General features: G+C 41.2%; 48 protein-coding genes (1 of these 48 running past the window's edge). 17 read left to right on the forward strand and 31 right to left on the reverse strand.

Annotated features, from left to right (window positions below; all coding sequences use genetic code 11):
* Positions 1-46: 46 nt before the first annotated feature.
* The 5 genes from uvrA to AACS98_RS11435 form a co-directional block, all read right to left on the reverse strand.
* Positions 47-2935: an excinuclease ABC subunit UvrA gene (uvrA, locus tag AACS98_RS11415; protein WP_066379796.1), complete on the reverse strand. Its 2889-nt coding sequence runs from the start codon at positions 2933-2935 to the stop codon at positions 47-49.
* A gap of 261 nt (positions 2936-3196) precedes the next feature.
* The gene (locus tag AACS98_RS11420) at positions 3197-3865 is read right to left on the reverse strand and encodes a hypothetical protein (protein WP_066379799.1); all 669 of its coding nucleotides are present in this window, start codon (positions 3863-3865) and stop codon (positions 3197-3199) included.
* Between the two features lie 45 nt (positions 3866-3910).
* Positions 3911-4936: a glucokinase gene (locus tag AACS98_RS11425; protein ID WP_066380073.1), complete on the reverse strand. Its 1026-nt coding sequence runs from the start codon at positions 4934-4936 to the stop codon at positions 3911-3913.
* A gap of 153 nt (positions 4937-5089) precedes the next feature.
* Positions 5090-5737, reverse strand: a complete 648-nt coding sequence (locus AACS98_RS11430) for a histidine phosphatase family protein (protein WP_066379800.1) — start codon at positions 5735-5737, stop codon at positions 5090-5092.
* Positions 5738-6214: 477 nt separating this feature from the next.
* Positions 6215-6961: an ABC transporter ATP-binding protein gene (locus tag AACS98_RS11435; RefSeq protein ID WP_066379803.1), complete on the reverse strand. Its 747-nt coding sequence runs from the start codon at positions 6959-6961 to the stop codon at positions 6215-6217.
* A 115-nt stretch (positions 6962-7076) separates the two neighbouring features.
* Here AACS98_RS11435 and AACS98_RS11440 point away from each other — a divergent pair, with 115 nt between their 5' ends.
* Positions 7077-7628, forward strand: a complete 552-nt coding sequence (locus AACS98_RS11440; RefSeq protein ID WP_066379806.1) for a Uma2 family endonuclease — start codon at positions 7077-7079, stop codon at positions 7626-7628.
* 107 nt (positions 7629-7735) lie between these two features.
* Here the strand turns inward: AACS98_RS11440 and AACS98_RS11445 are convergent, their stop codons facing one another.
* The 5 genes from AACS98_RS11445 to AACS98_RS11465 all read right to left on the reverse strand — a co-directional run bounded on the left by AACS98_RS11445 (position 7736) and on the right by AACS98_RS11465 (position 13237).
* Complete coding sequence (locus tag AACS98_RS11445) at positions 7736-8527, reverse strand: ABC transporter ATP-binding protein (RefSeq protein WP_066379809.1); 792 nt, start codon at positions 8525-8527, stop codon at positions 7736-7738.
* 158 nt (positions 8528-8685) lie between these two features.
* Positions 8686-9612, reverse strand: a complete 927-nt coding sequence (locus AACS98_RS11450; protein WP_066379811.1) for a branched-chain amino acid ABC transporter permease — start codon at positions 9610-9612, stop codon at positions 8686-8688.
* Positions 9613-9634: 22 nt separating this feature from the next.
* The gene (locus AACS98_RS11455) at positions 9635-10585 is read right to left on the reverse strand and encodes a branched-chain amino acid ABC transporter permease (protein ID WP_066379818.1); all 951 of its coding nucleotides are present in this window, start codon (positions 10583-10585) and stop codon (positions 9635-9637) included.
* A gap of 179 nt (positions 10586-10764) precedes the next feature.
* Complete coding sequence (locus AACS98_RS11460) at positions 10765-11982, reverse strand: ABC transporter substrate-binding protein (protein ID WP_066379821.1); 1218 nt, start codon at positions 11980-11982, stop codon at positions 10765-10767.
* A gap of 220 nt (positions 11983-12202) precedes the next feature.
* Positions 12203-13237, reverse strand: coding sequence for a response regulator (locus tag AACS98_RS11465; protein WP_066379824.1), 1035 nt, complete (start codon positions 13235-13237; stop codon positions 12203-12205).
* Between the two features lie 973 nt (positions 13238-14210).
* Between AACS98_RS11465 and AACS98_RS11470 the strand changes: the two genes are divergently transcribed.
* Positions 14211-14471, forward strand: coding sequence for a chlororespiratory reduction protein 7 (locus AACS98_RS11470; RefSeq protein ID WP_066379826.1), 261 nt, complete (start codon positions 14211-14213; stop codon positions 14469-14471).
* Between the two features lie 72 nt (positions 14472-14543).
* Here the strand turns inward: AACS98_RS11470 and AACS98_RS11475 are convergent, their stop codons facing one another.
* A complete protein-coding gene (locus AACS98_RS11475; protein ID WP_066379829.1) occupies positions 14544-15095 on the reverse strand; it encodes a DUF2854 domain-containing protein in 552 nt (183 codons plus the stop codon).
* A gap of 145 nt (positions 15096-15240) precedes the next feature.
* Positions 15241-15369, reverse strand: coding sequence for a ribbon-helix-helix protein, CopG family (locus AACS98_RS11480; protein WP_066379832.1), 129 nt, complete (start codon positions 15367-15369; stop codon positions 15241-15243).
* 50 nt (positions 15370-15419) lie between these two features.
* Between AACS98_RS11480 and AACS98_RS11485 the strand changes: the two genes are divergently transcribed.
* Positions 15420-16697, forward strand: a complete 1278-nt coding sequence (locus tag AACS98_RS11485; RefSeq protein ID WP_197480137.1) for an RNA-guided endonuclease InsQ/TnpB family protein — start codon at positions 15420-15422, stop codon at positions 16695-16697.
* A gap of 146 nt (positions 16698-16843) precedes the next feature.
* Positions 16844-17026, forward strand: a complete 183-nt coding sequence (locus AACS98_RS11490; RefSeq protein WP_066379837.1) for a hypothetical protein — start codon at positions 16844-16846, stop codon at positions 17024-17026.
* A 194-nt stretch (positions 17027-17220) separates the two neighbouring features.
* Here AACS98_RS11490 and AACS98_RS11495 read toward each other — a convergent pair whose 3' ends face one another.
* The 7 genes from AACS98_RS11495 to AACS98_RS11525 all read right to left on the reverse strand — a co-directional run bounded on the left by AACS98_RS11495 (position 17221) and on the right by AACS98_RS11525 (position 29156).
* Positions 17221-17637 (reverse strand): response regulator, encoded by a 417-nt coding sequence (locus AACS98_RS11495; RefSeq protein WP_066379838.1) that lies wholly within the window; start codon positions 17635-17637, stop codon positions 17221-17223.
* A gap of 386 nt (positions 17638-18023) precedes the next feature.
* The gene (gene ppk1, locus AACS98_RS11500; protein ID WP_066379840.1) at positions 18024-20237 is read right to left on the reverse strand and encodes a polyphosphate kinase 1; all 2214 of its coding nucleotides are present in this window, start codon (positions 20235-20237) and stop codon (positions 18024-18026) included.
* 335 nt (positions 20238-20572) lie between these two features.
* On the reverse strand, positions 20573-23695 hold the full coding sequence (locus tag AACS98_RS11505; protein ID WP_066379842.1) for a carboxypeptidase regulatory-like domain-containing protein: 3123 nt from the start codon (positions 23693-23695) through the stop codon (positions 20573-20575).
* Between the two features lie 100 nt (positions 23696-23795).
* Positions 23796-24731 carry a fimbrial biogenesis chaperone gene (locus tag AACS98_RS11510; protein WP_066379844.1) on the reverse strand — a complete coding sequence of 312 codons (936 nt, stop codon included), beginning with the start codon at positions 24729-24731 and terminating at the stop codon, positions 23796-23798.
* Between the two features lie 66 nt (positions 24732-24797).
* Positions 24798-25364 carry a hypothetical protein gene (locus tag AACS98_RS11515; protein ID WP_066379847.1) on the reverse strand — a complete coding sequence of 189 codons (567 nt, stop codon included), beginning with the start codon at positions 25362-25364 and terminating at the stop codon, positions 24798-24800.
* A 285-nt stretch (positions 25365-25649) separates the two neighbouring features.
* Positions 25650-26285 carry a hypothetical protein gene (locus AACS98_RS11520; protein WP_066379849.1) on the reverse strand — a complete coding sequence of 212 codons (636 nt, stop codon included), beginning with the start codon at positions 26283-26285 and terminating at the stop codon, positions 25650-25652.
* A gap of 153 nt (positions 26286-26438) precedes the next feature.
* The gene (locus tag AACS98_RS11525; protein ID WP_066379852.1) at positions 26439-29156 is read right to left on the reverse strand and encodes a pre-peptidase C-terminal domain-containing protein; all 2718 of its coding nucleotides are present in this window, start codon (positions 29154-29156) and stop codon (positions 26439-26441) included.
* A 1081-nt stretch (positions 29157-30237) separates the two neighbouring features.
* Here AACS98_RS11525 and AACS98_RS11530 point away from each other — a divergent pair.
* From AACS98_RS11530 to AACS98_RS11540, 3 genes are all read left to right on the forward strand, one after another.
* A complete protein-coding gene (locus AACS98_RS11530; protein WP_066379863.1) occupies positions 30238-31638 on the forward strand; it encodes a sensor histidine kinase in 1401 nt (466 codons plus the stop codon).
* Between the two features lie 201 nt (positions 31639-31839).
* The gene (locus AACS98_RS11535) at positions 31840-32319 is read left to right on the forward strand and encodes a DUF2267 domain-containing protein (protein WP_066380075.1); all 480 of its coding nucleotides are present in this window, start codon (positions 31840-31842) and stop codon (positions 32317-32319) included.
* 617 nt (positions 32320-32936) lie between these two features.
* Positions 32937-33800 carry a hypothetical protein gene (locus tag AACS98_RS11540; protein ID WP_066380077.1) on the forward strand — a complete coding sequence of 288 codons (864 nt, stop codon included), beginning with the start codon at positions 32937-32939 and terminating at the stop codon, positions 33798-33800.
* Positions 33801-33911: 111 nt separating this feature from the next.
* On the opposite strand, the gene AACS98_RS11545 is transcribed toward AACS98_RS11540, so the two are convergent.
* Both AACS98_RS11545 and AACS98_RS11550 read right to left on the reverse strand, forming a co-directional pair.
* Complete coding sequence (locus AACS98_RS11545; protein ID WP_082803722.1) at positions 33912-35009, reverse strand: tetratricopeptide repeat protein; 1098 nt, start codon at positions 35007-35009, stop codon at positions 33912-33914.
* 98 nt (positions 35010-35107) lie between these two features.
* Positions 35108-35737, reverse strand: coding sequence for an RNA polymerase subunit sigma-70 (locus AACS98_RS11550; RefSeq protein ID WP_066379871.1), 630 nt, complete (start codon positions 35735-35737; stop codon positions 35108-35110).
* Between the two features lie 187 nt (positions 35738-35924).
* Here AACS98_RS11550 and AACS98_RS11555 point away from each other — a divergent pair, with 187 nt between their 5' ends.
* On the forward strand, positions 35925-36521 hold the full coding sequence (locus AACS98_RS11555; RefSeq protein WP_066379873.1) for a glyoxalase-like domain protein: 597 nt from the start codon (positions 35925-35927) through the stop codon (positions 36519-36521).
* 310 nt (positions 36522-36831) lie between these two features.
* On the opposite strand, the gene AACS98_RS11560 is transcribed toward AACS98_RS11555, so the two are convergent.
* From AACS98_RS11560 to AACS98_RS11575, 4 genes are all read right to left on the reverse strand, one after another.
* Entirely contained in the window at positions 36832-37176 is a 345-nt protein-coding gene (locus AACS98_RS11560) for a DUF1815 family protein (protein WP_066379878.1), read from the reverse strand.
* A 567-nt stretch (positions 37177-37743) separates the two neighbouring features.
* Complete coding sequence (locus tag AACS98_RS11565; RefSeq protein ID WP_255362888.1) at positions 37744-37875, reverse strand: hypothetical protein; 132 nt, start codon at positions 37873-37875, stop codon at positions 37744-37746.
* 646 nt (positions 37876-38521) lie between these two features.
* Positions 38522-38737 (reverse strand): DUF2839 domain-containing protein, encoded by a 216-nt coding sequence (locus tag AACS98_RS11570; protein ID WP_066379880.1) that lies wholly within the window; start codon positions 38735-38737, stop codon positions 38522-38524.
* A 115-nt stretch (positions 38738-38852) separates the two neighbouring features.
* Positions 38853-40400 carry a helicase C-terminal domain-containing protein gene (locus AACS98_RS11575; protein WP_066379884.1) on the reverse strand — a complete coding sequence of 516 codons (1548 nt, stop codon included), beginning with the start codon at positions 40398-40400 and terminating at the stop codon, positions 38853-38855.
* 140 nt (positions 40401-40540) lie between these two features.
* On the opposite strand from AACS98_RS11575, the gene AACS98_RS11580 reads away from it, so the two are divergent.
* Positions 40541-41503 carry a M48 family metallopeptidase gene (locus AACS98_RS11580; protein ID WP_066379886.1) on the forward strand — a complete coding sequence of 321 codons (963 nt, stop codon included), beginning with the start codon at positions 40541-40543 and terminating at the stop codon, positions 41501-41503.
* Between the two features lie 265 nt (positions 41504-41768).
* Positions 41769-42194 carry a hypothetical protein gene (locus AACS98_RS11585; RefSeq protein ID WP_066379888.1) on the forward strand — a complete coding sequence of 142 codons (426 nt, stop codon included), beginning with the start codon at positions 41769-41771 and terminating at the stop codon, positions 42192-42194.
* A 12-nt stretch (positions 42195-42206) separates the two neighbouring features.
* Here the strand turns inward: AACS98_RS11585 and AACS98_RS11590 are convergent, their stop codons facing one another.
* A complete protein-coding gene (locus tag AACS98_RS11590) occupies positions 42207-42905 on the reverse strand; it encodes a YdcF family protein (protein WP_197480136.1) in 699 nt (232 codons plus the stop codon).
* 324 nt (positions 42906-43229) lie between these two features.
* Between AACS98_RS11590 and ctpB the strand changes: the two genes are divergently transcribed.
* The 3 genes from ctpB to AACS98_RS11605 all read left to right on the forward strand — a co-directional run bounded on the left by ctpB (position 43230) and on the right by AACS98_RS11605 (position 46475).
* Positions 43230-44567: a carboxyl-terminal processing protease CtpB gene (gene ctpB / locus AACS98_RS11595; protein ID WP_066379890.1), complete on the forward strand. Its 1338-nt coding sequence runs from the start codon at positions 43230-43232 to the stop codon at positions 44565-44567.
* Positions 44568-44745: 178 nt separating this feature from the next.
* Positions 44746-45723 (forward strand): glycosyltransferase, encoded by a 978-nt coding sequence (locus AACS98_RS11600; RefSeq protein WP_066379891.1) that lies wholly within the window; start codon positions 44746-44748, stop codon positions 45721-45723.
* A gap of 56 nt (positions 45724-45779) precedes the next feature.
* Positions 45780-46475: a response regulator transcription factor gene (locus AACS98_RS11605; RefSeq protein ID WP_066379893.1), complete on the forward strand. Its 696-nt coding sequence runs from the start codon at positions 45780-45782 to the stop codon at positions 46473-46475.
* 480 nt (positions 46476-46955) lie between these two features.
* Here AACS98_RS11605 and AACS98_RS11610 read toward each other — a convergent pair whose 3' ends face one another.
* On the reverse strand, positions 46956-47237 hold the full coding sequence (locus tag AACS98_RS11610; RefSeq protein ID WP_066379898.1) for an Npun_R1517 family heterocyst differentiation transcriptional regulator: 282 nt from the start codon (positions 47235-47237) through the stop codon (positions 46956-46958).
* A gap of 749 nt (positions 47238-47986) precedes the next feature.
* Here AACS98_RS11610 and AACS98_RS11615 point away from each other — a divergent pair.
* The 4 genes from AACS98_RS11615 (at position 47987) to AACS98_RS11630 (ending at position 53845) form a co-directional block, all read left to right on the forward strand.
* The gene (locus AACS98_RS11615; RefSeq protein ID WP_066379907.1) at positions 47987-48337 is read left to right on the forward strand and encodes an NAD(P)H-quinone oxidoreductase subunit M; all 351 of its coding nucleotides are present in this window, start codon (positions 47987-47989) and stop codon (positions 48335-48337) included.
* A gap of 813 nt (positions 48338-49150) precedes the next feature.
* A complete protein-coding gene (locus AACS98_RS11620) occupies positions 49151-51370 on the forward strand; it encodes a protein phosphatase 2C domain-containing protein (protein ID WP_066379908.1) in 2220 nt (739 codons plus the stop codon).
* A gap of 121 nt (positions 51371-51491) precedes the next feature.
* On the forward strand, positions 51492-53078 hold the full coding sequence (locus tag AACS98_RS11625) for a CHAT domain-containing protein (protein WP_066379909.1): 1587 nt from the start codon (positions 51492-51494) through the stop codon (positions 53076-53078).
* 119 nt (positions 53079-53197) lie between these two features.
* A complete protein-coding gene (locus AACS98_RS11630; RefSeq protein WP_066379911.1) occupies positions 53198-53845 on the forward strand; it encodes a hypothetical protein in 648 nt (215 codons plus the stop codon).
* Between the two features lie 288 nt (positions 53846-54133).
* On the opposite strand, the gene AACS98_RS11635 is transcribed toward AACS98_RS11630, so the two are convergent.
* From AACS98_RS11635 to AACS98_RS11650, 4 genes are all read right to left on the reverse strand, one after another.
* Positions 54134-55474, reverse strand: coding sequence for a PrsW family glutamic-type intramembrane protease (locus AACS98_RS11635; RefSeq protein ID WP_066379912.1), 1341 nt, complete (start codon positions 55472-55474; stop codon positions 54134-54136).
* A gap of 464 nt (positions 55475-55938) precedes the next feature.
* A complete protein-coding gene (locus tag AACS98_RS11640; protein WP_066379914.1) occupies positions 55939-56538 on the reverse strand; it encodes a DJ-1/PfpI family protein in 600 nt (199 codons plus the stop codon).
* Positions 56539-56704: 166 nt separating this feature from the next.
* Entirely contained in the window at positions 56705-57166 is a 462-nt protein-coding gene (locus tag AACS98_RS11645; protein ID WP_066379915.1) for a nitrate reductase associated protein, read from the reverse strand.
* Between the two features lie 293 nt (positions 57167-57459).
* Positions 57460-57671: the 3' portion of a phosphate-starvation-inducible PsiE family protein gene (locus AACS98_RS11650; protein WP_066379917.1), read on the reverse strand. 244 nt of this gene lie beyond the right edge of the window; only the last 212 of its 456 coding nucleotides appear in the window; the start codon falls outside the window, past its right edge — the gene reads right to left on this strand; the stop codon is at positions 57460-57462.

Raw genomic sequence — 57671 nt, forward strand, 5'->3', positions numbered from 1 at the left:
AAGTCCTTACTACAAACCTGGAATTATTTACGCCAAACTACCTAATCTATTTTTTCATGGCTGGATACTGTTGCAAAACTTGCTGTAAATATTGTCCGGTATAAGACTGCTGATTTTTAGCAACTTCCTCTGGTGTTCCTACCGCAATGACTTCTCCGCCTTTATCGCCACCTTCTGGCCCTAAATCTATTACCCAGTCAGCGCAACGAATTACATCTAAATTATGTTCAATCACTAAAATGGAATTACCTTTATCTACTAATCTCTGCAACACATCTAACAATTTGTGGACATCATAAAAAGATAAACCTGTTGTGGGTTCATCAATTAAATACAGGGTTTTTCCTGTGGCGCGACGAGATAGTTCTGTGGCTAATTTCACCCTTTGCGCTTCACCACCAGATAAAGTAGTCGCAGGTTGTCCTAGTTGAACGTATCCCAACCCGACATCAACTAAAGTTTGCAAGCGGTTAACAGCTTTGGGAATGTTTTGGAAAAACTCTAAACTTTCCTCAACTGTCATGTTGAGAACGTCAGCAATGGTCTTGTCTTTATATTTTACTTGCAAAGTTTCACGGTTGTATCTTGCACCTTTACAAACTTCACACTGGACATAAACATCAGGGAGAAAATTCATTTCAATGACATTAACACCCTGTCCACTACAAGCTTCACAACGTCCACCTTTGACGTTGAAGGAAAATTGACCGGGTTTATAACCTCTGGCTTTAGCTTCAACTGTTTGGGAAAAAACATCTCGAATTACATCAAAAACCCCTGTATAAGTTGCCGGGTTAGAACGTGGTGTCCTGCCTATGGGCGATTGATCAATTACTATGGCTTTATCAACAGAATTTAAGCCTTGAATTTTTTCTAACTCTTTGGGTAAAGGAACTTTCTTAGTTAAATGATGTTGTAATGATGGGTAAAGTAATTCGTTGATTAATGTCGATTTACCCGAACCAGAAACACCTGTTACCGCCACAAGTTTACCTAAAGGAATTTCGACATCAATATTTTTTAAGTTGTTGCGATGGGCGTTTTTAATAGTTAAAGTTCTCCCATTACCTTCACGGCGTTCGGCTGGGGTATTGATTACCTGTCTTCCTGATAAATATGCACCTGTTAAAGATGTTTCTGCTGTGAGTAAAGTTTGTAAATCACCTTGGGCGATAATATTACCGCCGTGAATTCCTGCACCGGGGCCAATATCAACTATATGGTCGGCGGCGCGGATTGTTTCTTCATCATGTTCGACTACAATTAAGGTGTTACCTAAATTGCGTAATTTGGTTAAAGTTTTTAATAATCTGCCGTTATCTCTTTGATGCAAACCGATACTTGGTTCATCTAAAACGTAGAGAACTCCTGTTAATCCTGAACCGATTTGTGTGGCTAAACGTATGCGTTGCGCTTCACCACCAGAAAGGGTCATGGCTGCACGGTCTAGTGTGAGATAATCTAAGCCGACATCTAACAAAAATTGCAATCTAGCTTTAATTTCTCGCAGGACTAAATCAGCGATTTGCATCTGGCGATCGCTCAATTTTAACTGTTCTACTCTCTCCCGGCAATCCCGAATCGATACCCCAGTTAAATCTAAAATCTTGTATTGTCCCAACCTCACCGCTAATGCTTCCGGTTTTAACCGTTTTCCTCCGCAAACTTCGCAAGGTTGATCAATTAAATATTGCTCTAGTTTTTGCTTAACTAATTCTGTTCCACCTTCATACTGTCGTTGTAAAATGGGAATCACACCTCGATAAACTGGCGTTTTCTGTCCATTTTTAGGTTGATTGTCTGGTTCACCATGCAGAATAATATGCTGTTGTTCTACTGTTAGCTGATGCCATTTGCTTTGTAACTCGAACCCGTAAGTTTGTCCCAAACTATAAAGTAGTTCTAGGTAATAAGAATTTTCTTTTTCTGACCAAGGGGCGATCGCTGCATATACTGGTGCTTCCGGGTCAGGTATAATTAAATCCGACGCAAACCTTCTTAAAGTCCCTAACCCGTGACAATGGGGACAAGCACCATAAGGTGAGTTAAAAGAAAACAAGCGCGGTGATAATTCTTCCATGACTGCGCCATGTTCTGGACACGCAAAGTTTTCCGAAAATACTAATTCCTGTTCTTCTGCTTCTGATTCCTCCGAGGATGGGCTGACTAAAATGTTAGCAATACCACCAGACTGTTTTAGACACGTAGACAGAGAATCAACCAAACGCTCTTGAATACCGTCTTTTTTCACCAAACGGTCGATGACTACCTCAATGGTATGTGTAACATTTTTATCTAATTCGATTGAGTCTGATAATTCTCTGACTTCCCCATCCACACGCACCCGCACAAAACCCTGAGAAGCCAAACTAGATAATAATTTGCGGTGCGTTCCTTTTTTACCTCGAACTACAGGCGCGAGAATTTGAAAGCGGGTACGGTCTGGTAATTCCATAATCCGGTCAACCATCTCATCGATAGTTTGGGGCGCAATACAGCGATCGCAGATGGGACAATGGGGTTCACCAGCCCGACCAAACAACAGTCGCAGATAGTCGTAAATTTCCGTTACCGTCCCCACAGTCGAACGGGGGTTATGGGATGTGGACTTTTGGTCGATAGATATCGCCGGACTTAAACCTTCAATTGATTCTACATCCGGTTTATCTAATTGTCCTAAAAATTGCCGTGCATAGGCACTGAGAGATTCTACATAACGCCGTTGACCTTCAGCGAAAATGGTATCAAACGCCAAGGAAGATTTACCCGAACCTGAGACACCAGTAAATACTATCAGGCGATCGCGTGGTAATTCCAAGTCAATATTCTTCAGATTATGCTGTCTAGCACCCCTAATCCGAATTGTATTGCGATCGTTGTGCTTGGGGTAGGGAAGATGTCCATTGAGAGAGGTGACTAGCTGGTTATCTGACATATCGACAGGCTGATTGAGACAAACGGCGTGCAACAGTTCTTAATCATACTATCTTGACTATGGGGTAATAGTAGAACTATCGTACTATTTCAGGTAGTGATTACTGTATATTCCCACCGCAGATATATTCCAGACCCTATTCCCTAGTTATGCCGGTAAAGTGACCTATGCTTTTGTTTTTAATTCTGACTTCACTGAGAATTGCCATATCAGCCTAGAAGCTAACTTCTAGGCTGATATGGAGCAATTTTGCCGATACTTTCAGTTTTTCAGAACTATTTGGAAGGAATTAAGGAATCCCGTAATAGTTTGAGCTAAGGTTTGTTGCTGCTTTTTAGTAGTGATTGCCATTACTTGATACAATCTTCCTTCAGCAAGATAAATCCTGGTTCTAGTGATTTTACCCCCAGCGTTGATGTAGCTAAATTCTTTACCCGGATGACCGTTAGAACTGCGGATATTACGCTGACTAATTAAATTACTTTGAGTCGTTTTTAACGCCATATCCCGGACGTTATTCAAAATTTCCTGGGGGTCGTTCATTTTGGCATAACTGTAGGGAAAGTCATTATAAACCACTAAATAAGCTACTTCTTGGCGTGGTGGTTGGGCAGAAAATATTAATAGGTCAATTTCCCCCATGTAGGTTTTTTGGGTTTGAATGTCCCTGATGGGCTTTCCTGGCATCAATACAGTAAAACGTCCGTCTGGGGCTGTAAATAATTGCCATTTTGGTTGTACTGGTTGATCAGCAACAGGTTTTTTTGGTGACACTGGCGGTTTAGCTGGTGCAACCGTTGTTTTTTTTGACGACACTGGTGTTTTAGTTGCTGCTGTCGTTGGGCGTTTGGGTTGACTTGCTTCTACAATGAAGTTCCCGCCACTAACTAAAGTAGCGGCGAGGAATGATAACAAAACTTTAACTGTCATAGTTTTAGCATTCGCAAATGCTGATATCACTGACGATTGTAGTTGTTATAACCTACTCGCGCACAAAGCCGCACCTATTAGCCCGACTTGGGGATTGAGAATAATATGCACGGGGATTTCTTCTAGTAGGGGGCGCATTCTGCCTTTTTGGGTGAAGTTTAACAGAAAATTGCCGTATTGTATCAAATGTAAGATTTTGGGGGCGATGCCGCCAGCGATGTATAAACCACCGTAGGGTAAGAGTTTGAGGGCGAGATTCCCAGCTTCAGCACCGTAAGCATCGACAAAAATTTGCAAAGCTTGTTCAGAGAGGCGATCGCATCCTTCCACGGCGGCTTTACCAATCACAGCACCAGGATCAACGGTTTTTTCCTGCTGTCCGGCTTGTTGTTCCCAGGCACGGACAACTTGAGCGATCGCCGGGGATTCGCTGGCTAGTTTGCGATCGCGCAAAAATTGGTAGATAGCCACAATACCTTGGCCAGAAACTACCCGTTCCACAGACACACGCTGAATATCATGTTTATCCAGCAGATATTTCAACAGTTGAAACTCTAACTCATTGCGGGGGGCAAAATCGGCATGTCCACCTTCCGAGGGAAACACTTGATAATGATTACCCTGTTTAATTAAGAATCCTTGTCCTAAGCCAGTACCAGCCCCAATAATGGCGATGGGTGCTTCTTGTTGGTGTTTACCCGCTTGCAAAGTCAGCAAGTCTTTTTTAGTTAAGCCAAAAATGCCATAACCGACAGCCGCAAAATCATTAATTAAGGAAACGTGGGGAATAGCCAACTCTTGCGCCAGGCGATCGCTATCGAGAAACCAGGCTAAGTTGGTGAGTTTGGCGGTATTATTGACCACTGGGCCGGCGATCGCAAAACAAGCCTTTTGAGGAGTCCCAGCATTAGCCTGAAGTAAAAATTGCTGCACCATCGGCACTAAATCAGGATAATTCCCACTCAGATAAGTTTCCTCAAACAGAGTCTGCAAACCAAGCGATTCGGATATTTCCACCAATCGCAAAATAGTTTTTGTGCCGCCGATATCTCCTGCTAGTAACAATGTCATAAAACTTATCAGTAAATTAGTAATTAGGTATTGGGCATAGGGCATGGGGCATTAAACAACTCAAAAGTCAATAATTCTAGGGAAAAATTATTTAATTTTGAATTTTGAATTTTGAATTTTGAATTTTGAATTGATTTGTCCCCAGTCCCCATTTCAAGCAAATCGAATAACTTCCTCTATCTGGGTTAAATGAGAAGTGTCTCCCTTTAGTTCTAGCAACCATTCGGGATCGCGACGTACCACTTTAACTACAGAACATAAAGAAGCTTTGACTTCAGATTTAGCGATTTCCCCGACTAAACCCATTGCGCCCCCTAGTACAGACGCGCCGTGTGCTACTAGCAAAATATCATGAGGGAAGAACTCATTGGCCAAGCATCTGGCAGTTTGTCCTGAACGGGCGCGTACTTGTTCGTGAGTTTCGGGATACTTAGCAGCAATGCGGGGTGTATAGCTAGTATCAATTCTGGGGAATAATTCTGCTAGGGCTGGAGTGGAAAGTTTTTCTGGTTCTTCCGTCATCCATTCAGGATTTAGCCATTCACTCAACCCTGTTTCTAGTTTAATCGGCAAATCTAAAACTTCTGCGACAGCGTTGGCTGTTTGTACCGTTCGCAGAAAGGGAGAAGCAAAAATATGGGTGATTTTTTCGTCTTTTAACCGCCTAGCTAGCTGCTTGGCTTGTATAAAACCATCTTCAGACAGAGGAGGATCGTAGCGTCGTTCTGCGGTGAGAAACCAATCAGGATTTACAAAGTCGAGACGGTTGGCGTGTCTTGCGATCCAAATTATTTGACTCATGGGTTTTTTAATTTAAGCGAATTCCATTCGCATCTACACACAGATAGACACCCAACAAGACGGGTGCAAACCCAATATAGGACAAATTTTGTAACCTTTCGTAATAGTTAGATTGATTTGTGGGTAAAACAACCCACACAGGAGGCATAGGGCAGGAGGTTAGACTATATTGGCGTTACCTACTTAAGAGATAGAATATACTATTTTCAAGTTTACATTTGCGTCTTTATGGTTGCTCACAGTTTTACTGATTATTTTGATAAATCTCTGCATATTGATTGCCCTAAAATGACTCTAATAAACGAATTAATAAATTCACAAAAAATACAGGACAAGTAATTGAAATAATGTAGAGACGTTGCATGCAACGTCTCTACATATTCCCCCCTTCCCTTGTAGGGAAGGGAGGCTATGGGGGTTAGGTTAGAAAGATTGAGGCGATAATAACAATATTTTGTAAAAACTTCTCACAAATAATTATCCTAAATAAGCTTGTTTCACCCTCTCATCATTAATTAAATCTGAAGCTGCACCAGTTAAAGTAATAGAACCAGCTTCTAAAACATAACCTCTATCAGCAATTTGTAAAGCTAAATTAGCATTTTGTTCAACTAATAAAATAGTCACACCTGTAGCCCGCAAATTTTCAATAATTGCGAAGATTTCCCGCACAATTGCAGGTGCTAAACCCAAACTCGGCTCATCTAATAATAATAGTTGAGGTCTACTCATTAAAGCACGGGCGATCGCTAACATTTGTTGCTCACCACCACTAAGAGTTCCTGCTAATTGATGGCGGCGTTGTGCTAACCTGGGAAATAACTCAAATTGTTGTTGAATATCAGCTTTAATTTCCGCTTGATTCGAGCGAATATAAGCACCCAAAACTAAATTATCTAAAACTGTTTGCTTCGCTAAAACTCGCCGTCCTTCAGGACAATGAGCCAACCCTAACTTCACCACCTCATGAGGTTGACGACGGGTAATATTACGCCCATTATAAATAATTTGCCCATTCAGAGAATTAACAATTTTAGATATGGCTCTTAGTGTTGTAGTTTTACCTGCACCATTAGCACCGATTAAAGTAACAACCTCACCCTTTTTAATAGTTAAATTAATCTTTTTCAGGGCTTGAATCCCGCCATAATTAACATCAAGGTTCTGTACCTCTAAAATTACAAAATCTTGCCCATCATCATATCGGCGTTCATCGGCGTTCATCGGCGTTTAAGAAAAATTAAATAATTACACAAAACCTAACATACATCAATATCAGGTTTTTGCAGTAAGTTTAAAATGAGAAAATATCCAGAGTCATTGAGAGGAATCAATCGCCATGACTATGATTATCGCCAAGTGGACGGTTGAAGAATATCATCGCATGATTGAGGCTGGGATTTTAAGCGATCGCCAAGTTGAACTACTGACAGGAGAAATCATTGAAATGTCCCCAGAAGGAGAACCCCACGCTTACTGTAGCCATGAAGCAGCAAACTATCTCAGCAGTTTGTTAGGTGACTTAGCTACCATACGTCAAGCCAAACCTATCACCTTACCCAATGATTCCGAACCTGAACCGGATATAGCCATTGTCCAACGTTTAGGACGGGAGTATCGAGAACATCACCCCTATCCTGAAAATATTTTCTGGGTGATTGAGTATGCTAACTCTAGTTTAGACAAAGATTTAGAGATAAAAAGTAAAATTTATGCCCAAGCAGGTATTTTAGAATATTGGGTTGTGAATTTGCAAAAACTCCACTTAATTATATTTCGAGACATCTTAGATGGAGAATATGCGACAAAACAAACATTTTTAACCGGAACAATTCAACCGCTTGCATTCCCAAATGTTACTGTTGCGGTGGAAAATATTATTAATAAGTGAAATATATTAAGTAAGTAGGCTTAATTAATTGTTAGAGAGTGGAACAGGCTTCTAGCCTGTTGACGGGCTGTGCGGCCCATCCCACATTTTATATTTAATTGCAACGCTTATTCATTACCTAAATAAGCGTCAATTACAGCCGGGTCATTTCTCACTACGGATGGTTCACCCAAAGCTATCAATTGTCCAAAATCTAAGACGGCAATTCGGTCACATAAGCCCATGACTAAGGGGACATGATGCTCAATTAAAATGATAGTTAAATTCAAGCGATCGCGCAAATCCCGAATAAAATCACTAAGCTGTAATTTCTCACTGGGATTCATCCCCGCCGCAGGTTCATCCAGGAGTAATATTTGCGGTTCCAACGCTAACGCCCGTGCAATTTCTAAGCGACGTTGATCACCATAGGCAAAATTTCGAGCTTTTTCATCGGCGCGATCGCTTAATCCCACCATCTCTAATAATTCTAACGCTTTCTGTCTACTTTTCGCTTCTTCTTGCGGTGCTGGTGGTAAGCCGAAAACCCCTGTTATTATATTACTATTAGTATGTAAATGTCTGGCAATTATCACATTTTCTAAAGCTGATAATTCCCCAAACAAGCGAATATTTTGAAAAGTCCGAGCAATACCTAAATTGGCAATTTGATGAGAACGCAATTGAGAAATTGCTTTACCTTGATAAATTAATTCTCCGCTAGAAGGCGGAATTAAAGCAGTAATTAAATTAAATAGTGTAGTTTTACCAGCACCATTAGGGCCAATTAACCCAAAAATTTCATATTTATTCACAGTAAAAGATACATTATTTACCGCCACCAACCCACCAAAACGGCGAGTCAATGACTGGGCTGTTAAAATACCTTGGTTTTTATCTGTCGTGATAGTTTGGGACATCGTTAAAATTGCATATAGTTTCTAATATTTCAGGTTGATACACATCTTGATAACATTTTTTGTAGGGTGGGCATTGCTGGCAATTTGCTCAAACCTTTAGTTTTACGTTATTGGCAATGCCCACCTTAAACTTATTGAGAATGGAGCAAGATATGACTTTATTTACTTTTAGCTTTACCGATTTTAAAAATATCAGGAGTTATCAAACCTTGAGGGAAGAAAATAGTCCCGATGACTATCAACAAACCAAAAATAATCAATCTACCATCCCGGAGAAATTGCGCTAACCAATCAGGTAAACCACCAGTATCAGCTAAACCACGTAAAACCTCTGGTAAGGCTGTAAATAGCATACCACCTACGACCGCACCTAAAAAAGTTCTTGAACCACCAATTAACACAAAAGTCAAGTAAATAATACTAGCGTCAAATGTACCTTGTCGTGCATTCCAAGTGTTAAGAAAGTGCGCGCTAACTGCACCGACAACTCCGGCTAAAATTGACCCCAACGTAAAGGCTAAAACTTTATAATAAGTGGGATTAATTCCCATTGCTCCGGCTGCTAATTCATCTTCGCGAATAGCTGTGAAGGCTCTACCAACTCTTACTCGTTCCAAACGATAAAATAGCACCATACTAATTAATAGTAATGGTAAGGCAATCCATAAATATTCGATTTGGGTTGAGAAAGGTTGAGGGATAGCGAAAATTCCCACCGCACCGCCTGTAATTTCTAAATTCAGGGAAAGAACGCGCAAAATTTCTACAAATGCAATTGTAGCTATTGCTAAATAAATTCCTCGCAACCTTAAGGCGGGAATTCCGACAGCTATCCCCAATAAACCAGAAATTACCCCAGCAATTAACATTTCTAATAACAAGAAATGAATCGGGAATAAATCACTACTGGCTGTAAAAACTTTGGTTGATAAAATCGCCGCAATATAACCACCTAAAGCATAAAATCCAGGACTGGCTAAAGATAATTGTCCAGCCATTAATGGTAAATACAGTGATAGTCCGAGTAATGCTCCTAATACCATTGAGACAATTAGCGAGCCGTAGGTAGAGAAAAATTCAGCCATTTTTTATTTACTATTCACAGTTTTACACTTTTTGGACAAACTTACGACCTAGTAAACCTTGGGGTCTAACTAATAGCATGACAAATAAAATGCCAAAAGCTACAGCGTCTTTATACCCAGAGAATTCCGCCGGAACTAGGGCTTCCACTACACCAATGAGTAAACCCCCCAGCACCGCACCGGGAATACTTCCTAAACCACCTAAAACAATTACCGCCAAACCCCGCAACCCAAAGGCGATACCAAAATAAGGGCCTGCTATACTAACGCTAGAAGCTACCAAAGTACCTGCTACCCCAGCCAGAAAACTGCTGATAAAAAATGTGAAGACAATGAAGCGATCGCTATTGATACCTAATAAACTAGCAGTAGTTGCATCTTCTGCGATCGCTTGCATCGCTTTTCCGTATTTCGTGCGATTAATAAAGTAGGTGAGGATAGCCACAATTACCATCGACACCACAAAAATAATCACCTGCACACTCCGAATAGGAATTGGTTTCGCCGCACTCCCAAAATTAATTGCTGGTGGTAAATTCCCAAAAGTATTAGCAGGAAATGTATAACTTTCTGCACCTACCAAATATTGAATTAAATTCACAATTACCACCGCTACCCCTAAGCTAGACACCACCGTTAGCAAAGGATCAGAACCTTTCACCCGCAAAGGTTTAAAAGCGATGCGTTCCATTCCTACCCCCACCAAACCAGCCAAACTACTGCCAATAATTAAAGCAATAGCAAACGGTAAATTTAGCGGTAGCTTTGCATTAGCTAACAAACCATTAAATCCAAAAGTACCACCCATGAGTGCATAGGTAAAATATGCACCCAGCGTAAAAATTGCCCCATGAGCTAAGTTGATAATTCCCAAAATCGAATACACCAACGTATAACCCAAGGCAAAAATTGCATAAACACTGCCAATAGATAAACCATTCAACAGTTGTTGTAAAAATACACTAACATCCATGAAATTCCTTGATTTTTCATTTGTTTGTAGTAAGCGGCTCTAGCCCTTAGCCTATAAAAATTCATCAATTAAATTAGAGTGCTTTGTCAAATCCATTTTAACCCTGAGAGAGACGTGATAAATCGCCGTCTCTACAAAAACCTAACTTTCAATTATTCCTTGAATCGTCACCATAGCAACTATTTCAAAAATGCAAACTTACCCTGATTTCCATCCTTTTCCATTTTAATTTGGGCGACATAAAAATCTTTCTGTACCACCTCACCCACAGGAGTAAAACTAATTTCTCCTAATGGTGTATTATATTTACCAGCCAGCAATTGCTTATTTAATTCTGTTCGCAATTGAGGTAACTGTAATGTATTGACTTTACTCTGATTATCTAACGCTTTGAGAGCATCTACATACACCTGCACGGCTGCAAAAGCTTGCGCGCTAAATTGGGGAGGTTCTTTTTTAAATTCATCTACATAAGCTTGGCGAAAAGCGGCGTTAACTTCACCAGGATGTTCTGGGCTGTAAGCTTGAGCAATTAACACCCCATCACACAAAGCTTTACAAACTGGGAATACATTAGAAGTATTTAGCCCATTTCCCCCGACAATTAAACCTTTATAACCTAGTTCTCGCAATTGTCTAACTAAGTTACCACCATCTGCGGCTAACCCAGAAATAATTACTAAATCGGGTTTTAAATTAATGGCATTGGTAGCTTGGCTTTGAAAATCAGTATCAGTGGTTTGAAACTTCTGCACTGTGACTAATTCTAAACCTTGCTCTTTTACAGTTTTTTGAAAAATTTCGGTTTCTGACTTGCTAAATGCGTCATTTTGAGCAAAGAAAACAGCGACTTTTTTAATGTTAGTATTTTGTTTGAGTGCAGCTTTCACAGAATTAGGTGCAACTACAGAAACAGGTGCAGATACACGGGCAATATAATCACCGATTTCTGGTATACCTTGAGCCGTATTTGATGGCCCTAACACTGGAACTTTAGCACGTTCGGCGACAGGGTTGGCACTAAAGGCTTGTTGGGATAAAGTAGGGCCGACAATACCCACAACTTTATCTCTATTAATTAAACTTTGAAAAGCATTAATTGTTCCGGCTTCATCTCCAGCCGTGTCTTGAAATACTAATTTAATGGGTGTACCATTAACGCCACCTTTATCATTAAAATATTTTTCTGCTATTTTAGCTCCCGCTACTTGTTCTTGTCCCAGTAACGCCACATTACTGGTTTGGGCGACAGCGATACCAATGGGAATAGCCGCAGATGTGTTGGTTGTATTTGTGGCGTTAGTTGGAGAATTATTTGTAGAGTTACCACCACAGGCTGTGATTAACAGAGCGCAGGTAGATAATAATATTGTTGTGCGAGGTAAATGTTTTTTCATCTGTAAATAGTTATGAAGTTCTGCAAGAATTAGTAAAAACTAATAGTAATTGTCTACGTGTGTAGGTGATACCTTTCTACAGAGACATTTACAAGAGTTTTATTAAAACATTATTTTTGGACAAAAGTACAGTCACCCATCCAGCCACCTATCCAGCCTAGTAAAATAAGCACTAAATCAGACTAAAATTACCGGATATTTTAGAGACTGCTGTCAAACTTCAATATTCAACAGAGAACTGACAAATGCGATTACGCCCTTGGGCTTTTGCTTCATAAAGAGCTTTATCTGCTGCGGCAATTAAATCTGAAGGAGCAGATTTCCAACTGGGTATGATAGTAGCTACTCCCATACTCAGGGTGACGTACTGGCTAACAGTAGATTTTTCATGGATAAGGCGTAAATTGCTAACGCCAGTGTGCATAGAACTAGCAACGTGAACTGCTCCGGCTGAGTGGGTATATGGCATAATCACAGCAAATTCTTCTCCGCCATAACGCGCTACCAAATCCCGATGTTTTTCTGCTTTATTACTTAAAACAGTACCTACTTTTTGTAAACAAACATCACCAGCCGGATGTCCGTATTGATCATTATAAAATTTAAAAAAGTCGAGATCACACAAAATTAGCGACATCGGTGCTTCTTCTTGTGCTAGGTTAATCCACTGGGTATTCAGATAATTGTCAAAACGACGACGATTAGCCAAGTTCGTCAAACCATCCACGTTAGCAAGCTGCTGCAAAGCTAAGTTTGCTTCTTCTAACTGTTTATAAATTTGTGCTTGTTGTAACAGTCGGCGTAAGCGTTGACGCAACACAGCCCAGTTAATTGGTTTAGTCACATAATCTGTTGCACCTGCTGCAAAAGCACGATCTACAGATTCCTCATCATTTAAGCTGGTAATCATCAATATAGGTGTGCGTTCCCATATTTTGGAGATGACTGTACTACCCAAACCAGACTCAGTATCCAGATTTGCCAGAGATGAGATTAAGTTATTCCTAGCTATTTGGAGTAGTTCCTGACAGCAAGTAAAGCCATCCATTTCCGGCATCACAGCATCTAGTAAGACTATATCTGGTTTGACAATTTTATAAGCATCTAAACACTGTTTACCATTTGTTACTTCAACTACTCGATAGCCTTCTTGTTCCATTATTGTACGCAACATTTTTCGGATGGTATTGTCATCATCAGCCACCAAAACTACAGGAGGTTTTTTAGGAATAGAATATGGGCTTATGCCTGACATGAGTTGCGTCCCACCAAAATTAACAGAGTCTTGAAAATGAGCAAATATATGAAAATATTGCTACTTAACTACATCAGATGTCAGCAAAATTTCTGATAAGTATTTTAAAGTTTATATCATTAATTCATTAAAGTTTTTGTCAAGAAATTAGGTACATATTTTCAGTGAAATCCATGAAAATACTCAGTAATTTTCTGGTTGAATAATTCTGATAGCCTGTCAATTGAACTGGTGCGATCGCCTATAGTGACTGATTTAGGTATCGTTGAAACCAATTGGCAGAAACAACACAAATGATTTACTAATTTCAACTTAATTTTTGCTAATAAAACCAACATAATTTTATTAGTTTGCGTTATCAAATCCTAGAGAAACTACAGGGCATTCTTACCTGTTGATTGATTTATAGTCAACCTCATTCATATTACATTTATACCCCTCAAATCACATATTTTAATTGTTATTTTCCGTAAACCATCATAGGCAAGGCTGGTTTATTGATTAATTTAGTGACTTAAGTTACTAAACTGCAAAATAACTTTATCACTAAATTATACTTAAAAGCCAGTCCAGACCAAATCTCGCTTGTTAGCGCAAAGCTTAGTCAAACGAGTGAAAACAAAGTGATTAGCTCAACATTTTTGGTTAATTACATTGATTTTATAAAACTATTACCATGTTACTAACATTACTTTATGTTAAGTTATTTTTCCGGTTGATTTCCGTAAAATTGCTGTAATTCACCAAATCTTTATCAACGAAGGCAAAATTTAAGTAAATATTCTTATAAAATGTAACTTATTCAACACTAATTTTACTTGATAATTACGCAATTAATTCCAGTAGCGTCACCCCAAGCTATGTCATTTAGTAGACAAATTTCTAGGTTGTCTACAACTCTGATAAATGTTTCTGGAGTGAGAAATATACTAAACTACAAAAATGGTCATTTACTAATAAATAAGTTTTACCTATGCCAGATCCATTAATGTACCAACAGGATAATTTTGTGGTTTTAGAAACCAATCAACCAGAACAGTTTTTTACGGCAGCCGAATTATTAGACAAACTCAAGGAGGAACTCCAAAAAATCGCTGTTAATGATTTACCACTAGAGTTACAACAATTTAATTCTGTGGAGGAGCAAGCCCAACATTTAATAGATACAAGTTGCGAGTTGGATGTTGGTGTTGGCAAATATTTGCAGTGGTATGCAGTGCGGTTAGAAAAATAATTGTGTTAATAGTCATTAGTCAATAGTCATTAGTAACTGACTGTTGACTGTTGACTATGGACTAACAGGGAATTAAGCTGCTGGTGTGGTAATCAGTCCTAATTCAATTTGACTATCATCTACTGCTGTGATTTTAACATCTACTCCCGGCCCAAAATATTTAGTCATTTTTTCTTGTTTTTGTTGCCAATTGCTGATGGGTATTAATGGCGAATCAAATTCTAAAATTAAAGCATAAGCACCATTAATTTCCGTTTCTCGTAAACCCGTCAGTGTTGGCCGTTCTTCATCTGTGGGACTTAAACCCAGATAAGTCAGTGCGCCATCTAAATGAGCATTCTGCCCATAGCAATATCGAGTTACATCTTTACGGATTTTATTTTGAGTTACAGTGGCTTGCTGCTGACGTAAGAGTAAAACCGGGGGTGTTGTTGGTTGACTGAAGGGGATGGGCTTGAGTTCGTTAGCTTTGAGTGCTAAACCTCCCAGCAGTAAAGGAAAGCCGTAAAAAAATCCCACGAGATTGAGTGTGGCGTTGTCAGCAGCGTAAGCAATAAAGCCGATAATCACCAATATGCTGCCGACGCTTAAACCTAGGGTTCCCAAAGAAAGTTTGCCTAACATGATTTGAGGATAGTATAAATTCTTAACACATCAATTTTTATTATAAAGGTTAGCTTGAAAACCCCTGAGAAACAGCAACGCAGTTGCGCCTTTCGTGCTGTCTTCCAGGGGATGAAAAGCACTCTTGCTGGTTTTAAAGAGCCAGTCAAACATCTTTTTCTCTAATCAATCTTTTGACCGCAGAAGACAAACTGACTCCCCAATTAGCTGCTATTTTTTCTAATTTTTCTTTTTCAACCTCATCTAAGTACACAGGTAAAGATTTCTTTTTCATACGTGACAATAATATCAAAACAATATTACTGTACTATCATTCGCTCTTGAATGACAAGTAAAATGTACGGATGCCAACAAGTATTGCTTTCTCCAGACAAGGAATTAAAAGCAATACTAGAGTTCATTTGTTCTGAATCAAATAAACTGACCAACTGTGCAATTTACTATGGCAGGCAGATTTGGTTTAAGTGTCATGGTTATTTGGGTAAGTTCGACTTAATTAATGAGTACAAAACTAACCCTCACTACCAAGTGCTACACTCACAGGTTGCACAACAAGCTTTGCTATCCGTCAGAGAAAGTTTTAAGTCTTTCTATGAACTTGATAACAAGTATCGTAAGGGCGAGCTAGAAGATAAGCCAAAATCACCAAAATACAGAAAGAAAGGAGGTTTGTCAGTTGTTAGCTACCCAAAGCAAGCATTAAAGCTGGTAGATAATCAAATTCAAATCCCACTAGGATTAACTGTTAATCGCTGGTTTGGCATAAAGAATTTTTTAATTACAATGCCGTCCAATATTAAGTTTGAGGAGATCAAGGAGTTAAGAATACTCCCCCGCAATGGCTGCTTTTACGCGGAGCTTGCATACAAAATTAAGCCTGTTTCAGTAAAACTAGATTCAAAACTAGCCCTTGGCATTGACCCTGGTGTAACTAATTGGTTAACCTGTGTTTCCAATCTAGGAACAAGCTTCATTGTGGATGGGCGAAAACTTAAAAGTCTAAACCAGTGGTACAACAAAATAGTATCTAAATTGAAAGAAGGTAAACCCCAGGGATTTTGGAGTGAACGATTAGCTCACATTACAGAAAAGCGAAATCGTCAGATGAGGGATGCTGTTAACAAAGCAGCAAGAATTGTAATTAACTACTGTATTAGTCACAGGATTGGTAATATTGTTTTTGGCTGGAACAAAGGCAATAAAAATGGTATAAATATAGGCTCTCAAAATAATCAAACTTTCGTGCAGATACCTACTGCAAAATTAAAAGGGAGAATAGCTCAACTTTGTCAAAGTTACAGTATTAACTTTGTAGAGACTGAGGAAAGTTACACTAGCCAATCTAGCTTTTTGGATGGCGACATTGTACCTGTATTTGGCAACAAGCCAGAAGGGTGGAAGTCGTCAGGCAAGCGAGTGTTCAGAGGTCTTTTTGTCACATCCAAAGGTATCAAGGTCAACGCGGATCTCAATGGATGTGCGAATATTTTGAGAAAGGTAAAAGAACAGCTAAATCTAGATTTAGCCGAGACTATTAGGGGACTTTTGACCATCACAATAGCGAGTAAAAAGCATCGTTTAGCCTCTGTATACCGAAATTAGTGGCGGCAGAAGCCTATCGCGTGCGGTTGGCTGAATGCAGAACTTTGGGGTAGTCTGTTTTAGCAGCACAGACTGGGCAACATACGGGCGATCGCTACTGATATCAGTTACATTGAAACTTAGACATAGTATAAGGATGAGCAAAAATGGATCTACAGACTCTCAAAGAACGGATTGCAGCCGTTGCAAGTAAACGCGAGTATCTACTGAGCCTTCTAGAACAACCCAACCTGGGAATTTTGAGAGTGGATGTGAATCAAGCTTTAGAAGAACTCGATGAGTTGATTGAAGAATTTAAACGCACTATTCCCCAAACCGATAATAATTAAGCTGCACCAACAATTGTTACTCCCCCGACTCCGAAAGCGGCTTGTATTCGGGGGATAATTGATTGATTAGACGCAAATACCCGTGCAAAATTTGGTTTTGATACAATGAAACCTGTTGTAATTTGGCATTTTTAGGCGTAGCTGTTAATTAACGCTACGTCAACCCGTAGAGTATTGGGAATCTTGAATTGGTGTTACTGGGAAATTGAATTATCTCCTGCACGTTTTCCCAATTTCTTTACCAAAGACACAAGTTCATTAGTCGGGACATCCTTTTTGCAAACACCATCAAAGATAGGCTTTACCTTGGTATCTGGTGAGTTCACATCTTCTACTGAGGAATAAGCCAATATTTGAGTGTGAGGAGAGATAGCTTTAATTTGACTAGAAGCACTCCAACCATCCATCACTGGCATCTGTAAATCAAGAATAATCACATCAGGATGGCAGTCTTTTACCATTTGTATAGCTTCTTGTCCGTTACTAGCTAGACCCACTACTTGAATATTTTCCTGAGAGGAAAAAGTCAATTGTAGAGTTAAGCGAGTCAAATCGTGATCATCAACGACTAGAACACGTAAGTTAGAGGACTCACAGGACAACATTAACATTCTGGTAACTTGGTACAATAACTCTATAGTTTATGGTGATAAGTACCAACAATTACTCTATCTTATGGTTGAATAATTCCTGCTGCAATATGAAAATATCAAAATAAAAATCTCCAAAATTAAAGATTTAGAAAAAATTGGTTTTTCTGATGACAATTTGGGAAACCTAAATATATATTTGCATCATGTCAGCAGTTTGTGAACAAGAATTTAGGAGTTCACAGAGTCAGAATGCCACCAAGAAAAAGTTAGTCCAGAGACAACCTAGACTCTCAACTTTTCACTCTGAAGATGGCAACCCTTTGGGGATGTGGCTACATCCACCATCTTGAGAGAATAACCTATAGTCAGTGATGTAAAAATTGCATAATGATTGCTTTGTGATGTTAGCTATCAGTTGGCGAGAAACTTTTATTGGCATCAATGAGATTAGCAGTTATACCAGTTGCACGTAAAGCCATATTCATCAGCGTTACTTGAGAGTTGGCTTCTGGACATTCATCACCAGGACGACGTTGAATATACTTACCATCCGCTTGTAAATCCCACGCTTGACGATTATCTGCCAGCATAATTCCTAAAACTTCTTGCAAATCTTTAGCAATATCTGGGTCTTTAATCGGGGTAATGACTTCTACGCGTCGGTCTAAGTTGCGGCGCATCCAATCCGCACTGCCAATATAAATTTCCTCTTGTCCATTGTTGTAGAAGTAATAAATGCGGGAGTGTTCTAAAAAGCGTCCGACGATGCTAATCACGCGAATATTTTCGCTGATGTCTGGTAGCCCAGGACGTAAACAACAAATTCCCCGAATAATCAGGTCGATTTTTACTCCAGCGCGGGATGCTTCGTATAAGGTGGCGATGATTTTGGGATCCACAAGGGAATTCATTTTAGCTACAATCCGCCCTGTTAATCCATTCTGTACATTGGCGATTTCGCGGCGAATTAATTCCAAAAAGCGATCGCGCATATTCACAGGTGCAACTAATAATTCTCGATAGGTTTTTTGCAAGGAGTATCCTGTCAAGAAATTAAACAAATCTGTAATATCCGCACCTAATTCTTCACGACAACTAAACAATCCTAAATCTGTATATAGTCTGGCCGTTTTTGGATTATAATTACCAGTACCTATATGTACATAACGACGTATGCGGTCTTTTTCTCGCCGCACCACCATCACAGTTTTACAATGAGTCTTCAGACCCACTAAACCATAAACAACGTGTACCCCTACCCTTTCTAATCGTCTCGCCCAGTAAATATTATTCTCCTCATCAAACCGGGCTTTTAATTCCACCAACACAGACACCTGTTTGCCATTTTCCGCCGCCGCAATTAAGGCATTAACTATGGGCGAATCTCCAGAAGTACGGTATAATGTCATTTTAATCGCCAACACATTTGGGTCATGGGCGGCGTGGGTAATGAAGCGTACTACTGTCGCTGAAAAAGATTGATAAGGATGGTGTACTAATAAATCTTTTTCCCGAATTACACAAAAGAAATCTTTTCCTTCTTCCAACTCTAGAACATCTGGGTCTAAGCTGGGTTCTTTGAGTCGTTGCAACCGCACAGGTACTACAGACTGGCGTGGTGGTTCTTTGAGTTCTGGTAATGGTAAGGACATAAAATACATCAAGTCGCGCAGTCCCAACAAACCATCTACTTCATAGACATCGTTTTCTGTCAAGTCTAAGTCTTGTAATAATCTGGTGCGGATTGGTTCAGGCGTTTGGGATTGAATCTCAATGCGTACAGGATCGCCACCGATGCGCCGTTTCCTTAGTTCTTGTTCTATGGCTAATAACAAATCATCGGCTTCGTCTTCTTCCAAAGCTAAATCAGCATCGCGGGTGATGCGGAAAGGATGATATTCCTGTATATTCATGCCTGGGAACAGGGAATCTAAATTATGGGCGATCGCCTGTTCTAAGGGTATACCTGTCCAGTTAGCTGGTTGTCCGTTTTGCTGAATTCCCAACTCTGGCGGTAACGGTAAAAATCGCGGTAAAACATGGGGAACTTTCACTCTGGCAAAAAATTCTTCTTCTGTCTCCGGGTTTTTCACCAAGACAGCCAAATTCAGGCTGAGATTAGAAATGTAGGGGAAGGGATGACTGGGATCAACCGCTAAGGGAGTCAGAACTGGGAAAATTTGGTCTTCAAAATAATTATCTAAATACTTGCGCTGCTTTTGCGTCAAGTTAATATAATCCAAAATATGGATACCGTGTTTAGCTAACAACGGCCGAATTTCTTGCTCAAAATGTTGATGCTGCTTTGTGACTTGGGGTGTGAGAGTCAGCCGAATATCGTTTAACTGTTGTTGCGGTGTGCGTCCATCGGGTGTTAACTGACCAACTTTTGCTTCTACCTGTTGCTTCAAGGCTGCCACCCGCACCATGAAGAACTCATCTAAATTAGAACTGAAGATGGCTAAAAACTTTAGACGTTCTAAAAGCCGTGTGCGTTGATCGCAAGCTTCATGTAAGACGCGATTGTTAAATTCTAACCAGCTTAACTCGCGGTTAATATAATATTGTGGTTCGTTTAAATTAATTGAGGTAGAGCTTTTTTTATTAGATTTAGGCATGGCGATCGCAGGCTAGCCTGATGCAGCCCATTCAGCTGGTGAACAATACACATGGTAAATGAAATCAGGCATCAATCAATTCAAAATTCAAAATTCAAAATTCAAAATTGTTGATAGTTGACGGTTGACGGTTGACGGTTGACGGTTTACTGGGTAAAAATTCTTCTCCTCCGCTTCCTCATCTCCCTCATCCCCCACCCTGCGGGTGAATCCTACGGATACGCTGCGCGAGCGCGTAGCGTCTCTGTTCGCGGAGCGTCCCGTAGGGAAAGAGAAGCAAGCTACATCCCCCTCATCCCCCCAATCCCCAGTCAAGAGTCCCCAATCCCCAATCCCTACTCTGCTATTTGCTGGACTGCTGCGGAAATTGGCAATCGCAAATTCTGCTCATAGATGAAATCGTTGCTAATTGCTACATCTAGCTTGGGTAAACTCTCACTATTGGTGATATTTTCTTGATTTGGAACTCGCAGTGTATACTTACCAACAGGCAGACCATCTACACGATAAAGACCAAACTGGTCAGTCGCGGCTGTAGAAACTCGTTTACCTTCAGCATCAATCACTTCTAGTTCTATATATGGCATTGGCTGACCGGAAACATCAGTGATTCTACCTGCCATTCCGTATTCTAGGCTGACAGGGAAATTTAACTGAGTCACAGCCCCACCAGCTACCTCCGCCACTATCGAAGTTTTTCGCAAGTTAATTTCCAGTGGTAACTCATTGGGGTCAAGTTGAACTACATAATTGCCTTCTCGCAAATTGCCAACAAAGAAGTTACCTTGAGCGTCAATGATTGCACCGCCAACGCTGCGACCACGATTATTATAAACCTGGATCAGACCGCCACTGAGGTCTAGACCATTTCTGCCGCCTTCTACAAATATTCTGCCAGCGATCGCACCCCTGTCTTTACTAACTAAACTAGACTCAGCCGGTCTGATCCTACCACCAGCAAACGATAAATCAGAGATTAGTGATACAGTCAGACGCTCATCAGTAGTCTCACCTAGAGTGTTCTTATATCTAGAGGGGATACCTTGATAATCAATAGACGCGAATAAGCCCGGCATTATCCGCATACTAGCACCTACAAACGGGCCAATTTCCCCTTCTCGATATCCCAAACCTAACCGCCAGCTTAAGCCAGATAAACTGGGTGCGCTGCGACTAAATATCAGAGTGTAACGAGTAGCTAAATCGCCCCCTGATTCAGTCCCCAACGATAAGCGATACTGACGAGTTAAGTTATAACTAAAATCTGAGGTATATATATCGCCATAGGTTTGAAACGACAGCCTAGATTTGTTCGTCGGTTGATATGCAGCACTAAATACATAGTCGCCGCCATAGTTAGGCGAACCTCTAAAAGATAAGTTAGAAGCGGCACGGAGGAAAAACGTTGGTAAAATATAGCTACTATCTTCTTTCTGATTTTGGTAGGCGCGGGCAATAAAACCCAAGTTGAAAGCATCACTAAACTTATAGTTTACATCCAAGCTATGATTTGAGTAATCGCGTCCATTACTGCGGTTAGAAGTCGCAAAATATTCCTGGGGATACAACTCAGAAGTCGCCAAAACCAGCCATTTACCTAACCTAAAATTTAAATCTGCTTTGTAAGCCACCTCACCATTTGCAGTCCCTACATTAGCAGCTAAAATTAACGGCCCAGCCAAACGCCAAGCAAAACCAGCTTGTGCTTGAGTAGTTTCTGGAAGTACCTGGACACCAGCTTCCAATGTTAAATCATTAGAAATCCCTTGACGTACTTGATAGAACCCTGTAAATCGCCCTGGCTGATTAGAAGCAAAATCATCGAATAAATTATCTTGTACCCAGTTACCAGTCACACCTACACCAGCTAACTGCAAATTACCACCAGATGGTAATAATAAATCGGAAGCGTTTAAGGTTAAAGAACGAATTTCTACAGGAATAGATAAGTTATTGCGATCAAAAATTAACAGTTCAATGTCACTCGTTTGACCTGTTGGTAAACGCACATCCTGAAAATCGTATTCTCCACTCAAACCCACCTGTTGTTGGGCTACTACCACCCCACCAACACGCAACCTCACCAAACTAGCCGGCGGCACTACACCACGAAATCCTTGTGTTGGCTGAGAACGTCGGGGTAAAAGTTCAGATGCGCTGGAATTGGGAGTAAACCGATCTTCAGGTATGTTTGTATAACCAAACTGCAAACCTGTGAAATTCACCCCTGAAAAAACTGGATTTAATGTTAATTGCTGCTTACCAATTTGATAGAGAAATGGCCCTGAGCGTTTAAAGAAAAAATATTCAGTCAGATGCGGTTGATTAACAAAATTATTCTCTAAACGTAAACGAACTGCACCACCAGCTAACCGCCCTCCCAACAGGGTAGAACTGCGCCAACTTGTCCTACCGGAATTATTGTTATATCTTAATTCTTGTCGTAAACTCGATAAACCATTGCTAGGAGCTTTCACTTCTGGCTGCAAATCCAGCACTCTATCTCTAGAGGATGCCACACCTCTCAACCAAGGAAAATCAACATTTAAAGTCAGTTCTGAAGCTTTTATTTCTATATTTGTGAGTAATTTCTCTTTTAAGAATCTATCACTAACGTAAGTTATACCATTAATTTTTTTTAAGTCTGTTTCTGTAAGACTGACTACACCTAAAGGTGTTTTAATACGAGATTCAGCATCAGTATTTTCCAGCTCTAACCCTGTAATTTGGACAAAATCTTCCAGGGGAATTAAGAGAGTATCGCCCTCTGGTATAACTTCTAAACTCCCAATTTCACGCTGATTTACCACTACCGCTAATAATAAACTTTTAGCTTCTGCTAACAGGTTTTTCAGTGGATTATCGGTTGTAGGATTAATTTTATCTATAGAAGTTTTATTGTCTTGAGCAACTACGTTATTCTGATTTTCTGGTTTTTTCTGCTCAATGACTATGTTGTTTACCGTATTTGTTGTAGGAGTATCTTTGTTGACTGTTGTCAATGTATTTGTTGTGTTACTCTCAACAGCATTTTCAGCAACTAATGATGGTGTTGCCGTAGGTACAATAACTGAATCTTGTAATTTATTGGCTGGATAATCGTGAAAATTTTCAATCTCTGTTTTTGCCGAGTCTATATCTGAAACAGGGTTTTGTCGCACTCCTGCAACATCAACTTGACTAAGCTCTTGTTTACTAAGATTCTTAGCATTTTCACTCACAATCAGGCTTGGTTGCTCAACCTTTTTACTCAATACCTGTTGATAACAAGCTTGTAGCAAATTATTAGTAGCAAATTCCGGCGGTAATGTTTCTGGTGGAGTTGGTGTTGCTAAAGTTCCCGCAATTACTCGATGTTCTTGGCTAACGCTAGCATCTATTTGGTTTTGGCAAGAACTATCTTCTGATTTAATAATTATTGCGTTTTCTGGGGGAGGTGTCGCAGGTTGGTACAACATAGATTAAAGCAAACAAATTTCTATAAGTAGCCTCAACATCTTCCCGGCTACAAAAACATGGTTGGGAAGGATAAAAAACTAGCTTTTGAACTTATCAAACCTATCTACTCTGTAGATGATTTTTTAATAAATCTTTCACCCTTTGAGAATTCGGTTGAGTGCGATTATTCAGCTTGACATTATTATTTGTCGGCACTGTAAATGGAATGCCTTTATTAATCGCTACACCACCCAAATCTCCGTTGATATCCAACACATAATTACCAGGAGGTAATGTTTTATTGATGGGTAATACAATCTGACGGCGACTATCTGGTAAAACTGGTGTTCTGGGTAAACTACCAGCCGCCAGAACATTTTCTGGCATTTTTGCATTGGGCTGGCCTAAGTTACCTATGGGTTTTGTAGCTTCTGCACCTGGATATTGAGCAGCTGGCCAAATGGCATATTGACCATTAAGGTTAACAAAAGCATTTCCCTGACTAGAAATATCGAAAGATGCTTGTACAGAGTTAGATTTGGTGTCTACGTTAACAGAATTCAACACCCCATCTCGTTTAATATCTCCCACATAAGCATACACAGCAACCCCTAATTTGCCAACCACTCTCACCCCTTTGGATTTAGAGTTAGCAGGTGGCACTTCTTCAATCATGATTACCGCTCGATGCTCACCCGCACGGGGTTGGACACGGGGACGAATAGCAAAGCGGACGGTTTGGGCGCCACCAGCTGGAATTGTAAATTTAGAGGGTGTAAAAACAATCCACTGGTCTAAAGATTGTTCACTATTAGGAGGAATTACTTGTAATTGATTATTTTCATCTAGCTGCCAAGAGCGCACATAAACTTTTAATTCCACTGGTTTAGAGTCCAGGTTTAACACTCGGATGGCTTCGGTGCGTGTTTTATTACCACTAAGATTTATACTGAATCTAGGTGGAGTTACACCTATATTCACTGCTTTAGCCGGAGCTATATTCAGAGCTAATGCCCCAATTAAACCCAGGGTAAGACCTTTAAATTTTGACAACATCTACATCAATCCTCACACTTTAAAACACCACAAATTGACTATTTTTGGGATCTAAATTTCTCAACCCTAACGACGGTCAACTTTGACTAATAATTGTCCAGTATATTTGTCGGCAAACCGGGCATGATTTAGATTCAGTTGTAGTCGGAATCCACCTTCTACCACAGCTGTATTACTCTCGGTGTCACGGGAAATTTCCCTGATTGGTAATGGCTCGATGATTATTGGTACAACAGTATCGGAACGCCTGTCACTACTAATTGAACTGTCTCTACCATTGGCAGCTTTCATTTCATAGGTAGCATAGAGTGAATTTACTTGATCTATCGGCACTCGCATCTTCCAAACGGCAGGAAACTCTCTGGTAATCACATTAAATTGGGGAGGTGTTAATAAGTCTTTTGGGTTGACTGTATCACTGCCAATGGTCAAAGAAATTTCCGAATGTGTGATGGGAGGAATAGTCAGAGTTTGGGGAATAGATAACTGATTAATTTCTAGAGGGTCTACAGGAGAAGTTAATTCTGCTACAGTCTGAGCTTGTGTTCCTAGAATAAAAGCTATACTGGCACTCAAGCCGCCGAGCAAGTAACGCTTGTAGTAGTTTGAATTTAACTTATACCAAAAAAACATGAAACCAACACCAGATCGAAAGTTTATGTATAACTATATTCTGCTGGCAACTAAATCTTAGGCATCAACAGCAACTTATTCCTATTTCTGTGGGAATTGTCAAGATGTCTCAAAGATTGAATATGGAAAAGTCCCCCATTTTTCAGGGGGTAGGAAGTTAATTCCAACAATTAACTGCTTGAGTGCATCTGATGAGCATGAGGAGGAATATCTGTTATGTACTTGTCAGGTTAGATACAGATTTTTCCTCCCTATGCTGACACAATGAAGATTTACAAATTATGGTTATGGTGCTGGGTCTGGTCTGAAAGCTGTGACTTCGAGAACACCTGAGTAAGTTCCAGCAGTGATGTTATCGTCTGATGCTCCCAGGATCAATGTAATATCTTTAGGAGAAGCAGTAACTAGACCTTCAGCAGTATGTGTAACTGGGTAAGTCTCGTCAAAATCAACCTCAACAACAGCAGCACCAGCAGCAGCACCAGATCTTACAAATCCACTAGCAGGAGCTGTGACTTGTACTTGGTAACTGCCTGTGGGCGAGTTAGACCAAACTATGTAGGCACTGGGAATAGTTTTGGTCACACCTGTACCATTGAGAAAGTCTCCTGCAAATGGAGAAGTAGCATTCACAGTACCACCAACTTCTTCAGCTTGATCGTTGTCTTCACCAACGTAAGCAGGTGGAACAGATCCTGCTAACGGTCCGGTTAATGTTGCAGCAGTCAAATCAGCAGGAAGAATCTCCAAATCAATGTTCTCAATTGTTCTCAAATACAGAACTTCTGGAACCAGGACATTAACTTCAATGTTGCTGGTGGGGCCATCATTTTGAGTAATTTGTGCATGAGCAGGAGCAGCAACCACTGCGCTACCCAATGCAGCACCGAAAGCAGCTAGAGCTAAAAATTTGTTCTTCATAACGAAAGACAACTCCCTATATTTTGTGTTTGTGTCAATTTGTGTTGACTTTTAGTCAATTTCGTTCAATCAAGGCAATAGAAGTTTTAAGAAACTCCAACCAGTTAAATGTAGCTGGTTTAAATAGATTTTGTGTTTTAACAATCACCTCCTTTAAATTACATACAATTCTGTGTTATCAGCCCCGTCTGTAGCGGTGAAGAACAGCTTATTACCAACGACAGTGAGCGAAGCAGGGTTAGCATTTTGTCCAGAATAAATGTTGCTAACCTTACTTGTATTTAGCTCTGTGCCGTCACTGAACCACACCTCCCGACTGGTACCATCTGAAGCGGCAAAGGCGAGGATACCATTGAAGTTGACAAGGCTAGTGGGAATACTATGAGAATTACCAGATGAGATATTCTTAATAATGTTCGTATTTATACCATCTGTTTTCCATAGCTCTAAACCTGAAGTCGTATCATTTCCAACAAAATAGAGCGTATTTCCTACAGCAGTTAAGTAGATAGGCCCGAAACCAACATTTGGAGCAGTTCCATCACTACCGATAGGCTGGGTTCCGGCTTCCGTTCCATCACTCTTCCACAGTTCCAAGTTAAAGTCATTGTCGCTATCTGTGACAAAGTACAAAGTATTACCAACTGCTGTGAGTCTGTCTGGAGCGTAGGAATTATCACCGGGGGTAATATCTTTGAGCAAGCTGGCTGTAGTACCGCTTTGATACTGCCATACTTCATGACCACTTGTGCCATTGTTGGCGGTGAAGTACAAAGTATTACCAACTACTGTCAACCGGCGTGGAGTTGAGCTAGCAACACCGTCAGCAGTAATCACTTGTGTACCAGCTATAGAACCGTCAGTTGACCACAGTTGACTGTTATTTTGGGCTGTGAAGAAGAGGCGATTATTAAAAACCGTGGTATGGGTGGGTGTACCATTAGTAGCAAAACCAGGGTTAATGTCTACTAAATTCAGGCTTGAGCCATTATAAACCCAAAGTTGTCTGGTGCTGCTACTATCGACGGCGGTAAAAAATAGTTGGTTCCCAACCACAGTCAAATTACCTGGATCAGAATTACCAACACCAACATTAATATCACTAATCCTATTTACCGAAGTACCGTTATATTCCCACAGTTCCCTACCATACGTGCTGTCACTGGCGGTAAAGTATAATCTGTTGTTGAAAACTACTAAGTTACTTGGGTTAAAGCTAGTGTTATTACTCAGTTTGGTGGTTGTATTACCGTCACTGCTCCATAATTGGACACCATTTACACCACCATCATCAGCAGTAAAATATAGTGTATTACCCAATGCGGTGAGGTTGGCAGGGTTAGAACTACCAGTCGAATTAATGTCTTGTACTAATCTCGCTTGTGACTGTGCTGTGAGATTCAAATCATAGAAGGTATTAGCTAACCCAGATGTATAGACACGAACAAAGTATGTACCTGCATCCAGGGTAGCGTTAATACTTTCATTACTATTCCCCGGTTGGTTAGATATAGCGATTTGTGTACCGCCACTGTTAAGAAGTTGCACATCTGCATTAACTAGCTGCAAATCTGGATAGTTACTCGAAATATTCAGAGCAAGGCTGAACTCAGAAGTTGTATTTACAGTGAATTTATAGTAATCATTAGTGTCTATATTGCCTACAAATTCACTGCGGGAGATACTACTATTTAAGCTCCCCAAATCCTGTGCTGTTGTTGTACTGTTGGGGGCTTGATCTGTTCCAATTGCTTCAGCAGATGCACTCAAGGTATATTCAGCTGTCGTTGCCGAACCACGTTCAACTAAGATGGTGTAAGTACCAGCATTCAAGCTGCGCCGAACTGCATCTAAGGCTGTTCCCGACTGGGTTGAGCTAATAATGGTACTACCAGTTGCGGTTTGCAGATATAAATTCGCATCGGCTGTCAGGTATGTGAATCTGATATCTACTAGAGATGCTTCATTTAAGGTGAACTGGTAATAATCGCTAGTGTCTCCTAGGCTGACTTGATCTGATATGTCATAAGGTAAATTAATGGCAGTAGCAGTTCCAACTGTGTTTCCCCCTTCGTCTGGTGGGTCGGCGGTAAAGCTAAAATCTAACTGATAGTTACCCGGATCTGAGGAGGAGTAAGCCCGGATATAGTATGTACCAGCAGCAAGACTGCGATTAATTGACTCTGATGTTGTTCCAGCAGTATCACTGCGTTGGACAAGTAAACTGGCACTATTTATGAGTTCAAGATCAGCATAGAGAATATCAGTACCATTCAGACTACTCAAACCGATGTTAACTGTTCCACTATTGGTTATTGTGAAACTGTAGTAGTCGTTTGGATCTACAACTTGACCTGAGCCACTTACATAATCAGTTATGGGAGTTATGCTACCTGTAGCACTGAATGTACCAATATTTCTGGCGTTGGCAGTTGTATTATCGTCTATATTGGTTTGCTGAATAGCTTCTGCGGAGAGCCGAAGATTATACTCGGTGAAGGTTGATGAACCGAATCTTGGAAAAAAAGCCTGTGTGTAAAAGGAGTCGCTAGGCCCACCGTTGAGGCTCCAACGTATTCTCTCTGGATTAGTTCCACTATTGCTAGAACTGGCAATGACACCATTACCACTATTTCGCAGGGTTAAATTAGCATCATCAGTTAGTCCATCCAGTTCTAAGGTGACTATGCTGGAACTACTAATAGTGAATCTGTAATAATCTGATAAGTCAGAAATTGAACGGTTAAGACTGTCTTGAAATAAGCTTGGTGTGCTGAGGAGAGAACCACCAATATAGGTTGCAGTGTCTAGGGCTGTGGATGTGTTACTACCCGGATCGGGGAAGGGTGTTGTTCCGTTGTAAGTTCCCATCTTTGTTTCCTTGGTATTTTTATAAGTTCGACAATTAAGATTGCCAACGATTTACAGGATTGCCGCCTTAATTAGCACAAATTAATTGTCATCACTCAACCATAGTTAACCATTAGTTATGTCAAAACCAGGTTTGCTGGTGTGGAGTTGCAACCTAAGCAGAATTTTAATATTCCATTATGTGAATTTACGGCTTTGTTGTGGCTGGATAAATGGGAAAATTTCTCAATTTGAGTATCTATCCCATTAACAAGATGTTTTTATATTGTTAGGAGTTGTTTTATATATTATTAGGTTGCTGGTATCTGAGTTGCTAGTCAAGGTGTAGAAGTAGAATTTTTGTCATGTATGAATTTATCCTGATTTTCTGAGTAACTAGATTCTTTTTCACAAAATTTAAACTGACTCCGGAAGATATTTTTTTATCTTTCTGGCTTTTTGTTTTCTCTGGACAGTTTCCTCACATTTCAAGTGCATCTAGAATTTAACTTTTATGCTAAAAACTATGCTTCCGTGGAATTACTTAAAAATGCCAAGTTTCATCATGAAATTGTTAAATTATTTTAAATAGGATTAATCTTTTTTGGTAGGTATAAAATAAATGGTAGGATTAAATATTTTTTTGCAAAGATTACTAGAACAAAATCAGATAATCTGTGGGAAATACCGAGATGAGATTCCATAGCTGGAATCGAGGGGAATAAAATCACCCTCCCTGAGAAAAAGAGAGCATAAACGCGCTTTTAGCCTAATCAAAACTTAACAAACGCATTTCTTCGCAAACCGTCAAAATTAAATTTGCTGAACAACTACTTTCATCATATTAAACTGGACTTACGCAACTGGCATAATAGTAGGGTGGGTCAGATAACAAAAATACATTTATTTATTGACAGCATTTAAGCATTCTAAAGCACCCTACAAGACATCTTTAAGGTGACACTTGCGTAAGTCCTATCCAAGATAAAATGATGATGGGATAAATCCCCGACTTCTTCGAGAAATCGGGGATTTGGGTATGACGTGTTTTTAAGTTGAGCTACTTATAGCTACTTATATATGCTTTTGGTTGAGTTGCGATATGTTCCAAGCTACTCGTCGCCGTCTGGCTATCTGGTACACTGCTGTCACTGCTGTGCTGCTACTGCTGTTTGCTAGTGGTGTGTATTTATATGTGCGTAGTACGTTAATTGAACGCATAGATGATACGTTGAATCATGTGGTGGAAATAGTCGAGCGTTCTTTAGTGATTGAGCCAGTGAAGGGTGACGCTGAACAATTACATATTAATGTAGAGGCGAGTTTTCGCAACAATGCCCAGACGGTAGAAGATGACCATATTGATTTAGAATGGTTTAGTCCGACTGGTGAGTTAATCTGGTCTACTTTTTCTGAGCCTCTAAATGTTCCCATTCACAGTAACCGCACTGGTGAAACCGTCCACATACCCAAGGCAGCATCACAAACATGGGAAGATTCAGAGTTGTTATTGCGACAAGTTACGCAGCGCGTAGAAGTGGGACGACAGGTTTTAGGATATCTGCGTGTGAGTCATCCTTGGTTTGAAGTGACTAAACCGAGTCGTCAGTTAATTTTTGATTTAGCGTTGGGTACTGGTTTAATGGTGCTGTCTGTGGGTTATTGCGGTTGGTTTCTTTCGGGGAAAGCGATGGAACCTGTGGGGGAATCTTACCAACGTCTCAAACAATTCACAGCTGATGCTTCCCATGAGTTGAGAAGTCCGATTACGTTGATTCAAACGAATGTGCAAGTGGCTTTAGCTGATTTAGACTTAGCACCAGCCGAAGCTAGTATGTCAAAAAACTATCGACAACAGTTGAAGGTGGTGGAAAGGTTAACACAGCGTTTGGGCAAGTTAGTCAATGATTTATTATTCTTAGCACGCCAAGATAGTGGCATGAGCAAAGATGGTTTTGCAGATTGTCCGTTAGATGCTTTGCTGATGGAGGTGGTGGAAGAACAACAACTGCTTGCTACAGACAAAGCTATCTCGCTAAATTTGCATTTGGTAGATCCTCCCGCTTCGGAAACTAGCGCAGAGTTGTTAGAAAATTGGTTTACACTCTGGGGTAATTGGGATCAATTGGTGCGGTTGTTTACTAATTTGATTGGTAATGCTTTGCAATATACCCCAGGCGGTGGGGAGGTGAATGTAGAACTAGGACGCATAGATAAAATGCGCTACAACGGTGCGGCATATTTGCAAGTTAAGGTAAGTGATACTGGCGTAGGGATTCCATCTGAGGCGTTACCTCGATTATTTGACCGTTTTTATCGTGTAGATCCGGCACGCACCCATAAAACGGGGAGTCTGGCTACAGACAGTGCTACTGGTTCAGGATTGGGGTTAGCGATCGCTCACGCTATTGTCGAACATCACCAAGGTCAAATTCAAGTAGAAAGCACTTTAGGCAAAGGTACTACTTTTATTGTCTGTTTACCAATAACTCTTGAGTCTTAATTCTATATTCAATAATTGTTTCCTGTGATAGATGAATTCTCCTCACTTGCACTATTAATTTATTAAGTAAAGCTTGCATTGTTTACACAAAACCTCTAGAGGAAGCAGTTTAATGGCTAATACCTAACCACAGGATTATTCATCTAAACTGCTATTTTCTCTGTGGGAAATGCAGCTATAAATTTAGTGTCGGAGGCTGAAATGAGAACTAATATCAAAGAACAAGATACACCATTTTTAGAAAAAGTTCAGGAAAAAAGTGGTTTATCAGATATCTATGATGCCAGAGATATCACAGAAGTTGTATTCCGGGTGATGCGGGACTTGATGACTACAGAAACTGCTGACAGAGTGGAAGCAGAACTACACGAACCAGCAGAAATCAGTGAGGATAAATCACTGCAAATGGAAATAGCTGATTTATGGCATGATACAAATCCACTTGTGGGATTTTTGAGTCGGGTACGTCCACCTTGGCAGGGGCCTGGTATTTTTAAAATTGATAGCGATCGCTTTTTATTTCGGGTGGCAAATGAAGGCGGAATGCCCCCAAATGTAAACCGCGAACAAGTAGTTAAAGCCGTATTTTCTGCCACTAAAGACGAACTATCTCCCCAAAGAATTCAGGAAATTTCTAGTTGGCTACCTGACAAAGTACGTCAACTTTGGGATGAAGCTTAAAATTTTAGGGTGCTTTAGCTGAAAGTTAGGAACTGCCTGAAATATTGGTCATGTCCGTTGGAATAGTTATCATATCTGTGAGGGCTAGGGAACAGGGAACGGGGAACAGGGAACAGGGAACGGGGAACAGGTAACGGGGAACGGGGAACAGAGTCAGAGAAAAGTCTGCATCTTCAGTTAATTATCAGTAATTAACCGGACTTGATATTACAGCTATAAATTGTTTTCAGTAAACCTTAAATTGTAGTGACTTGGCCAGCTTAAAGTGTTGCATTAAAACTCTCTTGTGGGATAAGTTCTCTAGCCAGTCCGGTGCAGGCTAGAGAGCTTACACCACACACAAGAACTATATTTTTGCACTATTTTAGCCTTGCCACGCCACTACTTAATATTTACTGTTGAATCGGATTTTTTTAGACATTAAAACTCATACTTAAGAGAGAAAAAACCGTGATTTTTGTCTATTATTTCCGGTCTAAAGCTAGATATATTCAAAATTAATAGTTGCTAGACTTATATACGTCAAGTTTCAGTAATTAAGTTTATTTTTTATTGTTGAATTGGCTAATTAATAAATGTTTAAACCTGTAAAACTTAAATTTCCACAGGAGTTAATCATGTCTATACATTCTCAAAAGTTGCAAAATTCCACTAAATTATTTAGTGCTATCTGTGGAGGATTACTGATGAGCATATCAGCAATTCCTCAAGCAGTATCAGCACAGCAACCCCTACAACAACCCCTACAACAACCCATACCGGAACCTAATTCCAGAGTTAACCCTTGTCCTAGTATTTTTTACGAAAAACCGCACGATGAGCGGGTGTTAGTACCAAGGGGATGTCCTCCTAATACCTTAACTCGCAGGCTAGCAGCTCAAGGACTTTTACCGGCAACTTTACCCCCTGTCACACAGTCACCATATCAGCCAGGGATGGGTATGGGCGGTGAAGCACCCCAAACTCGCACTACGGGCATTAATCCCTGCCCTCGGATTTATTATGAAGAGCCTTTCAATACTAGAAATGTTGTACCTCAAGGGTGTCCTCCCAATGCTTTCACTCAACAGTTGATAGCACGAGGTATCAATCCTGAGCAAGTAATTCCGGCTCGCCCAGAGGTGTCTGTCGCTCAACCGCCCCTACCAAGGGAACGACAACCAGCCAGTGCTAGACTTGCACTCGCCAATGGTAGGGTAAATGTCAATTTAGTGAATAATACTGGTGCGGAGGTAACTTATCAAGTAATTGGCGATACGGAACCCCGAACGCTTCAAGGTAACTCTAATGTCATGCTCCAAGGTTTAGGCGCACCAGTTACACTGACAATCTACCGTAAGGATGGCGGATTAGTGAAGGTAATTCCACAACCCACCGGGGAAGCAGGGATGTTAAGAGTTACCCTCAACTCTACCACTGAACCCGGCGAAGATAAAGGTACAGTCAGAATTCAACAAGATGGTACTGTGTTTTTGAATTAGTCATTAGTCATTAGTCATTGGTCATTAGTTTTTCTCCCCCTGCCTCCCCTGCCTCCCCTGCCTCCCCTGCCTCCCCTGCCTCCCCTGCCTCCTGCCCCCCTGCCTCTCTTTTCACCTCCGCCCTGGCTTCTTGAGCATTTGCGTGACTCGATCCCGTAAGAAAACTTCTTTTTTACTATCTTCTAGGGTTTGTGAGAGGATGATGGCTCTTTCGTAAAAATTACGAGCTGTGGAATAATTCCCTAGCTGTTCATAAAGTTGGGCATAAGATTCAAAGGAGTTTAATTGTTCTCGCAGATTTTGTGATTGTTGGGCTAGGATTAAGCGTTGTTGCAGTAACTCGAAGGCGCGTTCATAACGCCCGACGGCACTGTGCGCTGCAACTAAACCATCAATCGCCCGTAATTGATTGGTGCGATCGCTGTTGATTTTAGCCATTCGCAAGGCTGCGCCATAAGTCCCTATCGTATCTGGATAATTACCCGCCGCTAGATAAACATCACCTAAGTTATTTAAAGTGTTGAGTTCACCGTTAATATCACCTGTTTGGCGGCGGTATTTGAGCGCGGTTTCATACAGTTTAATGGCTTGGTTGTAGTCTCCGAGCCTAGCTGATACTAAACCTAAATTACTTAAAGATAGTCCTTCACCTTCTATATTTTTGACATTGTGAGCAATTTTCAGTGCTTCCTCTACTGTCTTCCCGGCGGGGATGGGTTCCCCAGCTTGTAGGAACAATGTAGCCAGGTTATTTAAAGCAAATATCTGAGATTGAAAATCATGGGTGTCTCGTGCGATCGCTAACTGTCGCCGTAAAGCGTCTTCACCTTCTTTATAAAGACCTAACTGTATATAAGCCCTAGCTAGCAAATCATAGGTCGAACCTTTAGCTTTGACATCACCAATTAAGTGATAAATATTGAGTGCTTGTAAGCCGGATTCAATGGCTTTCGCCGCCGCACCAGCATGATATTGCTGCTGACTAATACGTAATAATTTATCGGCTTCATCTCTAGATTGTCGCCCAAATGAACTGCTTAAAGGACGATGCAGTTGTTGCGTAATGTCAACCGCACCCGCCGCCAGAGGATGAAGCAGCAAAGTCACAAGTAACAGGTAATAACTCAAAAACTGATATTTATTCACCCACCCAAAACTGAAAGTTTGAGGGTAAGGAATTAAATTTAAAACCGTATGCCTTCTGCTCATAAAACTTACCCCGGAAATTATCTGTTTCAGTACAAGCTTGCAAAAACAGTTTTATTTTGTCAATATCGAAAGTGACAGCATACGCGGATATACTTAGGCTATGATTGAGCCATATCCTCGCCCAAATAAATGGCACGAATGTCTGTAGGTAATTGTTCTTCTAGCATACGATAGCCTGACTGAAGAAAATTAGCTACCTCAGACGGTGTAATTTTTTCGCCTTCGGCTTGTAGGTAAGCGGCAATGCGCGTTTCACTCCAATGGAAAGTTTGAGCCATTAACAGCATTAAGCGCAATATTGGCGGTAATTGATCTAACGCCTGTTCGACATAACACCATAACGGCGGTGAAGTTGCTTGCAGAGAATAATGTATTGCCTCGGTGGGTGGTAGTTCAATTTCGTTAATGCAACAAGCAGTGAGATTAATTAGCCAGTTTTGTAAAGTCAAACCTTCCTGGCCGGCTGGGGGGTTGTTTAAATCTAATCCACCGAGTTGATAATAGATATGTCGCCAAGTTAGGGCAAATAAATACTCAGCTTGCACAGGCGATCGCGCTGAATGTTGAATTAAGGTGTAAACTATCGGACTGTAACGGCAAAAAATCACTGTGAAGTATCTGCCAGCATCAGGATGATCTTGAAACAAAGACAGCAGTTCTTGGTCACTGTGATGAAACAGCGACTTTACCAGTGGGTGATTAGCTTCAGGAAAATGAGGAATTTGCATAAAGCAGTCGGTAGATAGCAGTTAAGATAATATTGGCAATATGATTCTGAGTTTCAGCCGTATAATACCTTGACGTTAGTCTGTTTAAAGCTCAGACTGACTCTTGATACACTAGAATCAAGACCCTTTTTGAGTCTTCATAGACAATAATAAAAGCGGCTCCCTCTATATAATTTCTAATTTGTTCATGGTTATAGCAGCTAGTGTGATATCGTTCCTGCTCGCGCCTTTGACTTTAGGCTCTTTTTTGCCCTCCCTTCCCCTAGATAGCCTGTTTTCTACCCAAGGTATTATGGTGATGCTACTAGCAGCCTATGCAGGTGCTATGTGGCTATTTCTCACCAGCGCGCCCAAAGTTTATACTGTAATGGTTTCTGATCTAGAAATTGCCCGACAGTTATATGAAGGGCTGCTAGATTTACCAGCCGCAGAAGTGCCTTTGCACTACTACTACAACTACGAACAAACTATAGGCGCAACGGGGTTAGATCCGCTATATATGTCCACCAGTCCTAGCTTGTCAGGCAGAACAATGAACAACGGCAATGATGGGCTGTGGTATCAATTAAAGAAAAATACCCAACTACATGTGATTACTGGAGCTAGTTTAGGTACTAAAAATCAGCAACGTCATGTTTGTTTTGACCGTGACTGCCTAGAGATGATTTTATTGCGAGTAGAAACACGCGGTCTCAAGTTCAAGATTCGTAACCAAAAACCGCTCAATTTTCTCGTGAAAGATTATGAAGGGCGAGTTATTGAAATGGCTGAGGTAGCAAATTAGGCTGAAATGATCATTCTGCGACATCTTGCACCAGGTTGAAAAACTGGGTGGGATGAATGCTGGAAAAACCCGGTATTTTAGGTACTGTTAAGCATTTCGCACAATATAAGATGAGACATAGGGTGCATTTCGTCAACCTGAAACGCACCCTATTCTGTGGCTAACTCAAATGAAGTGGAAAAAAAATTATGTTTGCTGTTTATCCTCTGGTAATAAAATTTTACACTTAAAAATGAATCGATTCTCGACAGGAGATCGATTGCTGGAGGAGTTTTCACTCACACCCACCAAGACAGGAATATAGACGAAATTAACCTCTTTTTGCCAAAACTTTACTACCAGCAATCACTGGTGTAGGTTGCTTGACAAGATTCGCTAGCTCTTGTAGTTGGTGAATAGCTTCTGCACCTTCTAATTTCATTAATTCCCGATCATCCCGCATCTCTGTCCAGGTGATCCCATAGTCGGATACTAAAAACCGGATGAGGTGATTATTTCCCAAACTCACCATAAATGAAGCACTGTTCATTTGGTCGCCACAGGTGTAACAAGACGCAGGATATCCCCGTCTTTCTAGTACAATTGCCAAGGCTTGTAGGTTCATTACCAAGTCTTGAACGAATTGCCGGTGTTGATGCGCTAGTCTTTGAAACACTTTTGTCCTCCAGACACCACAGTCATTTGAGTCACTTTTATATTTTCTTTAGGTTTTCTCATCCATTGGTATTGTAAACTATTCATTACAATAACCGGACACTAATTAGGTAGTTAAATGGCTACCTAGCTTAAGGTAAGAGAAAACTTCATTGTTTGTCGTATCAAACTATTCAGTTTGCCAAATCAAACGAGCAGATAGAATTAGTAAAATGATGATTTTTGTGACAAAACTCTGTCTTGTGTAATTGTTCGTAACAGCGATCGCTCTCAGCTTAACTCAAGCTAGGTATTCGTCAACCACTGGAAAACCACGGATGGCAATTCCTGGGTAACATACATCCAATTTGGGTAATGCTCACAGATGTCAGCTAGTTTTGCCGTTTACTGTAGACTTGTTATGCCAGAAAAGATACATTTTTCTTGAGTGAGAGTTATTTTACCCCGTGATTTTGGTACATCCAACACACACCTCCTCAAGATATCAAGTGAATGGGCAAGGTTGCTGAGTTGCTAGTTTGAGCTTTGCCAGTCATCAGTAGTTTTGCTAACAACTTACACGAAATCCTCAATTGGAGGCAAAAGCCACTACTACTAAAATTTCTAGAAACTCAACACCACCCATGATCATACTCAGAATCATTATCTTGCCATTGCGGTAATCTGAGGCTGCCATTGCCAGAATGCGCTTTAATTCCACAGAGAATCTATAATTAAACTCTATAGAATAGATTAGATTTAATTATCCTCCAAGTTGCACACAAGTTTCTTCAAAAAACTCTGATAGCCGACCATCATATTGAATATTGAAAGCTGGCTACTCTAGCGCGGGTTATAAATAAATAGTAGCCTTGTTTACGCAACGACAAAATTGGTGTCAAACCAATGAAACACTAAAGCTTTAGCCGCTCTATGCAGTCACATCAATGTTGAGTAAGTTTTCTGGTTTCGACATAAACTGCAATCATAATTAATTAATGTTTACTCAATTGATCATGGCTGCAAAACAACTGGTAATAACCACCCTGAATGATGCTGATCGATATGCCAAACTAGGGTGAGAGTCTCCAAAATATACTCAACTATAAATTGGATGATTATCCTAGCTTAGTAAGCTTATATTCCTCCTGAATTTACGTTGATATCTTCTATCGGATGGAAGATAAACTAACTTGCGACTATTGGCACAAGTTAAGTAAATACCACTGGGCTGGCTTCACGCTCCTCAATTTTTGAGCATGAAACATTCAACCTAAGTATGGAAAATAGGTTAGGCTTGATTAGCCTAACAGTCCAGAGATAGATAAGAATTTTTACAAACTTAGGTTGAAACACTTTTAAAATTTTTATGCAACAACTTGCCACCAACCGAAGGCAGGCCCGATGAAACGAACTGTTAACCACACAACAACCATCACACCAATACCAATCCAGGCTCCGCGAGTAGTCAAACTCACAAATAATTCAGCTTGGCTTTTAGTGATGGGAACCCAAGGTAAGATTCGCGGATCTTGACCGTAATTTTCTCCCATTGTGGCTTTGCGACGTTTTGCTTCACCCATAATTTAGTAATTTGCAGTTCAAAAGTTCAACTCTAAATCCACTTTAATGCTTCTCGATTAAATTTTGACGAGTTTTTAAAGCTCTGATTTTGTGGCTTTGAGGTGGTGCTACATCCTAAGCAGAATTTTCTTCATTGTTATGAGCAAACAGACTTGGATCAAGATAGTTAATTCGTGCTAAAGGACTTAAGGCTGCTAGAACTTGAGAGCCATAGCTACGGTTGATCACACGACTATCTAGTAAAGCCACAATACCTTGATTTTCGCGCACAGGGGCTACTGCTCGTTGCAATTCATTCAAAGCTGTGGGTAGGAGATATAGCCGAAACCAATCTTGATGCGATCGCTTATAATGAGCTACCCTACCAGCTACCAGGGGATGTTCTAAAGATGGTAAAGGTAAAGTTGCAATAATTAACAATTGCGGTGCTGGTAATACTCCTTGATGTTCTCGCCAAAACTCCCAACCACTCACCAAAATGCCGTTTTCATCTAAACAGGTTTTTTCTACCTGCACCCGTGAACCAAACTCGGCGGCGAGAATTGCTCCCACTTGCGCCTTCAGTGGCACATCCCCCACCAATAACAAGGTTAGCCCTGGTGCTGTCGCAGAAAGACATACCAGCGTCCGCACCTTATGAATAAATGCTGCTTGAAATTCCGGCGTATTGGGTAGGGGCAATTGGTAAGGAATGTAAAGTTGAATCGCTTCTGATTGGCTATCAGAGGCAAATTTCAAGCAAGTTACATCTTCTAAACCCAAACGTTGACGGAATAAAGGAGCCTCTGTTTCTGGCTCTAAAGCACTACCAATTAATACTACTGGTTGCCGTTGCCAAATCGGTGCGAGACTGGCAGCTAACTCAATTGGTGCGTAGTGCAGAGAAAATAAACCTTGACGACGGGCAATAGTCGCCCAGAACAAAGGCACGGCTGAATCATCGTTGACTTGTGAAAATTCTTTACAGAATTTTTGCCACACTTGTGGTAAACCTTCGACTGAGGTTAACACCGCACACAGATGTTGAAAGATATCCGCTTCTGAGTGCGAAATTAAATAGCATTCGTAGGGGTTAGGCGGATGCTTGAATAATTCCTGTGTCAGTTGCGCCCTGGCGGTGCGAATTGTCTCGGCTTGCTGAGGACAAGCCAAGATGAGTTCATCCCAGTCTTGGGGTTGAAGAGTTTGGGTAAGTTGATCACGTACCCAATCTTCCAAATCATCTACTCCATCAATAATCGTAGGTATGCCTGGGGGAAAATCATCAGCATCTGTCAGCTGTCGTTTTAACCAAGCTTGCGGAGAAGTGAGAAGTATTCCTTGGAACTCAGAACCAGGCCAAGTGTCACCGGTTCTAATTGGTTTGTTAGCTTGCAGCCATTGCTGTAGGCGAGGAATTTCCACCCGCAATAGCCGTTGTTGTACTGCTTCCGTGGCTACAATGATTACAGCCCCCGGCCACATCAAAGCAGATGCTACAAAACTGGTGCGGTACAGCCCTTGATAGCCGCAAACCGCGCCGACTTGAATTAACGCACTACGTCCCAAACGTAAAGCCCGTGCTACCAACCGTGCCATCGTTAAGTGATGGGGCCAGGAAGGGAAACCCGCTTGCGATCGCAGGAAGTTATGTAATGACAAATGGACTTCTGCCTCAATCACACACTTAAAATCCCATACAAAATGTCGTTTACTGCCAATAGCCCCATTTCTATTATGTTGTCATTTGGGGGTTGTTAGTTCTTCAGCCCATTAATGACAACTACCACTGATTCATCTTCACTGACTGAATATCCTAAATTATGCCAACTTACACAGGAATCTCCAGCGAAGCCTTTCGCCATCCACTGGATAGCCAAGCCGAGCAAGCTTTACGCAGTTTACCGGGATTTGATCTCATCGCTCGTAAATTTGTGGAATTTTTCTACGAACGCCCTCAGTTAGTCTATCTCATGGGCAACACCATCCAAGTCGGGCCGCGTCAATATTCCACTATTTACCAGATGTTTCGTGAATGTGTCAGGGATTTGGACATTTATCCCGAACCCACACTGTTTGTTGCACAAAATCCCCAAGCAAATAGCTATGCCCTCGGCCAAGAGCATCCTTACATAGTGATCAATACAGGGATACTAGACTTACTAAATGAAGCCGAAATTAGGGCGGTGCTAGCCCATGAACTGGGGCATATTAAATGTGGTCATACTATTTTAATTCAAATGGCGATGTGGGCGATGGGTGCCGCTTCTGCACTAGGTGACTTAACCTTGGGCATTGGTAACTTGGTGTCTCAAGCCTTGATTTACGCTTTTTTTGAATGGCGGCGAAAAGCTGAGTTATCCGCAGATAGAGCAGCTTTTTTGGTGATAGATGACTTAAATACCGTCATGTCTTCGATGATGAAGGTTTCTGGCGGTAGTAGCCAATATATGAACGAATGTAGTTTACAAGAATTTATCAAGCAGTCAGAAACCTATCAGGCATTAGACGAAGATGGGCTAAATCAAGTGTATAAATTCTTAATGTACAACGGCGGACAGGGCATGATGTTGAGTCATCCTTTCCCGGTGGAAAGAGTGCAGTATTTACGCCAATGGGCAACATCATCAGAATATCAAGAAATTCGCCGGGGTAATTATCAGCGATCGCCCGCTTCCGGCGCAGTCGATGTAGCCTCCCAAACCCCAGAAACCGAAGCCGACATTTTGCGCCGTCAAATCGCAGAATTACGCCAAGAAATTGACAGAATCAAAAAATCAGAGTAGTTGTTGATGGTTGACTGTTGACTGTTGACTGGGTAAAAGTCTTCTCCCCCTGCCCCCTGCTTTCTCATCTCCCTCATCTCCCCTACTCCCCTGCCCCCCTGCTTCTTCCTTCTCCCTCATCTCCCACCCTGCGGGTGAATCCTACGGAGACGCTACGCGTTCGCGTAGCGTCTCGTAGAGAACGCGGTAGCGTCTCGTAAGAGAAGCAAGCTACATCCCCCTCATCCCCCTCATCTTCCTCATCTCCCCCTGGAAACTGCTAAATATGGCAATCAACTTTCCAAAGTGGCTATCTTTGCCCCTAATAGCTGCCACTCTTGCCCTAGTTCTACTGATGCCGAGTGTTGCCTTGGCAGCACCTTTTAGATTTCAACTCCTCTCTCAGCCAATTATTGCCCCTGTTGTCAATGTTGTTAATCACTACCCTGATTTGTCTAAGTTGGATTTGACTCCGTTGCAGCGTCAACAACTCCAAGCTATACTGCAACGCCGCAATAAAGACATCTCAGCCGTTTTAAATTCAACCCAACGCACTCAACTGCAACAAAAAATCCATTCTGGTAATAACCTCAATCAAGCTTTGAGACAACTAGAGTTAGCACCAGAACAGCAGCAATTAATCCAGGCTATAGAGCAATTAACTACATTGAAACTTCAGGCAACTTTAGCCCGATATTCCCTGCCCAATTAAACCGCAAGGTATTCATCTTCCCAAACCTCCCTGACGTTCACATTTAAAGCCTCGACTTTCCCACGCTGGCATATTTACATCAGTAAGTTTGGTGACATTTGTACATGAGGGTTGAATGATTTGACTGACAACCGCCCATAATAAACTACGTATTATGTCTAGTGCCGTTTTTAAAGCAGACTCGTAATTACCAGGAATACCTGTTTCCTGAACAATATCGAATTCAACCCAAATCCCATGAGAGCCTAAGAGAATCTGCGCCATCCATTGAGCGCGAGGTAAGTGAGTTGGGGAAGTAATCAGTTTGACTTTGTGTACTCCCCATCTGCGTAAAATCGGAATTCCGTAATAGAAATTTCCAAAGGTAGAATTAGCACATTTTTCTAGCCACACGTTTTGCAAATCTGTTGCTTCTCGTTGAAAAATTAGCCATATACATGGGTCGGGAGAACCTTGAGAAATTAAAATAGGGATTTGTGGATTTTCTTTGGCTGTTTGGGCAATATAAATTTCACGGCGAATACTGCCACCCAGGACAAAAAAGGCATCCACTGGCTGGGAAGAGGCGACAACTAGGTTTATAGTGGTGACAATTAACCAACTTGCCAACAATAGGCATAAAACCCAAGCTGATTTTTGTAACAACTGCAACGGTTTGCGGCATTTGCTACCAGGTTTAATTGATAAATTTTTGGTAAATTTACGTCTCATAACATAAGACAAAAAACCTGCTGATTGCAGTAACGAAAGACCCACACTTGAGCCAACGAAATGCTATCTTATAGAATTAATATATGGAGGAAATAAGACAGTTGCACAACTGTCACACTATTGTCACAGTGTTAGATTAGACTAACAAAGAATTAGCAAATCCAGATACGGTTTGTTTGATAAATTAATGCAAAATTTTAGCATAATTGAAAGGGTAAGATGATGAAAGAAGCCTAGCTAAAAAAATGAGTATAAAAACTTAAGAATTTCTCAAAAGCCTGATTGCTAAACTGTCAACAACATCGTAAATCCCTGCTGATATACATGAACCAATCTGCGAAACTTCACTCGCCCCTGCAAGTAGCCCTAATTGGAGGAGCGATCGCCACAACTGCCTCTGTCTCTGTATTTGGCTCTGCTTGGACTCGTAGTGTTCACGCTGCCTTACAAGACAGTCCTAAAGCATTAGTTGACCAAGTGTGGCAAATAGTAAATAGTGAATATGTTGACGGCAACTTTAATCAAAAAGATTGGCTAGCAATAAGGCAAAGCCTATTAAGTAAAGAATATTCATCTAAAGAAGAGGCTTATGTAGCGATTCGTGAAGCTCTACAACAGTTAAATGACCCATATACACGCTTCCTTGATCCGAAACAGTTTGAAGTCTTAACTAATCAAACTTCTGGGGAAGTGTCTGGGATTGGGATTCGCATGGAAATCAATGAACAAACCAAGCGTTTGACAGTTGTAGAAACCATAGAAAACTCCCCAGCTTTAAAGGCGGGAATTAAAGCAGGCGATGAAATTTTGGCTATTGATGGCAAATCTACTCAGCAAATGAAAATAGATGATGCCTCCAAATTAATTCGCGGCAAGGCAGGTAGTAACATTACACTTCGGTTAGGACGTAAAGGAAGTAGTAGCTTTGATGTGCAACTGACAAGGGCAAATATTGAAGTGCCAACAGTCAGTGCGACAGTCAAACAAGAAGGAAATCGTCGCATTGGTTACATTCGTTTGCGTGAGTTTAGCGCGCACGCCGCAGATCAAATGCGCCGAGCTATCCGGGATTTGAACGGGAAAAAAGTAGATGCCTTCGTTTTAGATTTACGTGGTAATCCTGGCGGTTTATTACAGGCGAGTATTGAAATTGCTCGGATGTGGTTAGATGACGGTAGGATTGTCCGCACAGTGAATCGTAAGGGAGTCAACGAAAATACTAGAGCTAATCGCACCGCTTTGACAAAACTGCCTTTAGCAATCTTGGTAGATGGTAATTCAGCGAGTGCTAGTGAAATTCTCACAGGTGCGCTTAAGGATAATAAGCGAGCAGTAGTCATCGGCTCTCAAACCTTTGGCAAAGCTTTGGTACAGTCAGTGCATGAACTCTCAGATGGTTCTGGCTTGGCGGTGACTATTGCTCACTATTACACCCCCAATGGCACAGATATCAATAAAAAGGGAATTATCCCAGATATTAAATTAGAGTTAACAGAAGCCCAAGAGCGTCAGTTAGCAACTAATCCCAGTCTGATTGGTACTCAGAATGATCCTCAATATAGTCGGGCGATCGCTGTTTTATCTAATAACAACTTTGCCCAACCCCCATTCAATCAGCCCTCTCAATCCTTGAGTGTTGGTATCAACGACTGGAAATTTTAAAAGTTAAATTTTGTGATCAGGTGTTCCAATATCAGCATTCTCAGTTATAAACAGCCTGACTTGACTAATATCTGATTGTGGATGGGAATACTAGGGACTGGGTACTGGGTACGGGATTTTTCCCCTCTGCACCCCTGCACCCCTGCACCCTTCCCTTTGCTCCACAATCACAGGCACTATGAACTATCAGGAAATTGATACAACCACCGCCAGCAATTTCTTGCCAATGGTATCGGTGGTTGTTCCTATTTATAATGGTGCGGCAGATTTACCAGAGTTAATTAACTGTCTGGTGTCTCAAACCTACCCAAAAGATAGGGTAGAATACCTGCTGGTAGATAATAACAGTAGCGATCGCACCCTTGACTATCTCAAAACATCTGCCGCTAATTCCCCAATTACCATTCGCCCCTTCAGCGAAAACCACATTCAAAGCTCTTATGCAGCCCGTAATACTGGTATCCGTGCGGCTGTGGGTGAGATTTTGGCGTTTACAGACGCTGATTGTCGTCCCCAACCCCAATGGCTCACATCATTAATTCAGCCGTTTATTGCTCCAGATGTGGTGATTGTGGCCGGAGAAATCACCGCACTACCCGGTCATACGCTCCTAGAACAACACGCAGAGCGTCAAGAAACTTTATCTCAAAAGCATACCCTAGCCCATCCCTTTTGTCCCTACGGTCAAACTGCTAATTTAGCAATTCGTCGCACTGCATTAGCAACAGTCGGTTTATTTCGTCCCTATCTGACTACTGGCGGTGATGCAGATATTTGCTGGCGGATTCTACAAAAAAATATTGGACGTTTAGAATTTGCCCCAGAGGCGATCGTTCAGCACCACCACCGCACTACACTGAGAGAATTAGCCAGTCAATGGCGACGCTATGGACGCTCAAATCGCTATTTACACGAATTACATGGTGTAGCGTTAATGCCAGAGATGAAACTTCCAGATATCAGCTACCGTTTATTACGTTGGTTATTGAAAGAATTACCACGGGATAGTGTCAAGGCGATCGCCGGTCAAACTTCATTGATAGATTTATTAAATACTCCCATTAGTCTGTTCACAGCTAAGGCGCGTGCAGCTGGACAACGAAATGCAAAATTATCTGAACAAGCCAAGACAATCGAGTGGTTAGAGAAAGTTTGAATTTTCAATTCAGGATTCGCTACATTGGAAATAGGTAGACCATAAGGAAATGTTCAATGTCAGCACAACTGTTACTGGTAGATGATGAACCCGGATTACGTGAAGCCGTCAAAGACTATTTGCAAGAAAGCGGCTTTGTTGTTCAAGTTGCCAGTAACGCCCGTGAAGGTTGGGATTTAATGCAACACAATACACCCGACCTAGTAATTTCTGACATCATGATGCCCCAAGTGGATGGTTATCAGTTTCTCAAACAATTGCGAGATGACCCCCGCTTTCAATCGCTACCTGTAGTATTCTTGACAGCTAAAGGCATGACGAGCGATCGCATTCAAGGTTATCAAGCTGGTGTTGATGCTTATCTCCCCAAGCCCTTCGATCCTGATGAGTTAGTGGCAATAGTAGAAAACTTATTGGCTAGGCGCACCGCCAAGGCTTCAGTTGCACTTGAAGCCGGCGAAACACCTGATATTGCCGAATTAGCCAGTCAAATTGCTCAAATTAAGGCTTTATTAACCCAAAGAAATGCGATTTCTCAATCCCCAGCCCCTTTTAAAATCGATTTGACCCCCAGAGAACAAAGTGTTTTAAACTTGGTAGCCGAAGGGCTAATGAATAAAGAAATCGCCCGTCGCTTAGAAACCAGTGTGCGAAATGTCGAAAAATATGTCAGTCGTTTATTTAGTAAAACCGGTACTAATAGTCGTACCGAGTTAGTTCGTTTCGCCTTAGAACATGGTCTAGCTCATTGACACTCTCACCGTTAACCCCTAGCCTTTGAGCCAGGGGTTTTCACGTTCCCATTATTTTCTATGATTTCGGCAAAAATACCTATGGCAGCAGTATGGTTAGATATGAGTCCAACCTTGCCCATAAATGAATGTAATTAACAAATCAATGGCTGAAAAATCGGAGGAATTGATCATCAATTAATGATGTCGCAAGTATTACAGATTGTGGTTGATTGGCGGTGATGCTGACTAAATTAATACCTGCAAATGAAAGTAAAACCCTGGTTAACGATATTACCTGTAGGCTACGAAAGAGCAGAAACTGTGATACACCCTAAAAGCCAGGCAGATTTGCATTAGTAGACACTCATTTAGGTTAAGTAGTGAAAAGAGTGAAGACCACTGTAGATGCTTGATTTAGCTTATTTCTGAGTAGGTTAACAGCTTGTATGTAAGCATAAGGTTATACAAGCTTACTGCTGATTACAGCTTGATTGTTAGCTATTGATTATTATCAACCGCATTACGTAAACGCATCAGTTGGCGGCGCATTTGGGGCGAGGCTTTAAATTCTGTGATTTCCTGGGCTTTTACAGATGCTTGTAGCATTTCTAAGAAATCATCTGAACCTTCTGTCAGGGCATCTAGTAGCACTTGCAACAGTTGCTCGCGATCGCCTAGCAAACTCTTTTCCTCAATTAACCGAAATTTAAGATTTATTTCGCACTCATAAACACCTACTTCGAGATTATTTATCTGACGTGGTAATGCTTTCGAGTTCATAATTCTGACGGTTCCTTTACTTGGTGGTCATGAGGGTGAGGAGCTAATCCCTTGCACAAATTCTTTATATTTTTTTTGAATTTACTCTGTTTGAATTAATAGTGTTTTTTCCCGTGATAGCATTTATATTCCATTGCACTCTCCTGTGTTGATTTAGATAGACTTTTACTTTGCTGTAGTGTAATCTTCCTTTGCCAGATCAGATTCAGGCAAGCCATAACTATTATTCAGTTTTTGAGATTCGATACAATAAAGTTTCTGTAAGAACTTGTTCAAACTTTTTAAAGGTTTTTACATCAACTTTATTTTTCCGTCAATAATAGTTTGAGTTTTTACTCAAATTATCGTAATTACACGTAAGCAAATCTGCTGTTTTTGTGGGCATTGATTACAGCTAGACTCATTTGGTGGCTAATTACGTAAATTTACTTGATGTACGTTTTTTTATCATAAAATTGTGGCAATTTTGATGAACAAATTTATCAAAAATCAAAACTTGGTTTTCAACAATAGCATAGTCTCAAAGCTAAATTAACCTGAAGGTCAGGAATGGTTTCTACCCTTACTGAAGAAAGTAGGGTAAACAGGGGAGGTTGGGGAACTCCCTCCCGTCAGACTTTCATGACAAACATACAGAATCTACCTGTAAGTTTAGAAGGCTCTGGCTGGCTTTGCCAGGCCAATTCATCTTTACTGGTGATTCAGTTAAAATGATTTCAGTATAATCAACCCAAATCTCACATCCTGCTATGGAAAACTCGATGCTGCTTAAGTCTACAACCCGGCATATTCGCATTTTTGCAGCAGAAATCGACCAGGAAGGCGAACTGGTTCCCAGTAATCAAGTTTTAACGCTGGATGTTGATCCAGATAACGAATTTAACTGGAATGAAGATGCTTTACAAAAGGTTTATCGCCAGTTTGATGAACTGGTCGAAGCCTCCAGTGGTGCAGACCTCACAGACTACAACTTACGCCGGATTGGCTCTGATTTAGAACATTATTTGCGATCGCTCCTGCAATCAGGTGAAATCAGCTACAATCTGTCTGCACGCGTCACTAACTATAGTATGGGTCTGCCCCAAGTGGCAGTCGAATAGCAGTCCCTGACTTTCCACAATTGCCTGATCTCAAAGAATTCTTCAGGCAAGATCAGCGCAACCAGAACTGTCACCCACAAGAGGTGGGGCTAGGGGCTAGTCAAGCCTCTAGTTTCTTCGCGCTGTTGCTGATGCGTCAATCCCCACCTGTTCATGGATATCATGATTGATTTGGTTTACTGATTCCCAAAGACCTCATCATCGCCTCCAATTAATAGTAGATTTTGATACAAAAAATTTCTCAAAAAATCGCAATAATACGATCACAATCAGCAAATTTAGCAAAAATTTACATGAATTTTCTTTGGCTGGAGAATATTGTGGTGAAGTGAAAGATTACTGACCTTGAGAAAACTTGTTTAATTAATTTCATCATACCAGATGCGTATTAGGCAGCCTGACATGAGGATTCTGAAGTGAGAAAAAGTTGGTTGAGCTATCTTAATTCTTAATTAAAGTTCTGAGCAGAGCAGCAAATTATAAACTAGAAAAATATCTGTTTTTCTCAATGGCGGACTCAGGCAGTAGTGACATAGTAACAGCAAAGGCAACAAAGAGGGTGACAGGGTGGAAGTTAGTTGCTGGAATAATAGAAAGTCACAGCCGCAGAGAAGCTATGATCAGGCTGGAAGTTTGACAAAGGAGTATGTTATTTGTATAAGACTGTAAATTAGGTAATAAGTATGTTCTGGTATCTGCCAGCTAAAATCATCATTACACCTGAGATACTGAAAATTTCAGGAAAATAAGCGGTTAAAATTGCCGCTACCAGTGCTGTTAAAAAAATGCCAATCGCTGATCGGTGCGAACACTATGACAAATGATGCGGCAACGCTCTACTGCCCTAATGAACTTTGTCAGGCGGCAAACCCCCTGACGCACAAGTTTTGCCAGCGATGCTCCACACCCTTACCTAAACGTTATTTATGGGTGGTAGGAGATGGTTTAGGCGTAGGCAGCCCTGGAGAAATATTAGCCGATCGCTATTTGATCATCAATCAATCCGTTGTCTTCGATACAAAACCTGGGTTATTACCCCAAGCCCCAGAAATAGACAACATCCAACCCATCAAACCTTATCTGAGACTGATTCCCTATCGCTTACACATCCCGCAGGTGTATGGAGTTTTACCCATACAAGAAGGACGCATCCGCCGGGAAATTTTGCTATTAGAAAAACCGCCCCTATTCACAGACAGTTTAGCCCAAGAAGTATATCTTTATAGCAGCTTAACCGAGGCTTGGAGCAATGCCAATTCCATGCGCCAACTCAATTGGTTATGGCAAATTGCTCATCTTTGGCAACCTTTAAAAAGCGAAGGCGTTGTCTCTAGCTTACTGGAGCCGGAGTTATTGCGGGTAGAAGGGCCATTAGTCAGGTTATTAGAATTGAGTTGTGACTCGCACTCAGCACCAGAGTTACCAAAATTAGGAGAATTTTGGCAGCAACTACGCCGCTATGCCAAACCAGCGATCGCGCCATTTGTTGACCAAATTAGTAATTTATTGATTGAAGGTGAAATCAACTCTCCAGAACTATTAATAGCATTTTTAGACCGAGGGTTGGCAGAGTTAGCCAAATTTCAAACACCTACCATTCAAATTATTACAAAAACTGACACCGGCCCCAGGCGGGAACGTAACGAAGATGCCTGTTATCCGCCTAGTGATACCATCTTGAGCAAACCACCGCAACCCACAGTTTTAGCGATAGTTTGTGATGGCATAGGTGGACATGAGGGGGGAAATGTCGCCTCCAACTTAGCCATTGAAACTATTCAGCAGCAGGTACAGCAACTAACCAAAGTACCCTCTGATCATATAGAACCTTCACTGCTGCTAGCAGATTTAGAAATGGCTGTAGCCAGCGTCAATGACAAAATCAGTCAGCGTAACGATAGCGAAAATCGTCACGGGCGCAAACGCATGGGTACAACCCTAGTCATGGCGTTGCCGATTGCCCACGAAATCTATATTACCCATGTAGGCGACAGTCGCGCTTACTGGATTACCCATCACGGTTGTTATCAAGTTACCCTGGATGACGATGTAGCCTCACGGGAAGTGAGATTGGGTTATGCCGTTTATCGTGAAGCGGTGCAACAAAGTGGTTCGGGTTCTCTGGTGCAAGCTTTAGGAATGAGTCCCAGCAGTTCATTGCATCCTACAGCCCAAAGATTTATCTGTGACGAAGATGCTGTATTTCTCCTCACCACAGATGGTTTAAGTGATTTTGACCGTGTAGAAGATTATTGGGATACAGAAATTTTACCAATTCTCACGGAGAAAAGTCAATTAGTCAACGTTGCCGAGCAACTGGTGGAAATTGCTAATACCAAAAACGGACATGATAATGTGACCATTGCGTTAGTGCATTATCAAGTGAGATATGTGGAACCAGAGTCAGCCATTCAAGTCGTAATTCCAGATAGCACCGCCATCAGAACTGCAACCCCAGCAGCAAACGCCACACAACAAATATTACAAGAAGGCAACCCCGACCAAAAAACAAAAGTCATTCCCGCCAACTTCACCAGCAACATGACGAAGTTGCCGTTAACTGTCATCGTACCTTTGTTCTTAGTGGTTGCGTCTGGATTACTGGGATATGGGGTAATGCGGTGGAGAAACCCAGCGACTAACCCGGTTGCAACTCCGACTGTACCAGCAACTAGCAGCACAGCCCAACAAGAGCGATCGCTTGCTAACCTTGCCGTTGGTGCGGTGATTAAAACCAAAAATGAAATTACTTTGCCAAATCAGGTAAAACTACCACCAGACACATTTTTAGAAGTGGTGGAGAAAACAACTAATAGCGCAGTTGATTCCGGGGATGATCAGGTATCTTTGGATGTGTGTGCCAATCCCACACAACCACAGAAAATCTTAGAAAAACCAGTTTTAATCAAATCTTCGGAATTGGCAAACTGGCAAGTAGATGTATTGCCCGGTGATGCTGATACTCCCTGTAACAGTTCTTCAGTAGACAGCCCATCCCCAGCACCAAACACACCATCAACAAATACTCGATAAACTTGTGAAAACCTGAAATAATACAGATAACAACCACACTGAAATTTATCAACTCAAAGTTTTCCTATAGGAAAATTATTGGTGGAAATGATCTGTGTTCACTCGTTAGTGTCATCAACCCATGCCATCCCTGAACCTGGCGATCGCCCGTCTCATCAATACTGGCAATAATAGTTTCGCCATTTGGGTGGTTAAGGCTCCCTATCCCAGTGGCTATGTTTTGCGTGACTGTGTATGGCCGGTGGAACTCACTCAAGTTTGGCAAGAATGGCAGCAAATGTTTGCTGGTCATAGTGGTATAAATATTTCCACCGGCTCAAGCCAACGCTCAGTCAACCAAGCCCCGATGAATTTAGTCTCACCCCCCTCTGGTCAGGCTACTGGTTACGGCAGTCGATTAATGCAATACTTAGGGATTAATCTCTGGCGTTGGGTATTTGAAGGGCCAATTCTCGGTAGTCTCGAACGCAGTCGTGGTATGGCAATGGGTCAAAATACACGGCTACGCTTTCGCTTAGAAATCCGTGATCCAGATTTAATCGCCCTACCTTGGGAAATTATGCAACGGGAACCCGGTCAACCCGCCATGTCCCTGTCGCCAGATTTACTGTTTAGCCGCACCACCAGCGAAGTAGAACCACTTCCAGATTTACACACCGACCAAGCCCTGAAAATTCTCCTGGTTTTGGGCTACGATCAAAACCTGCAACTGCAAAAAGAAGCCGCTATCCTCGAACAAACCTTGTTAAATGGTGGTCAGGTAGGTAGCTATGGTCAAAGGTATGCTCCTTGTAGTGTCAAAACACTCCTACAACCAACTCCCCAAGAGTTAATTCAAGAGTTAGAAACTAAAGTCTATAACGTGTTTTTCTATGCTGGTCATGGTCTACCAGCACCCGATGGCGGATTACTGGTTTTACGCCCAGGAATGAATCTCAATGGTATAGAATTAGCCCAAGTATTAAATCGGAGTGCTGTTAAATTAGCAGTTTTTAATGCTTGTTGGGGAGCGCAACCAGCCGCGATTAATCATCAAGCTATCCCCGCTAGTAGCTTGGCAGAAGTTTTAATTCGTCATGGTGTGCCGGCAGTTTTGGGCATGCGTGATGAAATTGCTGACCATGAAAGTCACAGTTTTATCCAAGTATTTGCTAAAGCTTTGCGATCGCGCAAATCAATTGATGAAGCAGTGGCAGAAGCTAGGCAAGAACTGTTAACACTATATAAATACAATCAACCGGCTTGGACTTTACCAGTTCTCTATTTACATCCAGATTTTGAAGGTGAACTGATTAAAGATGTTGAGGAAGGTGTCACAGAAATCCCAGAAACTGCTATGCCTTTCTTGAATTCTCCCGCACCAGTTGCTTGTTTGCGATCGCTTTCCCCCGGTGGTCGTACTTGGTTGTTACGAAACGGTGTCACCCGCATTGGCCGCACCAAAGACAATGATATTGTCCTCCCTGAACCCTATGTTTCTAAGCGACACGCCGAAATTCTCTGTCGCAACACCTTTACTGGTACTACTAATCTCAGAACTTATTATTTACAAGATTTTTCTACTTATGGTACAACTTGGTGTTTAGGTGCTAATGGTTGGCAACAAATACTTCGAGAGGAAGTCCCGTTAAAATCGGGAATGCAACTCAAGTTTGGTAGTTCTAGAAGTGAAACTTGGGAGTTTATTATCGAAGACTCTCAAACCTGAGTAAAACTTATGTCAAATTGGCAGCAATAATTTTGATCAAAAACTTCTTTTTTGCGGAAATTTGCATTTGACAAGTGTAGCTGTCAATGTCCCTAAATTAATCCACTAGGAAGCAATCCATGACTCATCAGATTAACAGTTCAGACGCTTACTATGCTGTAGCATCTCAAGTGGAATTAGAATTATTATCAGCTTTATTAGAAGCAGAAGATGCTACCTATCCTTGGAATCCAGCCGATAATCAATCAGAAGCATATTTTGAGGAATTAGAACGGCAATTTGCTTTGCAAGATGTGCTAGATGAGGAAATCACTAGCAGATCACCAGCTTTTTATCACCAACTAGATACTCTCTGGTCACAGGTTAGTTATTCTTCATATTACAATTGTAATACAAATGCCTCATTGGTAGACAGACTGCAAAAAAATTTAACTAACGTTGTGGCTGCTGGCGTACCGCAAAACTGGCTCAATGCTATCGCTACCAAAGCAACTCAAATGTTGGCATCTCCACAATCAATGGGTGAACAATTGGTGGAATGTGTACAGGCTGTACTACCCTCATGGACAGCAGAGGATTTATTAATCTTGGCTCGTCCTTATGCCTATGCCATGCGTAGCAGTGAACCGCAAAGTTTAACATCGGTAATCAGCAATCTGGAAAATCAAGATTGGACAGCTTTATCAGAAATCGAGCAAGCTAAATTGAGCATGGCGATCGCTTACCATGCTCTCCAAGAAATTAACGAATTAGAGACACAAGCCTGATTCATATTTTCTGTTGTTCTTCTCAGCTTGGCTTTGATATAACTTAAATTACCAGGAATCACAATTGGTGTGAGGATGATTGTTTGAGACTGCTAAAACAGGCGATTCATCAAAACTCTTCATCCTAAATTCTCCATCCCCAGGATTATGTCCTACTCAGGTGAAGCTTGGGTTGCGGTTTTGCCAATTTTTTGGTCATTTTTTAGATATAGCTATCCCAGTTTAAATAAGCATAATTTGATTTGAAAATACAAGCTATCTACCTTCAGAGGTAAATAGCCGTCATCTTTACTTCGGCCCAAGAAAACGAGTTGCAAAATTTTGCGCTCGCGTGGGAGATAAAGCCCTAGCCTTGAGAATTGCTGCCATCAAAAAAGCATAAGATAAGACACCGACGACAACTAAGAGTAGATTATTACTGTGTCCGGCAGTATTCCATAAAGCATGAAGTGCCGCCGCGCTAAGATAGCCAACGGCGAGAATTTGTTTAGCATGACGGGGTTTGAGGGCAGCTAATCCGATAAAATACCCCAAATAACCACTATAAGCCATGTGTCCGGCTGGTAAGCCTAAAATCCGGGCAATGAGAACTTGTAAACCCACCTCCGAACCCGCCTGGAGAGATACCGCCGGGACATATTGACCCAAAGTTTCCACCAAAGTAAAGCCAACAGCAGAAGCCGTTCCCAGGAGAATCCCGTCTAAAGGTTCCCAAACTCCTACACGTTCACGCCAAGGAGAAGGTAAACCTAAAGCGATGAGATATGTTCCCAGTATCGGCAAAGCTTTGAGTAATTCCTCCATCAAGCCCGCGCCAAAAAAGTACCTGACAAACAATTCTGTGAGGCTGCTGACAGGCTGATCTATCGGAGGGACATTACCGGGGAGAAGATCACGAAAAATAAAGATAAATAAGTTTAATAGGGGACTGAGTAAAATTACGATGGTACAAAAAGCTGATCCGGTGAGTATCCACCAAGGTTTGGGTTTACCACACAGTTGATAGACAAAATAGTAAGCTGCCAGTGCGATGTAAGTGGCTACTATGACTTGATTAGCTTGCGGCTGTCCGACAGTAGCAAACATCAACACGACAAATATAACTGTGAGAATTCCCGGTACAAGATAAGCTTTACGGGTTAAATCTTTACCTGTAGAAATAATCGGAAACAGTTGGGTAAAGCTGACGGAATCCGGCTTTTGTGGAGTAGAATTTTTCGCTGATGGTAGGGGTGCCACTTGGTTTGTAATCACTGTAGGTTGAGCCGCGATCGCATATTCAAACAAAAATTGTGGCCCGTCAGTGCCTAAAGCAATGCGATCGCCGGCGTGCAGTTCTTGACACCCATACAAACGTTGTCCATTTAAATAAGTACCATTAGCACTATTTAAATCACACAGTACCCAGCTAACTGTATTATCTACAGATGAAGCAACGGGACGCACCACAGCATGACGACGGGATACCATCCTATACATCATCGCATCCAAAACAACTTGGCAACTGGGGTCACGTCCAATTACTACCTCTTTACTGGTAAGCGAGTAGCAAGATTCTGATCCAAATGCTCCTCCATTACCAGACACTAGCCGCAGAAAAGCATTATGTCTTGCGTGTTTGCCTGTCATCGAGTTAGAGTGTCTTTCCAAACTAATCCATAAAATACCTTGGCATTAGGACTGATCCTCAGCCACACCAACAGCAGCATTGCTAAGTACACTATAGCTTTACTCTCTGGGAAACAATTCAATATTAGCTGTCTCAAAACTGAAAATTCTTGCAACCAATTATTTCACCCAATTCTCACAATGATTTGGGCAACAAAAAGTATCTTTTGTACCTTGTTCATCAAATATCTAAATTAGATTATCTGTCTTATAGATATTGACTGAACCAAGAATCCTCGGACTTTAGGACGAGGAGTGTCAAATAATATGTACAGATATGAACAAATTTACAGTTTTATGTACCAAACTTCAATATAAGGCAGAAGAAAGGATAAAATCAGGCTTCATTAATTATTTTGATCAAGTAGGTCGGCGTAAATAATTTCAGGTTTGTAGTAAGGACTGAAGTCCTTACTACGAACAGATTAAACTTTAGCGACTTCTGGATGCTCAACTTTAGTTCCTAGCACCTTGAGAAATTCTGCTAACCAACGGGGATGCGCTGGCCAAGCTGGTGCTGTGACTAAATTACCATCAACTATCGCTTCATCTACGGGAATTTGTACGTAGTTACCGCCAGCACTCCGTACATCGGGGCCACAAGCTGGGTAAGCAGTACAGTTTTTACCCCGCAGCACATCCGCCGCCGCTAATAACTGCAAACCGTGGCAAATCGCAGCGATAGGTTTATGATGTTCAGCAAAATGACGGGTAATTTCTAAAACTTTTTGATTTAAGCGGATATATTCGGGTGCGCGTCCACCAGGGATAACTAAAGCATCGTAGTTTTCGGCTTTGATGTCAGCAAAGGTGGCGTTAAGGCTGAAATTGTGGCCGGGTTTTTCACTATAAGTCTGATCTCCCTCAAAGTCATGAACTGCTGTCCGCACTTTTTCGCCAGCTTGCTTGTCTGGACAAACTGCATCAACGGTATGTCCTACCATTTGCAAAGCTTGGAAGGGAACCATCACCTCGTAGTCTTCTACATAGTCACCAACCAGCATTAAAATTTTCTTAGCAGCCATATAGTTATATCCTGGGTAAATTTGTTAAGTACCTGTCTTTAATTCATCATCATTTTAAGGAGATATTATTCGACCAGGATGGGTTATACCTATTTAATTTGCTAATTTTTACATATCAGAAATTTTTATGGACTCTAACTAATAAGCAATGACTAATGACTAATGACTATTGACTATTGACTAAATTAAACTCTGCGATCGCACGCGGAAAATTTTTGTTTTCGTGTCCGGGACGACTCAGTTTAAGCAACGCAAAACGCTGCAAAGGCGTTAAATTTTGCCACTGTGAGAGAGTGATAGTAATACCGATTTCTTGGGCTTTCTCTTGCAGTGTGACTGGCACATTGTCAGAGTCTAACCATGCGGGTTTCGGGTCTATTGGTAATGTTGCCGCAGGTGTACCGGTGCGTTCTATAATTAATTGCTGGAGATATTCTTGGTAAGCTTGAATTTCTGCTGCTGTTGTACAAGGTAAGCTGACTAAAGTTTCACGTTCAGCTTGAGTCATCTGATTCCAATCTGATAATTTTAGTTTAATCCCGCAGGTGTCGAGATTATAACGTACCTGCATCGGAATACAACGTAGAGAATCCACAAAATCCGTTTCAAATTCAAAAAAAGTTGTCATAATTCAGATTGTCAAAATTATCGATGAGCTATGCTGGTTTGTAGTCAGGACTTTAGTCCTGATGTTCTAAAGAGTCAAGTCCTGACTAAGTAGCTGGTTGCAATTAAATATAAAATGTGGGATGGGCCGCCCGTCAACAGGCTTCTAGCCTGTTCGACTATCTAACAATTAATTAAGCCTACTTACTTACGAACTGTTCTCAGTTTATAACCTTTAACTGAAATTCGTTGATATATAAACGTTGCAGTGCAACGTCTACACTAAATTAAATTAGCATCTAAATTTACCCAACTTTAACGTCTATCTTTATTACTATAACGAATGATTAAATAACTAATAGATAGAGCTAAAATAGCAGTTCCTAAACCAATGATATCAATTCCTTGGACTTTTTCTAAATCCAAAATAATGATTTTTCTGGCTACAGCAATTAATGAGGTAACAATTACTAATTCTACTTGAAAGACGTGTTTTTTTAAATAAGCTGTAATATTTTCTAATATCT

Origin of the sequence: Anabaena sp. CA = ATCC 33047 (assembly GCF_963870205.1) — a bacterium.
Taxonomy (GTDB): Bacteria; Cyanobacteriota; Cyanobacteriia; order Cyanobacteriales; family Nostocaceae; genus Trichormus.

What these genes read in the sequence shown, in the direction of transcription:
- AACS98_RS11615 (WP_066379907.1), top strand. Translation starts at nt 47,987, where the DNA reads ATGGAAAACTCGATGCTGCTTAAGTCTACAACCCGGCATATTCGCATT.
- AACS98_RS11425 (WP_066380073.1), bottom strand. Translation starts at nt 4,936, where the DNA reads ATGACATTGTTACTAGCAGGAGATATCGGCGGCACAAAAACTATTTTG.
- AACS98_RS11420 (WP_066379799.1), bottom strand. Translation starts at nt 3,865, where the DNA reads ATGACAGTTAAAGTTTTGTTATCATTCCTCGCCGCTACTTTAGTTAGT.
- AACS98_RS11570 (WP_066379880.1), bottom strand. Translation starts at nt 38,737, where the DNA reads ATGGGTGAAGCAAAACGTCGCAAAGCCACAATGGGAGAAAATTACGGT.
- AACS98_RS11640 (WP_066379914.1), bottom strand. Translation starts at nt 56,538, where the DNA reads ATGGCTGCTAAGAAAATTTTAATGCTGGTTGGTGACTATGTAGAAGAC.
- AACS98_RS11465 (WP_066379824.1), bottom strand. Translation starts at nt 13,237, where the DNA reads ATGTCAGGCATAAGCCCATATTCTATTCCTAAAAAACCTCCTGTAGTT.
- AACS98_RS11550 (WP_066379871.1), bottom strand. Translation starts at nt 35,737, where the DNA reads ATGCAAATTCCTCATTTTCCTGAAGCTAATCACCCACTGGTAAAGTCG.
- AACS98_RS11510 (WP_066379844.1), bottom strand. Translation starts at nt 24,731, where the DNA reads ATGTTGTCAAAATTTAAAGGTCTTACCCTGGGTTTAATTGGGGCATTA.
- AACS98_RS11545 (WP_082803722.1), bottom strand. Translation starts at nt 35,009, where the DNA reads ATGAGCAGAAGGCATACGGTTTTAAATTTAATTCCTTACCCTCAAACT.
- AACS98_RS11630 (WP_066379911.1), top strand. Translation starts at nt 53,198, where the DNA reads ATGACTCATCAGATTAACAGTTCAGACGCTTACTATGCTGTAGCATCT.
- AACS98_RS11635 (WP_066379912.1), bottom strand. Translation starts at nt 55,474, where the DNA reads ATGACAGGCAAACACGCAAGACATAATGCTTTTCTGCGGCTAGTGTCT.
- AACS98_RS11535 (WP_066380075.1), top strand. Translation starts at nt 31,840, where the DNA reads ATGAGAACTAATATCAAAGAACAAGATACACCATTTTTAGAAAAAGTT.
- AACS98_RS11485 (WP_197480137.1), top strand. Translation starts at nt 15,420, where the DNA reads ATGACAAGTAAAATGTACGGATGCCAACAAGTATTGCTTTCTCCAGAC.
- AACS98_RS11555 (WP_066379873.1), top strand. Translation starts at nt 35,925, where the DNA reads ATGGTTATAGCAGCTAGTGTGATATCGTTCCTGCTCGCGCCTTTGACT.
- AACS98_RS11610 (WP_066379898.1), bottom strand. Translation starts at nt 47,237, where the DNA reads ATGAACTCGAAAGCATTACCACGTCAGATAAATAATCTCGAAGTAGGT.
- AACS98_RS11605 (WP_066379893.1), top strand. Translation starts at nt 45,780, where the DNA reads ATGTCAGCACAACTGTTACTGGTAGATGATGAACCCGGATTACGTGAA.
- AACS98_RS11470 (WP_066379826.1), top strand. Translation starts at nt 14,211, where the DNA reads ATGCCAGATCCATTAATGTACCAACAGGATAATTTTGTGGTTTTAGAA.
- AACS98_RS11455 (WP_066379818.1), bottom strand. Translation starts at nt 10,585, where the DNA reads ATGGATGTTAGTGTATTTTTACAACAACTGTTGAATGGTTTATCTATT.
- AACS98_RS11440 (WP_066379806.1), top strand. Translation starts at nt 7,077, where the DNA reads ATGACTATGATTATCGCCAAGTGGACGGTTGAAGAATATCATCGCATG.
- AACS98_RS11515 (WP_066379847.1), bottom strand. Translation starts at nt 25,364, where the DNA reads ATGTTTTTTTGGTATAAGTTAAATTCAAACTACTACAAGCGTTACTTG.
- AACS98_RS11460 (WP_066379821.1), bottom strand. Translation starts at nt 11,982, where the DNA reads ATGAAAAAACATTTACCTCGCACAACAATATTATTATCTACCTGCGCT.
- AACS98_RS11530 (WP_066379863.1), top strand. Translation starts at nt 30,238, where the DNA reads ATGTTCCAAGCTACTCGTCGCCGTCTGGCTATCTGGTACACTGCTGTC.
- AACS98_RS11590 (WP_197480136.1), bottom strand. Translation starts at nt 42,905, where the DNA reads ATGAGACGTAAATTTACCAAAAATTTATCAATTAAACCTGGTAGCAAA.
- AACS98_RS11475 (WP_066379829.1), bottom strand. Translation starts at nt 15,095, where the DNA reads ATGTTAGGCAAACTTTCTTTGGGAACCCTAGGTTTAAGCGTCGGCAGC.
- uvrA (WP_066379796.1), bottom strand. Translation starts at nt 2,935, where the DNA reads ATGTCAGATAACCAGCTAGTCACCTCTCTCAATGGACATCTTCCCTAC.
- AACS98_RS11450 (WP_066379811.1), bottom strand. Translation starts at nt 9,612, where the DNA reads ATGGCTGAATTTTTCTCTACCTACGGCTCGCTAATTGTCTCAATGGTA.
- ctpB (WP_066379890.1), top strand. Translation starts at nt 43,230, where the DNA reads ATGAACCAATCTGCGAAACTTCACTCGCCCCTGCAAGTAGCCCTAATT.
- AACS98_RS11645 (WP_066379915.1), bottom strand. Translation starts at nt 57,166, where the DNA reads ATGACAACTTTTTTTGAATTTGAAACGGATTTTGTGGATTCTCTACGT.
- AACS98_RS11620 (WP_066379908.1), top strand. Translation starts at nt 49,151, where the DNA reads ATGACAAATGATGCGGCAACGCTCTACTGCCCTAATGAACTTTGTCAG.
- AACS98_RS11600 (WP_066379891.1), top strand. Translation starts at nt 44,746, where the DNA reads ATGAACTATCAGGAAATTGATACAACCACCGCCAGCAATTTCTTGCCA.
- AACS98_RS11540 (WP_066380077.1), top strand. Translation starts at nt 32,937, where the DNA reads ATGTCTATACATTCTCAAAAGTTGCAAAATTCCACTAAATTATTTAGT.
- AACS98_RS11585 (WP_066379888.1), top strand. Translation starts at nt 41,769, where the DNA reads ATGGCAATCAACTTTCCAAAGTGGCTATCTTTGCCCCTAATAGCTGCC.
- AACS98_RS11495 (WP_066379838.1), bottom strand. Translation starts at nt 17,637, where the DNA reads ATGTTAATGTTGTCCTGTGAGTCCTCTAACTTACGTGTTCTAGTCGTT.
- AACS98_RS11490 (WP_066379837.1), top strand. Translation starts at nt 16,844, where the DNA reads ATGGATCTACAGACTCTCAAAGAACGGATTGCAGCCGTTGCAAGTAAA.
- AACS98_RS11520 (WP_066379849.1), bottom strand. Translation starts at nt 26,285, where the DNA reads ATGAAGAACAAATTTTTAGCTCTAGCTGCTTTCGGTGCTGCATTGGGT.
- AACS98_RS11525 (WP_066379852.1), bottom strand. Translation starts at nt 29,156, where the DNA reads ATGGGAACTTACAACGGAACAACACCCTTCCCCGATCCGGGTAGTAAC.
- AACS98_RS11480 (WP_066379832.1), bottom strand. Translation starts at nt 15,369, where the DNA reads ATGAAAAAGAAATCTTTACCTGTGTACTTAGATGAGGTTGAAAAAGAA.
- AACS98_RS11430 (WP_066379800.1), bottom strand. Translation starts at nt 5,737, where the DNA reads ATGAGTCAAATAATTTGGATCGCAAGACACGCCAACCGTCTCGACTTT.
- AACS98_RS11445 (WP_066379809.1), bottom strand. Translation starts at nt 8,527, where the DNA reads ATGTCCCAAACTATCACGACAGATAAAAACCAAGGTATTTTAACAGCC.
- AACS98_RS11625 (WP_066379909.1), top strand. Translation starts at nt 51,492, where the DNA reads ATGCCATCCCTGAACCTGGCGATCGCCCGTCTCATCAATACTGGCAAT.
- ppk1 (WP_066379840.1), bottom strand. Translation starts at nt 20,237, where the DNA reads ATGCCTAAATCTAATAAAAAAAGCTCTACCTCAATTAATTTAAACGAA.
- AACS98_RS11505 (WP_066379842.1), bottom strand. Translation starts at nt 23,695, where the DNA reads ATGTTGTACCAACCTGCGACACCTCCCCCAGAAAACGCAATAATTATT.
- AACS98_RS11435 (WP_066379803.1), bottom strand. Translation starts at nt 6,961, where the DNA reads ATGAACGCCGATGAACGCCGATATGATGATGGGCAAGATTTTGTAATT.
- AACS98_RS11580 (WP_066379886.1), top strand. Translation starts at nt 40,541, where the DNA reads ATGCCAACTTACACAGGAATCTCCAGCGAAGCCTTTCGCCATCCACTG.